Origin of the sequence: Ancylobacter amanitiformis (assembly GCF_030814815.1) — a bacterium.
In the GTDB taxonomy this organism is placed as follows: domain Bacteria; phylum Pseudomonadota; class Alphaproteobacteria; order Rhizobiales; family Xanthobacteraceae; genus Ancylobacter; species Ancylobacter amanitiformis.
Map to the genome: position 1 here is coordinate 1 of NZ_JAUSVR010000026.1, position 42,954 is coordinate 42,954.

Here is a 42,954-nt window from a genome sequence, read left to right on the forward strand (position 1 = left end):
ACTGGTGCACGCGGATCGACGAGGCGTCGATCATCTGGATGTCGCCATCGTAAGAAGCTGATACGGCTCGCAGAATGCGCGCCCAATGGCCCGCCGTGCGCCACCGGTCGAAACGGTTGACGCACGTCGTATGAGGGCCCTAGCGCGCCGGGATGTCGGCCCACGGCGCCCCGGTGCGCGGGCGCCAGAAAAGGCCGTTCAAAACGCGCCGGTCATCCACCCGCGCAACACCGCGCACCTTCGTCGGCAGAAGCGGTTCAATCACCGACCGCTCGAAATCCGTCAGGTCAAAGCGAGCCATCTCACCCTCCAAGGCTGAGATCAGTGAATCAGAACACCACCCCGCAGAGGATCCCGCTGATGGGTATGTGGCCCAAACGTCCAAGGAAAACCGCGATCGCCGACGATCACGGGGGCAGCGCGATTTGGACGATCGGCGCTTTCTTTCGGACTCCTTGAACCGCTCTCTCGCTTAAGGTCTCGGCAATTGTCAGTGTTTGGGGGAACGAAAATGCAATATTCAGTAACGATTGCAGTTATTGTTGCGGCAGTGTCGGCAATAACAACCGGCGTTATCGCCCAGACGGCAAACACCGACGGCAGGGTTCAGTACAAACCCGAATACACCGCATCAGGCGAGCTGATTCTGCCAAAGAATTTCGAGAAATGGGTATTCGTCGGCTCGCCGCTCACGCCAAACGCTCTTAACGATGGCGCGGCGAATTTTCCCGAATATCATAATGTCTACATGGACCCTGATTCATACGAAACGTATCAGAAGACGAATATATTCCCCGAGGGTACGACCTTTTTCAAGGAGCTGCAGCTCACGCTGCCGGCGGAGAATCCGGATGGTTCCAGAACCGAGCCTTCGGGGCGGGGTTATTTCCCGGGTGCCTTGAATGGTGCGGATGTCACGGTCAAAGACAGTAAGCGTTTCGCCGAGACTGGCGGCTGGGGCTACTTCAATTTCAATCACCATGAGCCCAAAGCGCCGACCGCGAAAGCTCGTCCCATCGGCGAGTGCGCCTATTGCCATATGGCCAGCGCCAAGAAGGATGATGTCTGGACGCAGTTCTACCCGCGTCTCGATCATTAGGTTCCAGGCCACCTCGTAGACCTCGCGAGGCGCTGAAAGAACCATGGACTTGGCACATGATGAGAGGGACGAACGCTAGGGAATGGATCTACGGCAGGTCTGCGCGGCGCTAAAATGCCGTGCTGGAATATTTTCGACCTCATCCGGTTGATGTCCCGATGAAGTGGAGAAGTTTTCGCGGAAATTCTCAGGGGAATCTGGATCACAGCCTGCGTACGCAGCCGCAACGCGCCGCTTCGTGTCCAATCTCACAGAACTCCCGGCCAACCCTCTTCACTGTACTCCCGACTGTATTCCCGCTCTCCAGTCCCGCTGGACACCTCATCTCGCGGACGCCGGCCGCCATGGCCTGGGTCCGCGAGATGAGCGATGACCGCACCTCAACGCGGCGACCCCCGGCGCGGCGGTGGCTGGATTAGGTTCGGTCCGAACCGCGCTGTGCGCGTCCAAGGCGTCGACACGGCCGGGGGTACCGGCAGGCATCCGACAACCCCCGGGGGGAGTCTCGCCGCGAATAAGCCGTATCAAGGGTGCCGCGCACCCTCGGTCGATCGCCGTTCTTGAACCTACGGTCAATCGATCAGCGCGGCGGCAAGCAGCGGTGCCGCCCTTCACGCCCCTTCCATTGCCGATAACCACGCTGGGGTAGCGAGCGCCAGATCATCCGATACAGGGCGGGAAACCGCCAAACCCTACCAAGCAGGTAATGGAGAAGACCGTGAAAGAGTTTCATTCCCACACCATCGGCACCGCCCCCGAGGGGTTTCACGGCACCATCGTGGCCGAACGAAATTTCGGCTCCATGTCCATCCTGGCCCCGTTGCGGTGGTCGCTGGTCGTGATCTTCGTCTGGTTCGGCTGCATGAAGTTTACCGGCTACGAAGCGCAGGGCATCGCGCCGCTGATCGCGAACAGCCCGGTCATGGCCTGGATGCATACGCTGTTCGGGATTGAAGGCGCGTCCTGGGCAATCGGGGTGCTGGAACTGTCGACCGCCGCCGCCCTGACCGTCGGTGCATTCGTTCCGCTGCTCTCCGCCCTTGGCGCCGCCATGTCGACCGCGACCTACCTCATCACGCTGACCTTCTTCATCAGCACGCCGGGTGTGTTCGAGCCGTCCCTCGGCGGTTTCCCCGCCATTTCGGCTGGAACCGGACAATTTATTCTGAAAGACCTCGTCCTGCTCGCGGCGTCGGTCACGCTCCTGCTCGCCTCAAGGGCCAGATTGCCCAAGTGAGCGCTACGACACACGACCTCTCGGGAGGCAACCATGATGAAACTGAAACTCGCGGCGATCGGGCTCGCCACTCTTTTATCCGGCCCGTCGGTTGCCGCAGCACCGGAGGCGCCCCCCACGACCTATCACTATGAGCAGGTCGACGGGATCCGAATCTTTTACCGCGAAGCCGGCCGGCGCGACGCCCCGACCATCGTCCTGCTGCACGGCTTTCCGTCTTCCTCCCGGCAGTACGACGCACTGATCCCGCTTCTCGCAAAGTCCCATCACGTCATCGCTCCGGATTTTCCGGGCTTCGGTCACAGCGATGCGCCGCCGCCGGTAGAATATGAATACACGTTCGATCATCTTGCGGCGACGACGGCGCGTTTCTTGGAAAAACTTGAGATGACGAAGTATTCTCTGTATATCCAAGATTATGGCGCGCCGGTAGGCTTCCGGATCATGATGTCTCACCCTGAGAGGCTGCAGGCGCTTATCGTCCAAAATGGCAACGCCTACCGTGAGGGGTTGGGGCCGAAATGGGCGAAGATCGCGGAGTACTGGGAAAATCCTCAGGCGCATCCGGATGTCATCGACGCCTTCCTGTCGTTCGAGGCCACGAAGCAGCGCCACATCGCGGGCACCGCGCATCCGGAACTCTACAACCCCGATAGCTGGACCGACGAGTTCACGCATATCTCCGCGCCCGGGCAGCGCGAGATCCAGTCGGCGCTGCTCTACGACTACCGCACCAATGTCGCCTCTTATCCCACCTGGCAGGCATGGCTGCGCGAGCACAGGCCCCCCACCCTCGTCGTCTGGGGCGTCAACGACCCCTCCTTCATCGCGGCCGGTGCGGAGGCGTTCAGACGGGACCTTCCCGACGCGCAGATCCACCTGCTGGACGCCGGCCACTTCGCGTTGGATGAGAAGAACGGCGAAATCGCCGAGCTCGTGCTTCGCTTCATGGCCACCCGAGCCCCACATTGATACGCTTGTCGGCGTCCGTTCACGCGAGCTGCCGTTTGGGAATTACTCGGTTCGCAAAGCTGCCGACGACCTTATCCATCATCCGAGGAGGAAGATCGCAGTGCTTGTGACGAGAGGCTTCAAAGGCAGGCGCCGCGAGGGCGACGCCGATCGCCTGAGATTGCCGCCGGGCCAGTTCCTGACGCCGGAATTTCCCGTGCTGACCACCGGCCCGACCCAGCACACACGGCTCGATCGCTGGAGTCTTGCCCTGCAGCACGGCGGATCGCTGCTGGGCAAATGGAGCTGGGAGCAGTTCGAGGCCCTGCCGCAGACCGAGATCACCTGCGACATCCACTGCGTCACCAAATGGTCCAAGTTCGACACGCGCTGGCGCGGGGTGACCATCGACAACCTCTTGCGCGCCGCCGGGCTGGATGCGGCGCCGACCGGCTTCCTCATGGCGCATTGCGATGGCGGCTACACGACCAACCTGCTCATCGGCGACCTGATCGAGGCGCGCGCGATGATCGCGACCCATTTTGACGATCTGCCGCTCCTCCCCGCTCATGGGGGCCCGGCCCGCCTGCTCGTGCCACACCTCTATTTCTGGAAAAGCGCGAAATGGGTGCGGCGTCTCGCCTTTCGCGAGAACGACACCCCGGGCTTCTGTGAATCGCACGGCTACCACCTTCGCGGCGATCCCTGGCGGGAACAGCGCTACGAGGGCGACCTATGATCGGCGCGGCAATGGCAGCCGCCCAATGGCGCGTCGCGACGGTGACCGCGATCCGCGCCGAGACGGCCAGCGTGAAGACGATCCGTTTCGAGGTTCCCGGATGGCCCGGCCACCTCGGCGGACAGCACGTGGATCTGCGCCTGACCGCCGAGGATGGCTATGTCGCGCAGCGCAGCTACTCGATCGCCTCCGGCGCCGGTACGAGTCCGCAGATCGAACTGACCATCGATGCCGTGCCTGACGGAGAGGTCTCGGGCTTCCTCCATGAGGAGTTGCGCATCGGTGACCAGATCGAGATCCGTGGACCGATCGGGAGCTATTTCGCCTGGTCCGCGGAGCATGATTATGGCTTGCTGCTGATCGCGGGCGGCTCGGGCATCGTGCCGCTGATGTCGATGCTGCGGTCCCGCGCCGCAGCCGGCGCGACGCAGCATGCCCGCCTGCTCTACTCATCGAGGAGTATCGACCAGATCATCTATCGCAGCGAACTCGATCGGCTTGCCGCGCAGACCACCCACTTCACGCTCACCCACACGCTGACCCGCGAGACTCCGTCGGGGTGGGCCGGAGAGCAAGGCCGGATCGACCGTGTGATGTTGACGCGCCGGCAATTCACCCCCGCGGGTGACCCGGACGTCTACGTCTGCGGGCCGACGGCATTCGTCGAAACGATCGCCGAGCATCTCGTCGCGATGGGCCACAGGGCGAGCAACGTGCGGACGGAGCGGTTTGGGCCCACGGGTGCGATCCGGACGTAACAAGAAACGCCAGCCGGTCGCCCCGTCGCCTGCGCACGGCCGCGGCCCCCCGCGATCTTCCGACGAAGCCCCCCGCGGACGGTGATCGGGAAGCGCCGGAAGCCCGTTTGCGGGCTTCCGGCGCCGTCTCATCTTTCAGTCCGGCGTCGTCTTATGTCTCAGGCCGCATCGACGCGGCGCGGCAGCTTCCAGCCGGGCCGGATGAAGTGGCAGGTATAGCCGTTCGGGATCCGCTCCAGATAGTCCTGATGCTCGGGCTCGGCTTCCCAGAAATCCCCCAAGGGCGAGACCTCGGTGACGACCTTGCCGGGCCACAGCCCCGACGCCTCCACATCGGCGATCGTCTCCTCCGCCTCCGCCCTCTGCGCGTCATCCGTGTAGAAGATCGCGGAACGATAGCTGGCGCCGACATCGTTGCCCTGGCGGTTTTTCGTGGTCGGATCGTGGATCTGGAAAAAGAACTCCAGGATCCGGCGATAGCTCGTCAGATCGGGGTCGAAGATGATCTCGATCGCCTCGGCATGGGTGCCATGGTTGCGGTAGGTGGCGTTGGGCACGTTGCCGCCCGAATAACCGACACGTGTGCCGACGACACCCGGTTGCCTGCGGATCAGATCCTGCATGCCCCAGAAACAGCCGCCCGCGAGAACGGCGCGTTGTGTTTTGTTCGACATGGCTCAAACCTTTCCTTCGTTCTCGAACAGCCGCCGGTACTCACCGTAGCCTTCCGCCTCGAGATCCTTGAGATGAATGAAGCGCAGCGACGCGGAATTGATGCAGTAGCGCATCCCACCCTCCGCCGCCGGACCGTCCGGAAAGAGGTGGCCGAGATGACTGTCGCCGCCGCCCGACCGGACCTCGGTCCGACGCATTCCATGGCTGTCGTCGACATATTCGACGATCGTCGCACCTTCGATCGGCCGGGTGAAGCTCGGCCAGCCAGAGCGGCTCGCGAACTTGTTCACCGACGCGAAGAGCGGCTCGCCGGAAACGACGTCCACGTAGATTCCGGGCTCCTTGTTGTCCCAATACGCGTTCACGAAAGGCCGCTCGGTGCCGTTCTGCTGCGTCACGCGATACTGTTCCGGCGAGAGCGCTGCCAGAGCGTCGGGGTTCTTGAGGAAATGGCTGTTCTTCATGATTATCTCCTTCGATATCCATGTAGGACTTTCCGTTATCCGCCAGAAGCGCCTGACTTCGGAACCCTTCCTATCGCTTTATGGAAGCGGCGTGTGTGATGGCTGATCATCGTGGCGCCAGCCAGGGATCAGCCTTCCGCGCGACGTTTGAGATAAGCGTCGCGCGCCACATCCATGCGCGGCGCGTTCTCGACGACCCACTCCGCCAATGCCTGCACGGGCATCAGGAACTCACGCCCCAGTTCCGTCAGGGCGTATTCCACCTGGGGCGGATTGACCGGCGTGACCGTGCGCGAAACGAAGCCGTTTTGCTCCAGCTCCCGCAGGGTCGATGCCAGCACCTTCTGGCTGATCTCGCCGACGTCGCGGCGCAACGCATTGAAACGACGCGGCCCATGCCCGAGCACGCGAACCACCAGCAGGCTCCACTTGTCACTGATCCGTGCGAGCATCCGACTGATATGTTCGCACCGGGCGGTATCCTCGTGGACATCTGGTTTCGCCAAGGTGCCTCCTTGTCCCGGCATAAGCACTCCTCGTAATCTGGTTACTCCAGGATACCAGAATATATGAGGACAGCATGAGTTCCAAACCCCGCATTGCCGTCATCGTCGGCTCCACCCGGCCCACGCGATTTGCCGATGTGCCGGCGCAATGGATTCTGAAGCAGGCTCAGGCCCGCGGTGACATGGATGTGGAGCTGGTCGACCTGCGCGACCATCCGCTCCCGTTCTTTGACGAGGTCGCCTCCAACCTGTGGGCGCCGAGCCAGAACCCCGAGGCGATCCGCTGGCAGGAAACGATCGCCCGTTTCGACGGCTACATTTTCGTGACCGCGGAATATAATCACTCGATCACCGGCGTTTTGAAGAACGCGCTCGATCAGGCCTACAAGGAGTGGACCCGCAAGCCGTTCACCGCCATCGGCTATGGTGGCACCGGCGGCGTGCGGGCGATCGAGCATCTTCGCCTGATCGGCATCGAGCTTCAGATGGTTTCGACGCATGCGACCGCCCATATCGGCGGAAGCGATTTCTTCGCCGTGCATCCGGCTTTCGGGAACAAGCCGATCGAGGAAATCGAGACGAATCTCCTGCCGTCGACGACGACGGCTCTGGACGAACTGCTCTGGTGGGCCAAGGCGACCATGGCTGCCAAGTCCACCGGCGCCTGACGCGCCGGACGAGCCCTTCCGAAATCGAAAAGGCTCGCTGACGATCGCCGCCAGCGAGCCTTTCTGAAATATCGACTGAGCCAGGCAGGCCCGCCTCGCCATCCCGCACTCACCCGCGAGGTCAAAGCACCTTCGTTTCGCCGCCGTCGACCCGGAGCGCCGTACCGGTGATCCAGTGGCTTTCCGCCGAAAAGAGGAAGGCAATCGCATTGGCGACATCTTCGGGCTGCCCGTAGCGGGCGATGCCCATCTCGGCCGCGAGCCGATCGATTGCCGCATCGAGCGAGAGACCGTGCTTGTCGGCATAGGCCTGAAGCATCGTCTGGCGGCGGTCGGTCATGACCGATCCGGGCAGGATCGTGTTGACCTGCACCCCGTCCGCGATGCCCCGGTCGGCAAAGGCCTTGGCAAGCGCGAGGATCGCCGCGTTGATCGTACCGACAGCGGCGAGCGACGCCTTGGGCGTATAGGCTGACGTACCCGACGTGATCGCGACCGAACCCTGCGTGGCCTTGAGCGCATCCCATGCCGCGAGTGTCAAACGCCGGGCGGAGTGGAATTTGAGTGCCAACCCGTCGTCCCATTGTTCGTCGGTCAGTGCGAACAGGTCTGCCGGCGAGACCGCGCCGGCGATGCAGGCGACGGCGTCGATCCGCCCGAAGCGCTGGAGCGTCGCGGCGACGACCGCTCCCGCCGCATCCGGCTGGCGCAGGTCATGGACCAGAACGAGCGGCTCTGCACCTGCGGCCCGGACCGTCTCGGCCGTCTCGGCCAAGGCCTCCCGGGTTCGTGCCACCAGCACCAGGGCGCTGAAATCGCGCGCCAGCCGGACGGCCGTCGCGCGCCCGATACCGCGACTTGCACCCGTGACGATCGCCACACGTTCCATCAGACGCGAGCCTCGGCGATCGCGAGCGTATCGATATACTGGCGGAAGGTGGTGATCTTGCCGTCACGAATTGTCCAGACATGGGCATAGCGGGCACGCGAGGTCTTTCCCGTCGCGCCGTGCACGCCGGTGAATTCCCCCAGCGAGACGACGGTCTCGCCTTCGGCAATGAACTCCGTCGGCACCAGCGCGAAGCTCGACCATTCCGCCATCAGCGGCTTGAACAGGCCTTCGGCGACCTTCTCGGGGCCGCGCCCGTCAACTTTGTAGTGCCACATCGTCGTCCATTCGATGTCGGGCGCCATAAGGCCGAGCGCGCCCGGCGCGTCGCCTTTGGAAAGCTTGTCGTAGAAGTCGCGAACCACGTCTCGGGCGCTGGTCATCGTCGGTCTCCGGAAATCCTGGACGGGCGCAGCCGTCCCATGTTCATGGAAATCCGGGCGCCGAAGAGGAGGCAGCGCCCGAATCAGCGTCGATCAGTCGATGTGCTTGGCGAGGAATTCGCGCATCGCCGCGCCGATCTCGGCGGCGTGGGTTTCGAGCGCGAAGTGCCCGCTGTCGACGAAGCGAACATCCGCCGCCGGCACGTCGCGCCTGAACGCCTCGGCGCCCGGCGGAATGAAAAACGGATCGTTCCTGCCCCAGATCGCCAGCACCGGCGGCTGATGGCCGCGCAGGTAGGCCTGAACGGTGTCGTAGAGCGCGACGTTGGTCTGGTAGTCGAGCAACAGGTCGAGCTGGATTTCGTCATTGCCGGGACGCGACAGATAGAAATCGTCGAGGTTGCGACCGTCCGGCGAGACCTTTGTCGGATCGTCGACGCCGTGCGTGTACTGGAAGAGCGTCGTCTCGGGCGCCAGGAAGCCGCGCAGCGCGTCACGGTTAGCCTGGGTCGGCTCGTTCCAATAGGTCATGACCGGCGCGAAAGCGTCCGAGACCCCTTCGAGATAGGTGTTCCCGTTCTGGGTGACGATCGCGGTGATCCGCTCGGGGTGCTTGACCGCCAGCCGGAAGCCGACCGGAGCGCCATAATCGAACACGTAGATGGCGTACTTGGTCAGGCCAAGGACCTCGGTGAGGCGATCGACGACGTTGGTGATGTTCTCGAAAGTGTAGCTGAACTGATGGCGGGCGGGCTGTTCGGTCATGCCGAAGCCCGGCAGATCGGGGGCGACGACATGATAATGTTCGGCGAGCTCGGGGATCAGGTCGCGGAACATGTGGCTCGCGCTCGGGAAGCCGTGCAGCAGCAGCACGGTGGGGCGGCTCGCATCGCCGGCTTCGCGGTAGAACAGCTTGAGGCCATCGACATCGACGGTGTTGAAACGAATGGTCATGGGAAGGCTCCTTGATTTCGGGCGCGAGGAAGGGTTTGCGGGCGCGGCTTCACGCCCTCATCATCTCTTGCTGAGCTTGTGGGAAGGATCAGGTGGCCGCAGCTGTCCGGACCGTCACGACCGGGAAGTCGATTTCGGTCTTCAGCGCTTCATTGACGTAGTTGGTGAAGGTGTTGAGCGCGACATGGGCGATGATTTCGACGATCTCCGCATCGGAGTATCCCGACTGCTTGAGTGCCGCGATATCGGTGTCGCTCGCCTGTCCGCGCCCCCGGGCCAGCTTGACGGCGAAGCGCACGGCGGCGTCCGCCTTGACATCGTTGGAGGCGCCGCTTCGGTTCGCAGTGATCTCCGCGTCATCGAGCTTGGCGAGGTTACGGGCGATGTACGTGTGGGCGGACAGGCAGTAGCCGCAATCATTCACCTCGGCGATCGCCAGCGCGATCCGCTCGCGGGTCTTCGCGGCTAGCGCACCTTTGCCGAGGGCGCCGGAGAGGCCAAGATAGCCTTCCAGGGCCGCCGGGCTGTTGGCGACGATACGAAACAGGTTCGGCACGGTGCCGAGTTGCTTTTGGACCGCCGCCAGCAGGGGCTGCGATTTTTCGGGGGCCTGTTCGGTGGCGGGGGTCGGGATGCGGGACATCGTGTTTTCTCCTGGATCGGTTGTTTCGCTCTCGCCCAATTGGAGTACCCCCTTCCGAAACTGCCCAGCAGGCGCTAACGTCGAAAGTCTCACTTCCGCAAAACGAGAGGGAAATGGACAGGTTCGAGGCAATGCGCACGCTGGTCGCAGCGGTTGATGGAGGCAGCCTGTCCGCCGCCTCCCGGTCGCTGAACGTGCCGCTCCCCACGGTCAGCCGCCGCGTTTCCGACCTTGAGAATTTTCTCGGTTCGCAACTCGTCGTCCGCACAAGCCGCAAACTCCTGCTCACCGAGGCCGGCGCGGCCTATGTCGCCTCGGCACGGAGGGTGCTCGAGGAACTGTCCGAGGCAGAGCGCGCCGCCTCGGGCGAGTATCGTGCGCCGCGCGGCGAGTTGCTCGTCACCGCGCCGATCGCGTTCGGCGCGCTCAATGTCGCGCCGATCATCCACGATTTCCTTGCCGCCTATCCCGACGTGACCGTGCGGCTCGTGCTCTCCGACAGCAACATCGATCTCATCGAAACGCACGTCGACGTCGCGGTCAGGATCGGCCGCCTGCCCGACAGCGCGCTGGTCGCGCGCAGGGTCGGTGAGGTCTGGTGGACCGTCTGCGCAAGCCCGGATTATCTCAAACGACGGGGCGAGCCGGAAACGCCCGCCGCATTGGTCACCCATGATTGCATCGCATTCGAAGGACTGCGACGTTATCGTGAGTGGCCCTTCGTCGACGGCAATGCCGCGCAGCAGGTGACAATCACCCCACGCTTCTCGGTCAACACCGCGGAGGGCGTCGTGGGCGGCGCGGTCGCCGGAGTCGGAATCGCCCGTGTGCTTTCCTATCAGGCGGTGGCAAGCGTAAGGGCGGGCTCACTCGTGCCGATATTGGTGGATCGGGCGCCTCCGCCCATGCCCGTGCATCTGGTCCACGCCCCGCACCAGCAACAGCCGTTGAAATTGCGCGCCTTCCTCGATTTTGTCGCGCCACGGCTACAGCAGCGCCTCCAAGCCATATCGCAGGACATTGCCGCCTCCGGCCCAGTTTTACGCACGGCCCCTCAACCAAATGCGGAAGCGGCACCGGCCACGACCAGCGAAGCGCGCTCGGCTTAGGTGCCAACGCCCGAGAGCGATCCGAATTGGGGGGCCTGACTGACTGCGCGGAAGTGGGAGCCCCGACCACATCCCCGGAGCGCGGGCGCTTCCCGCGCGAGGTCGACATCCTTCTTGACAATGCGCGAGTGAGCAGTCATTTATTTGACCGAGGATGTTTGCACATGGCGCGCCCCCGAAGCGAAGAGAAACGTGATGCGATCCTGACGGCGGCGATGGAATTGGTTGCCGAACACGGGCTTGGCGCGGCGACCGCCGAGATCGCCAAGCGGGCTAAGGTGCCGCACGGATCGGTATTCACCTACTTCGGAACGAAATCCGCACTGCTCAATGAGCTATACGTCGCGTTGAAGACGGAACTCTCCGACGCGATTCTGGAAACGATGCCCGGCGACGGCGACGTTCGCGCGCAATTGCATCATTTGTGGACGAGCTGGACGGGCTGGGGCGTTCTCAATCCGTCCGGCCGGCGGGCCTTGGCCCAGCTCGGGGTGTCGGATCAGATCACGGACGCGAGCCGGCAAGCGGCAGCGATCGTGGCCGGTCCGGCGGTCGACATCGTTCGCCGCGCGCGATCCAGCGGCGCGTTACGGAATGCCCCCCTGGCCTATGTCGGGGCCCTTGTCGAAACGATGGCAGGGACCACGATCGATTTCATGATCCGCGATCGCGACAACGCCGAAAGCATCCGCGAAGCGGGGTTCGAAGCCCTCTGGCAAGCGGTCAGTTGAATTTTTCTTCATTTAATGAGTGACTACTCAGTCAATTCGAGAGACATTCCGTGCAAGCTATCCAGGCCACTCAGTTTGGAGACCCGAGCGTCCTTGCTGTCGTCGAGCTACCGGATCCCATGCCGGGACCGGGCCAGATCGCGATCGACGTCACCCACGCGGCGGTCGGTCTCATCGACATTCTTTTCCGCCAGGGACAGTTCAAGGATGTGCCCGGCATGGCGCAGCCGCCGTTCGTTCCCGGCCTCGAGGTGGCCGGCACGGTGCGCGCCCTCGGCGATGGGGTGACCGGGTTCGCGATTGGCGAGAAAATCGTCTCGATGTCGGCCGGCGCCGGCACGGGTGGTTATGCCTCGATCTATATCGCGCCCGTCCACGGCGTCCTGTCCATCGAGAACTCCGGCATCGATCCCGCGCTCGCCGTCTCGGTCATCCCGAACGCCGCGATGGCTCACGTCGCCCTTACCCTGGTTGCTCATCTCGCCGAGGGAGAGAGCGTTCTCGTGCACGGCGCACTTGGCGGCTTCTCCTCCGCGTTTCCCGGCATCGCAAGGCAACTCGGCGCTTCCCGGGTCGTGGGCACGGTTCGTTCGAGCAAAATCGAAGCAGCGGCGAACACGAAGCTGCCATATGATCGGATCGTCGATTCCGCCGAATTGCCCGGCGTGCTCGACGGCGAAAAGTTCGATGTCATAATCGACCCCGTCGGCGGCACCGTCCGCAGCCAGAGCTTTGCGTTGATGAAGCCGGGCAGCCGTCTCATCGTCGCCGGCAATGCCAGCGGTGACTGGGCGCACGGTATGAAGACCAACGATCTTTGGCTGGGCAGCACGACCGTGGCCGGCTTCAATGCGGGCGCCCTTCTGCCGTCGCACCCGCAGGCTCTCCGGCGAGGTCTCGAGGCTGCCTTGAAAGCCGCAGCCTCGGGCTTGTGCGACATTGAAGTCGATGTACTTCCCTTCAGCGCGGCAGTGACCGCACACGAGCGGATGGAGAATCGGGATCTCAATGGCCGCATTGTCCTCGCGCCGCAACTTTGACGCAGGCAAATCGGAATCGCACATGCCGCGCTGCGCTTCTGGCAGACTTCCATTTCGTCGGCGACATAGTTAAATTCAGAGCCTTGCCGTTGCACAATACCTGGCATGCACCAGCTCATGACGCGGATTGATCTTATGGCTTCGAACGGTGACAAAAGCTCGCGCCGGCGACGAAGGAAGTGCCGCTTGTTTAGCGTCATGGCAACTCAGATCGGCGGAAAAGAGAGCGTTGACGTCCAATGACCGATCAACCTCTTGCACGCATCTCACGCACGCATCTTGAGGAACTCCTTTTTACACTGGAAGTCGATTTTGTCGATCTATTCGAATGTGTCGTGGACGCCGGCTGGAAACTGGAGATGTTGGGGTCGCCAGCCCCGGGGATCCACTATAATATTGCCGGCAGCGGGCGCTTAATCATCGCCGGACGCGCGCCGATCGCGTTGGAGCCCCATACGCTCGTTATTCTCCCGGCCCAGACGCCCCTCGTGATCGAAGGCCCCCCGGTTAGCTCGGAAAACTGGCAGACCGTTCGAATGGGGGTGCCGGCGGGGGGACCCAACCATGTCGAGAGACTGGCTGCCGGGGACGGTGCATGTTCGCAAATCATGCTTGTGTGCGGTTACGTCAAGGCAAGCTATGCAGGATCTCTTGATCTATTTTCCGGTCTTTCAACGCCGATTATCGAAAAATTCGACGAAACGACGGCGCTGGCCCCTCAACTTCAAGCCGCGGTTGCTGAACTCATTCGCCAGGAAATAGGCATGAAGGCGATGACAGCGACGTTGCTTAAAGAAGTCCTCATCGTGCTCCTGCGCCGATCAATGACGTCGATGAACGAATGGGTGGAGAGGCTTTCGCTCTTGCAAAGCCCGCAGATCGCCCGCGCTTTCTCCGATATGGTCGCACGGCCCGAATTCGCCCACTCCGTTCAATCTCTTTCACAGAGTGCAGGTCTCAGTCGCTCTGCCTTCATGGCGCGTTTCCAGGCGGTTTTCGGCACCCCCCCGATGAGCACGCTGCGTCACATACGCATGAGGCATGCAGCCTCCCTGCTCGCCATTGGCGATCTCTCGGTCGATCAGATCGGACGTATTGTCGGATATAATAATCGGAGCGGTTTTTCGCGCGTATTTCGAAAGACGTACGGTACTGATCCCTCGGAATACAGAGCCCACAAGCGGCAGTCCCGTTAGGGACATGATCTACTGGGGGCCAGACCCATAAATGGGTTGGCGTCGTTGGTTGGCCATGATTCACGGCTTCCAGGAGAACGTCGGGATGAACCGGGATCATTTTGGCTCACGGATGCGCAATGCGCGCGGATCGCACCGCATCTGCCGACGGATACGCGCGGCAAGCCCCGCGTCGATGACCGCCGCGCGGCATCGTCCGGGTCCTGAAATCCGCCGGCCCATCGCCTTCCTGCTCACCGGAGGCGAGGTCGCCGATTGCACGGCGCGATCGGCTCTGCTGAAGCAGATGCCGGCCGCCCGAATCCTCCATGGTGACAAGGGCTACGACAGCAACGCCATCCGTCGCCAGGTCGAGGAGAGCGGCGCCATGCCCAACATCCCGCCCAAAGCCAACCGGCGCTGGCAGAACTGCTTCTCCCCGGTGCTCTATCGCAACCGAAACGCCATCGATCGCATGTTCTGCGGCCTCAAGAACTTCCGACGCGTCGCCACCCCATACGACCGATGCGCCCACAATTTCTTCCGGGGCATCGGCATCGCCGCAACCGTCATCTTCTGGCCCTGATCAATGTGTCCTGAGCTTGGAGCGAAACGGTAGGTATCTTGACTCGGCCGCTTCACTTGCTGAGCGGCGGGTAGCCCCGTACGTAAATCCAGTCGGTCGATTTGGCGGGAATGTGGCACCCCTGGCAGTCTGCCCGGTAATTTGTAGATGTCGTTTTCGTCGGATTATCGGCATCAAACCAGGACCAGCCCCAACCATCACCCCACAGCTTGTTCTCGGGAAATTTATCTGTGCTCGACTTCACCATCACAAACCACCCTTCAAGCTTATCCTCCCGCGAGACAGTTCCCGTAGTCATGCGGTCGGTTTTCGCCTGAAACACTTCTTTGACCAGAACAGCCCCCTCAGGGAACTTACCCGTCTTCTGATATTCATCGATAACGCCAGGAGAGGCGTACACCGTGTGAATTTGCTCGGATCCAGCGGCCTGTTTCGCGGCAACCGCCCAAGTGCCCAGATATTGATAGATGGTCCGATACTCGGCGGGCACATGAAGATTGCCCTGAGCGTCGGCGATCGAGTCTACTGTAACCGCCGTCTGCGAATCCGCGGGATGCGATAGCAACCCGGCGGCGATCCCAATGCCAACAATCAGGGAAAAGGATAGTATAAAACGTTTAATCCGCATCGTTCCCACCTGTGCCACCGCCACGATCAATATCGCCTTATTCCGCTACGAAATAATGGCCGCATCAATTAGAATTGTACATCGTAAATACAAATAGATATCGCATATGAAATTATAGTTACATATTTCTATTATTATTCATCGTAATTTTCGAAGTAAAATAAACTTACTCGACTTATGCCAAGAGAGCGCGCAATCAAATCGTCTGGTTCAATTTTAGAGTAGGACGTCCGTCCGTAGGTCCGAGTTTGGTGACCAGACGTCCAAAATTGACGGATGCGCGCGGGCGCTCCCTTGATCCCCGGCTGGCAAAAGCCCGGGCCTTTCCATGCCCGATCCGAGACGGGCCCGAGTTGCCGCCGCTGGGGATGCCCTCGTTCTGATCTGGAATCTGTCGGCGGCATGGGATGGGGAAGAGCAATTCGTCGGTGTATTTGGGCGGGAATATCAGGCTGGCGTAGACGCCCGCAATCGGGGATCGGGCAACCTGAAAGCACGTGCTTGTTGGCTGCGACGATTCTGTGGGTGCCAAAAGGACCATTGCTCCTGCCCGCCTTCAAAGCGATACGCCTTGGCCCGCCCCCGAATACGCGCTGGGGCTGCTCGACGCCGAGCCGCATATCGTCCGCATCAACCGGCTGGGCCGGGAGGGAGCGGAGGTCCGGAGCGTCGACTTTGCTCTGTAGTCTGGCCGGGCTGGCGCGCGTCGTGAACGACGGCCGCGTCGCAGTCAAAAGAACCCTCGAGGCAGAGCGTTGCGTCGGCGTTGGCAGGCGGGAAATAGGCATCTTGGCCAGCCTCTGGGCGTCGTCGGCCGATATTGGCCGGTCGGGTCTGTGTAGCCGCGCAAGGGTCGCCACCGTTCTCACCGACAACGGCATCCCAGGTCGAACGGATGAGCCGGACCATCAAGGACGCGACCGTCAAACGGTACCACTGTGACGACCATCGCCAGCTCGAACGCCACCTCGCCGACGTCGTCGCGGCCTGCAATTTCGACCGCAGGCTCAAGACCCTCAAAGGCCTCACGCCGTACGAGTTCATCTGCAAACGACGGACGATCGAGCCCGAAAAATTCAACCTCAATCCGCTCCAGCAAATGCCGGGCTCAAATATACTGGCTATCCCAGGTTTGCCTGATGCAGCGCCGCGAGAGCCTTCAGCGCCCGGTGCAAGGTCACGCGAACGCCCGTCTCGCTCATGCTCAGGCGGGCGGCGGCCTCGCGGGTCGTGCAGCCTTCAATGCTGACGGCCTGAATGACGGCGCGCTGGCGATCCTTCAGCCTGCCGATCAGGCTCCCGATCTGGATGGCGGGCAACTCGTCGACCGGCTCTTCGGCGGCCAGCACGTCGGCGAGTTCGTCGACGGGTACGGTCAGGCGGACCGAGCGGCGCAGCATGTCGATCAGCTTGTTGCGGACGATGACCGAAATCCAGGGTGAGATCGGCCGTGCAGGGTCCCATGTCCGGCGTTTCAGATGAATCGCGAGCAGCGCTTCCTGAACGACGTCCTCGGCATCGCTGACCGGCGCTCCGTATCGCGCGCAGTTCCCGCGGGCCATGGCGCGCAGGTGTGGCGTAACCGATTGCAGAAACCGGCGATACGCATCGGCATCGCCCGCCAGTGCAGCGCGCATGTCGGCGGCCCACTCACTCTCGCGATCCGCCTGTGTCACATACGTCCTCGTACGCGCTCCGCCAGCCTTTGCCGGGCTGTTTTATAATGTCCATTCTATATCTCCGGGAGGGTTGCGGCGATAGCATGACGCCATCCTTATCTGGCGTATCCGCAACCGGATCGTTTTGGCGCCGTGCGTTTCAGGGGGTCGGCCGCTCGCCGGGCAAGACCGGGGCGCGCCGCAGCCGGGTCGCCTGCTCGAAGGCATAGGCGAACGCCAGAATGGCCGCGTCGGTGTCGATCGCGGGTCCGACGATGTCGACCGCGATGGGGCGCCCATCCTCCAGGAAACCGGCGGGAACCGTGACGACCGGAAGACCCATCTCGTTGATCTCGGTGCCGACGACCTGATCGCCGAGATAGGCCAGCGTATCGCCGCCAATATCGGGCAGCGGATTGACCGAGCGGGGGAAGAAGAGGGCATCGATGCCCTTGTCGCGCAGGATCGTCTCGTACTGCGCGCGCAAGGCGCGCGCCTGCTCGATGACCGCGATCATGCCGGCATCATCGGCGCCGACATTGATGGCCGCGCTCGACAGAAGTCCGTGCAAGGGGGCGGTGGTGCCGGCGCCGATCTCGAAGCCGGCGCGCTCCCTGAAAGCTGATCGCGAGGAGGGGTTGGAGCCGCCCAAGGCGCTGAGATAGGCATCTACGCCGGCGAGATAGGAGTTTGTGGCGACGAACGAGGTTCGGCTCTCCCAGCGCGCGCGCCAGTCGGTATCGGCAAACACCACGGGTATCAGCTCCGCCCCGAGCCCTGACAGCACATCGGTCATCAGGCGATAATGTTCCGCGATCGCGGGATGCAGGTCGGGCGCCCATTGGCCAGGCTCGAACAGCCCGATCCGCGCTCCCCTCAAGGCATCGGCATTCAGGGCGGCCGCGAAATCCGGGGTGCCGGCGCGACGCGCGGTGCGGGGGTCGGCCGGCGTCGGCCCGGCGAGAACGTCCATCAGGATGGCAACATCGGCCACGGTCCTGGCAATGGGTCCCGCAACGTCGTGATGGCTGGACAGGCCCGGGAACACGCCGTCGATCGGCACCATGCCGAAGCTCGGCTTCAGGCCGACGAGGCTTTGCGCCGAGGCCGGGAACAGTATGGAGCCGGCTGTGTCGGTGCCGAGCGATGCGATGCCAAATCCGGCCGCGACTGCCGCCGCGCTCCCCGTACTCGACGCCCCCGGCGCGAAGCGCGCATCGTAGGGGTTGAGCGTGTCGCCATTATAGCTCGAATCGGCGCGCAGCCCGTCCAGGCCGAAATCGGGCAGATTGCTCTTGCCGACGATCAGCGCGCCCGCCTGCTTGAGCCTCGCGACCACGCTGGCGTCACGCTCCGGGATCAGATCGATGCCGTTGAAGACCGCGCCGGACGGGTCGAGAACCCGATCATCCGAGGCAAAGCCCGCATAACCCGCCGTGGTACGGATGCCGGCAACGTTCATATTGTCCTTGATGACGATCGGCACGCCATGGAGCGGGCCCTTTCGCACGCCGGCCTGCCGCTCGGCATCGATCTGCGCGGCATCGTCCATGAGCGCCATGTTCACGCTGATGAAGGCGTTCAGATAGGGCTCCAGCCGGGCGATCCGCGCCAGACAGGCCGCCGCGACGTCGCAAGCGGAGAAGCGCCCCTCTTGATAGCCGACTTGCAAGTCGGCGATGGTTCCGCTGATCAGGTCGATCTCGGCAGCGGGGAGCGGAAAGGCCGGAAGCCTGAGATGCCTCATGTGCGGAACGCCCTGTCGGAGGAAGCTTATCTGCCAATTAAAACGTTCGTTCTAAAAATACACAAGAGAAGATATCGACCCGCGCGGCCGCTTCAGCGCCGCGTCTCGCCCGTCCCCTTCATCTTGCGCACGATGGTGGACTGGCTCACCCCGAGATGGCGCGCCGCACCCCGGGTCGTGGAAAAGCGTTGCAGCGCGCTCTCGATAAGGGCGGCTTCAAAGCGGCGCACCTGTTCGTCGAGGCCGAGTCCGTCCAGCTCAACGCGCCCGACGCCGCGCGCCTCCGGGTGGTCGGGCCCCGCTGGCGTCGCGGCGATCCCCAGTTCCTCGGCTTCGATCACAGTGCCGGGCGACGTCACGACCAGCCGCTCGACCAGATTGCGCAACTCGCGAATGTTTCCTGGCCAGTCATAGGCGACCAGCACCAGCGCGGCGGCATGGGAAAACTGCTTGGGGGTGCGATATTGCGCGTTGAAACCGGAAAGCGCCTGGCGGACGAGGGGCAGAATATCCTCCCGCCGCTCGCGCAGCGGCGGCACCACGACCGGCACCACGTTGAGGCGGTAGAACAGATCGGCGCGAAAGGTCGAGGCCTCGACCGCGCGGGCCAGATCGCGATTGGTCGCGGCCACGATGCGAATGTCGAGCGGCATGGAGCGGGTGGAGCCGAGCCGCGCGACGGTTCGATCCTGCAGCACGTGGAGCAGCTTCACCTGCATGTCGAGCGGCAGTTCGCCGATCTCGTCGAGAAACAGCGTGCCATGATTGGCCAATTCCAGCATGCCGGGCTTGCCGTTCTTGTGCGCGCCGGTGAACGCGCCGGCCTCATAGCCGAACAGCTCGGATTCGATGAGGTCGCGCGGCAGCGCGCCGCAGTTGATCTTGATGAAGGCGGCGTTGGCGCGCGGACTCTCGCGGTGCACGAGGCGGGCGAACACTTCCTTGCCGACGCCGGACTCGCCGGTCAGCAGCACGGTGGCATCCGAGGCCGACACCCGCCGCAACAGATCGGCGATCCGCCGCGTCGCGTCGCCATGAAAAACCGGGCCGTCCGGCGGCAGGCCCTCCTGGCGCAGCTGCGCCACTTCCGTTTCCGCCCGCGCCAGATCGTGCCGGATGCGTGACAGCTCGGCCTGCAACTGGTCGAGTTCGGTCGTGTCCCGCGAGTTGATGATCACCCGCCGCACCCGCCCCTCATCGTCGAAGAGCGGCGTTCCGGTCGCGAGAATGGTCTTGCCGGTATGGGTGCGCTGTAGCGCCGTCACGCGCTGGCCGGTGGCGATGACACGCGGGGCGATGACCGGGCGGATCAGGCCGTCCGCCTCCAGCTCGACGACCAGCCGGCCGACGACATCCTCGGCCCGAAAGTCGTAATTGCGCTCGCAGCCGGGATTGACCAGCAGCGTGCGTCCCTCGCCATCGGCGACGAAGATACCGTCGAACGAATTGCGAATGATCTCGCTGAAATCACCCTCGGTCAGCGGCAGATCCGGCGCAGCCGCCGAGGGTTGAATGGGCAGGCGCATGGCACTCTTTCCGATGCAGTATCGCATCACGCGATGCAATTATGCATCTATGGGGCAAGCCAATTCATCTAACTCTTTGATATTACACATATCACGGCGGTGGCATGCAAGTTGCGGAATGCATGGCGAGCCAGATTGCGGCGCCATTCCGCAGGACAAGGCCCATAACAAGACCAAAGGAAACGCCCAATGACAATCCACTCCGCGCCGGTGCGCAAACCGGCCGTGGGGGGCTCGCCCCCTCTCGCCGTTCGCATGCCCGACTGGCATGCACGTGCCGAAGGCCCGACCTTTCGCCGGCTGATCCAGGCCAAGCGCCAGATCATCGGCTGGCTGCTCGGCGTCTCGCTCGGCTTCTTCTTCCTGACGCTGCTGCTGGCCGGCTATGCCCGCCCGTTCATGGCGGCCAAGGCCTTCGGCGCGCTGAACGTCGGCTACGTGCTGGTTATCGCCATCTATCTCGTGACCTGGGGAGCCGCCCTGCTCTACACGCTCGCGGCCCATCGCATCTTCGATCCGCTTGCCGCGACCGCGCGTGATGCCGCCACACGGGAGGGCACGCGATGAAACTGCTCTCCCTCGCCATCTTCGTGGTGATCCTCGCGGTCACCCTCGGCATCACCTATTGGGCGGCGCGGCGCACCCGCACCGTCAGCGATTTCTATACCGCGCATGGCAATCTCAGCCCGTTGCAGAACGGTTTCGCGCTGGCCGGCGACTGGATGAGCGCGGCGGCCTTTCTCGGCTTCTCCGGCCTCGCCGCGCTCTACGGCATGGACGGCTCTCTCTATGCCGCCGGCGCGCTCGTCGCCTTCCTCGCCATCCTGATGCTGGTGGCCGAGCCGATCCGCAACACCGGGCGTTTCACGCTCGGCGACGTCATCGCCTTCCGCATGCAGCGCCCGCAGGCCCGGCTTGCGGCGGTGCTGGGCACGGTGGTGGTGAGCCTGGCCTATCTGGTGCCGCAGATGGCGGGCGGGGCGGCGCTGCTCAAGCTGCTGCTCGGCGTGCCCTATGCCATCTCGATCGTCGGCGTGGGTATCGGCATGCTGGTCTATGTCGTGTTCGGCGGCATGCTGGCCACGACCTGGGTGCAGATCATCAAGGCCGTCCTGCTGCTCGGCACCGCCACCGTGCTGGTCGCCCTGCTGCTCGCGCAGTTCGGCTTCGATCCTCTCGCCGTGTTCGGCGCGGCGGAGACGCGCTACGGGCCGCAGCTCCTGGCGCCGGGCAACTATCTCAAGCACCCGCTGGATCAGCTTTCGCTCGGGCTGAGCTTTGCCTTCGGCACCGCCGGCCTGCCGCACGTCATGACCCGCTTCTATACCGTCCGCGACGCCCAGACCGCCCGGCGCTCGGCGGTGTGGCTGATGTTCCTCGCCGGTGCGTTCTTCCTCGTGACCACCCTGATCGGCCTCGGCTCGGCCGCACTGGTCGGGCAGGACGTCATCCGGGCCGCCGACAAGGGTGGCAATCTCGCCTTGCCGCTGCTGGCGCAGTATCTCGGCGGCGGTCCCGGCAGCCTTGGCGGGGAGATTTTTCTCGCCGTCGTCGTCGCCGTGGCCTTCGCGACCATCCTGGCCGTCGTGGCGGCTCTGACGCTCTCCACCTCCGGCGCGATCGCGCATGATCTTTATGTGAACGTGATGCGCGGCGGGCAGGTGGGCGAGCGCGAGCAGGTGAAGGTGGCCCGGATCGCGACGCTCGCGGTGGGCGCCTTTGCCATCCTGTTCGGCCTGCTGGCGCAGGGCATCAACGTGGCGGTGCTGGTGATCCTGGCGATTTCGATCGCGGCCAGCGCGAATTTCCCGGTCATCGTTCTGTCCCTGTTCTGGCGCCGGTTCAATACCGTCGGCGTTGTCGCGGGCATGACGGCGGGGTTGGCTTCCTCGGTGGCGCTGGCGATGCTCGGGCCGGCCTTCATGGGTGCCGACGCGCTGTTTCCGATCGTAAACCCGGCGGTTGCCAGCGTGCCGATCGGCTTTCTCGGCGCCATTCTCGGCGCGCTCCTGTCGCGGCGCGACCCGGTTTCGGAAGCGCAGTTCGATGAAGTCATCTTCCGGGCGAATACCGGCCTGCGCGACGACGCGTCGACCGGCCCCGCCCACCACTGAAATGAGACGCGACATGATCAAAGCCGTTGTTTTCGATGCCTATGGAACCCTGTTCGACGTCCAGTCGGTCGCCGACGCGACCGAGCGCGCCTATCCCGGATATGGCGAGTACATCACGCAGATCTGGCGGCAGAAGCAGCTGGAATATAGCTGGCTGCGCTCGCTCATGGGGCGCTACCAGGATTTCTGGAGCGTGACGCAGGAAGCCCTGGCCTACACGCTGAACACGCTCGGTCGCGAGCCGGACGCCGCCTTCCTCGCCGAGATGGCGGAGGCCTATAATCGGCTTCGGCCCTATCCCGACGCGGCCCAGTGCCTGAAGGACCTCGCTCCGCTCCGGCTCGCCATCCTCTCCAACGGCGCGCCGGGCATGCTGCAGCGCCTCGTCGCCAATGCCGGTATCGCCGAGCTTTTGGACGAGGTGATCAGCGTCGATTCCAAAGCGGTCTTCAAGCCGCATCCCCGCGCCTACGAGATGGTGGAGGAAGCCCTCGGGGTGAAGCCGGAGAACGTTCTGTTCGTGTCGTCCAACGGTTTCGACGTCGGCGGCGCGAAGAATTTCGGCTTCCGTGTCGCCCGCGTCGCACGTCTGCCGACGCAGAAGCTGACCCGCGAGCTCGAGGCGCGCCCGATCACGCCCCTGACCATGTTCAAGGCGCTCAGGATGCAGGAGGAGACCTACGCGGAAGCGGCGGATTTCGAGGTGGAGGCGCTCTCCCGATTGCCGCAGCTGATCCGCGCCGAACAGGCGGAATCGATGCGGACCGCGGACGACCGGGCCTGACGCGACGTCAATGCAGGGGGAAGACCGGGACAGGTTGGCGCGCCGGCGCGAGCGCATCGGCATCGCCGCCGCCGCTATGCTCGTCACGGGGGCGGTCTTCGCCCTGCACGTCGCGGCGCGGGCGTCGGGGACGGCACTTGCCGCCTTTCCCTTCGCGACGACGCTCGTCCTGGTGTGCGGCGCGCCGGGCAGCCCACCGTCGAGCAGCCGCGCCATTGTCGGCGGCCACATGATCTGCGGGGCGGTGGCGCTATGCGGCCACCAGCTCTGGCCGCACTCGGAACTTGCGACCGCCGGCATGGTGGGGGTGGCGCTGGCCCTGATGATGGCGCTGCGCTGCTTTCACCCGCCGGCGGGGATCACCCCGCTTATCGCCGCGCAGTTCGACCCGGACTGGAGCTTCCTGCTCTGGCCGGTGTTGAGCGGCGCCCTGCTGGCGGCGCTGCTGGCGCGCAGCCTGGAGGCGCTCCGGCTTTTCCGGCGCGTCGGCGATGCCAACCAGTTGCCGCCCTCGCCGTCCTCGCCCGACCCGGGCGGCTCGCAAAATTAGAGCCGGGCTGTAACGAAGCCGCCTTTGCCTGCGTAGAGAAGACATCATGCATCCGACCGTCGGCCGGACCGCATCACGTTTGGCTCCGACTGCTCCACCGATCGCAGGTTCCATGGACGACCGTCCCTCCCGCCGATTTATGCCCCGCACCGTGGCTACCCGCGCGCTTGGCGTCGGGCGGCCGCCCTCGACCGCGCTGACGCCCTCGATCGACATGAGTACGACCTATGCGCGGGACCCCGACAATGGCTACAGCTCGGGCCACGTCTATGGCCGCAAGGACAATGCCACGGTCCAGCAGGCCGAGCGGCAGATCGCCGAGCTCGAACATGCGCGTGACGCCCTGCTGTTCGGTTCGGGAATGGCGGCGGCTGTTGCCGTCTTCACGGCCCTGCCGCCGACCCACATCGTGGCGCCGCGCGACATGTATTGGGGTCTGCGCGTATGGTTGCAATCGGCCCATCGCCACGGCCACGAGGTGAGCTTCGTCGACATGTCGAGGCTCGACGAGGTTCGATCCAGCCTTCGCCCCGGCAGGACCGGGCTGGTCTGGATCGAGACGCCGAGCAATCCGCTATGGACCGTGACCGACATCGCCGCCGTGTCCGATCTCGCCCACCGGGCCGGGGCGATGGTGTGCGCCGATTCCACCGTGGCGACGCCGGTGCTCACCAACCCGCTCCTCTTCGGGGTCGACATCGTGATGCACTCCGCCACGAAATATCTCAACGGCCATTCGGATGTGGTCGCGGGCGCCTTGGCCAGCGCCGATCGTTCGGAGCTCTGGCTGCGCATCAAGGACACGCGCGACCAGCAGGGCGCCGTACTCGGCTCGTTCGACGCCTGGCTGCTGACGCGGGGGCTGCGCACCCTCGACCTGCGCGTGAAGGAGCAGAGCCGCAGCGCCGCCTGGATCGCCGAGCGGCTGCTCGGACACCCCGCGGTCAGCGCCGTCCTTTATCCCGGCCTGCCGGACCATCCCGGCCACGCGATCGCCAAACGCCAGATGCCGGGCGGCTTCGGCGGCATGCTGTCCCTGCGCCTGCGCGACGGGGCCGCTGCAGCCATCGCCGCCGCCGCCCAGGTGCAGCTGTGGCGCCGGGCGACGTCCTTCGGCGGCATCGAGAGCCTCATCGAACATCGCGCCTCGATCGAGGGGGAGGGCTCGCCCTGCCCGGACGACCTGCTGCGGCTGTCCGTCGGCCTTGAAGACCCCAATGACCTCTATCGCGACCTTGCCGACTCGCTCGACCTTCTGACCCGCACGTGAGGACACGCATCATGTCGACTGTCGCCGTGGCCATCATCTGCAAGACGCCCGCGCCCGGCAAATCCAAGACCCGCCTGTCGCCGCCCCTGCGCCCCGAGGAATGCGCGGAAATCTCCGCCTGCTTCATCGCCGACCTTTCCGCCACCATCGCGGCGCTTACCGCCGAGGGCGATGCGCAGGGCTATGCCGTCTACACGCCGGCAGGAACGGAAGCCGCGCTGACCCGACTGCTCCCGCTCGATTTCGGGCTGGTGCTGCAGGGCGAAGGCGATCTCGGCCAGCGGCTCGACAAGGGGATCGCCGACCTGCTGGCGCTGGGACATGCAGGAGCCATCCTTATCAATTCCGACAGCCCGACCTTGCCGAAGGCGCTGCTGCGGGAGGCTGTCGAAGCGCTCAAGAGCGGCGACCGGGTCGTGCTGAGCCCGGCGCTGGACGGCGGCTACACCTTCATCGGCCTCTCCCGTCCGCATCCGCAGCTGTTCGCGGACATGCCGTGGAGCACGCCGGAGGTGCACCGCCTGACGCTGGAGCGTGCCCACGACATCGCGCTGCCCGTCGTCGAGCTCGCGCCCTGGTACGATGTCGACGACGCCGCATCCTATGCGCTGCTGGAGCGGGAACTGGATGGGCTGCCGCTGAGCTTCGCGCCGGCTGACCTCGCGCGCCAGCCCGCAGCGCGTACCGCCGCCTTCGTGCGCCGCCGCCGCGCCGCCGCTTCCGCGCTTCCCGCGCAGGCAGGTGCGGCATGACGGAGCGGCGCGCGCTTGGAAACGTCGCGGTCGTCATTCCCTGCCTCGACGAGGAGGAAGCCATCGCGGCGGTCGTGCGCGAGGCGCTGGCCGAGGGCGTCGGCGAGGTGATCGTCGTCGACAACGGCTCGCGCGACGACACGGCCGGGCAAGCGGCGGCGGCTGGGGCGCGGGTGGTGTCGCAGCCGCTGCGAGGCTATGGCCGCGCCTGTGCCGCCGGGCTCGCCGCCGTCGGTCCCGAGACCGACATCGTCTGTTTCCTCGACGGCGACGGCAGCGACGTACCCGCCTTCCTGCCCACCGTGGTGGAGCCGGTGGCGGCCGGCACGGCGGATTTCGTCATGGGGTCGCGGCTGCGCGGACAACGCGAACCCGGCTCCATGACGCCGCAGCAACTCGTCGCCGGCCGGCTCGCGGGCGTGCTCCTGCGCATCACCTATGGTGTGCGTTTCACCGACATGTCGCCGCTGCGGGCGATGCGGACCGATCGCCTCGTCGCGCTCGGCATGCGCGAGCAGACCTATGGCTGGAACCTCGAAATGCAGATGCGCGCGGCGGGCGCCGGCCTGCGGTGCCTCGAAGTGCCGGTCGACCATCGCTGCCGGCGCGGGGGGCAGTCCAAGGTCTCCGGCAATCTCGCGGCCGGGCTGAGTGCGGCCTGGAAGATATCCACCACCTTCATACGCCTGGCGTGGCACCAGCGCGCGGGGCGCAGTCCCGAGCCGGCGGTGGTTCCCGTGGCGCGGCGCTGACCGATCAGGGAGAAAGTCATGCACATCCTCCTCACCGGGGCCGCCGGCTTCATCGGCCGGCACGTGCTCGAGCAGCTTCTCGCGCATGGTCACGAGGTGCGCGCGCTCGATTCGATGCGGCCGGACGTGCACCGTTCCGGCACCGCGTGGACGCCTCCTCGCGGTGTCGAGGCGCTGGTGGGGGACGTGCGTGACAGGGCGTTCGTGTCGCGGGCGGTAAGCGGCGTCGATGCGGTCATCCACCTTGCCGCCAAAGTGGGCCTCGGCGTCGATCTCGACGACATGCCGGACTATGCGTCCTCCAATGATGTCGGCACCGCCGAACTTCTGGCGGGGATGGCGCGCGCGGGCGTCTCGCGGCTGACACTGGCGAGTTCCATGGTGGTCTATGGCGAGGGCTTCGGCCGCTGCCCCGCGCATGGCTCCGTGAGGCCCGGTCCACGGCTCGAAAGCGCGCTCGCCGCCGGCGATTTCGAGCCGCCCTGCCCGATCTGCGCCCTCGCCCTCGCCGTCGGGCTGGTGGATGAGGAGACACCCTTCGATCCCCGCAACGCCTATGCGACCAGCAAGGCGGCACAGGAATTCTACGCCGCCAACTGGGCGCGGGCGGCGGGCGGCTCAGCGGCGATGATGCGCTACCATAATGTGTACGGTCCCGGCATGCCGCGCGACACACCCTATGCCGGTGTCGCCTCCATCTTCACCTCCGCGCTGCGGCGCGGCGAGGCGCCGCGTGTGTTCGAGGACGGGCGGCAACGACGCGACTTCGTGCATGTGCGGGACGTCGCGGCTGCGACCGTGCGTGCCTGCGAGCGGCATGTCGAGGGTGTCCGGGCCTATAATGTCGGTTCGGGCATTCCGCGCACCGTGGGGGATATGGCGCTGGCGCTGGCGTTGGCCCTGCACGGACCGGCGCCTGTGGTGACCGGCCAGTACCGGCTCGGCGACGTCCGTCACATAACGGCCGACTCGTCCCGGCTGCGGCGCGAACTCGGCTGGGCGCCGGCGGTCGATTTCGCCGACGGCATGACCGAGCTGGCGGCTCTGTCGGTGGAGCAACCGGCGCGACCGCGCGTGGCAGCAGGATGACGCGTGCGGCCTTGATCGCCCTGATTCTCGCCAGCGTAGCGCTCAACGCGCTCGCGCAGATACTGCTGCGGATAGGTGCACGATCTGCCGCCCAATCGGGGAATGGTTCGGTGCTCGCCGGATTCGTGGATCTGGCATTTCGCCCCGCCATTCTGGCGGGGCTGGCCTGCTATGGATTCAGCCTGCTGACGTGGCTCTACGTGCTGGGCCGCATCGAGGTCTCCTTTGCCTATCCTTTTCTCGCGCTCGGATTCGTGCTGGTGGCGCTGGCGGGTTGGCAGTTGCTCGGGGAGCCGATGTCGCCCGCCCGCGCAACGGGAATCGGCGTTATCCTCGTCGGCGTGCTCATATTGGCGCGGAGCTAGCGGGATTTCGTCGCTGAGCCTATCTAGGTGATCTGCCGAAATCCTCTGAGACATCGCGAAGGCTCGGGTGGGAAGGAACCATCCGCGCATCGGGAGTGCGAAACATGAAGACGGACGATCTCATCGATCTGCTCGCGAAGGACGCAGCGCCGCAATGGCCGTTCCGCACGCTGTACATCGCCGCGCTTTGCTGCGGCATCGTCCTCGCCGGCGTGCTGTTCTTCACGATGGTCGGTCTGCGGCCGAACTTCGCGCAGGCGGCCGAGACGCTCCGTTTCCCGCTCAAATTCGTACTGATGCTGCCATTGGCGATAGGCGCGGCGGGAGTGACGTTGGCGACGGCGCAACCAGCCGCGGACAGTGGCATCTGGGGCTGGCTTCTCGGTGCGGCGTTGGCACTTGCGGCCGGCGCGATCGCAAGTGAACTCTATGTGCTTCCGCCCGAGCTGTGGATGACCAATCTGGTCGGCCATAACGCTGCTTTCTGCCTGCGGACCATCCCCATGCTGGCCGCGGGGCCCCTGCTGTGCCTGCTGTTCGTGCTTCGCCGGGGCGCGCCGACCCACCCCGGTCGCACCGGGGCATGGGCCGGATTGGCGGCAGGCGCGATCGGTGCGACCTGGTATGCGGCGCATTGCCCGGATGACAGCCCGCTCTTCGTCGCCGTCTGGTACAGCCTGGGCATATTGATGATGACGCTTGCCGGCTATGTGAGCGGCCGTCACCTGCTGCGCTGGTAGCCGCGTCGTTCGCGCAACGCCCGCCATCGGCCCCGTCCTCACGTGAGCCGCCGACGGGACTGTAACGAAAGCGCACGGTTCTACGTATCTCCTGGCATGAGAGCGACGTGGGAGGCTGATGTGAAGACCGATGAACTCATCGAGCTTCTGGCGCAGGACGCCGCCCCATCCTGGCCCTATCGCGCCGTCTTCCTGGTGGCGGCGATCGGCGGCGTGGTGATGTCGGCCCTGGTGTTCCATTCGTTCATCGGGGTTCGTCCCGATTTCGACCGTGCGCTGGAAACGGTCCGGTTTCTTTTCAAGTTTGTGCTCACGATCGCGCTTGCCGTGGGAGCCACCGGCCTCGCTTTGACGATGTCCCGCCCCGGCGCGCGGCGCGGCCGGTCGCTGAAGGCGCTGGCTGTCGCTCCCGTGCTGATGGCGGGCGCGGTTGCCCTCGAACTGGCGGTGCGTCCATCCGGAACATGGGAGGCGAGCATGATCGGCCACAATGCCCGGTTCTGCCTCACCCTCATCCCGTTGCTCTCGCTGGCGCCGCTCATCTGTCTCATCGCCGCGCTGCGCCACGGGGCGCCCACCCAGCCGGGCCTGACGGGCGCCGTCGCCGGCCTCGGCGCCGCCGCCATCGCCGCCACGTTCTATGCCGCCAATTGCGACGACGACAGCCCGCTCTTCGTGGCCTTGTGGTATCCTATGGCCTTCGCGCTGGTGGCGGCGGCGGGCTGTGGCCTCGGCCGCCGCTTCCTGACATGGTGACACGAGCGGCGATCGCGTGGCTCTATGCGGCCCGATCCGCGCCGCCGTCGAGAAGGGCGAACGCGCCGCCAATCACGCCCTCGAGCGTCGCGCGTTCCGGCCGCACCCGGGCGAGCACGCGCACGCCCATCAGCACGCCGAGCAAATGGCGGGCGAGATCCTCGGCGGTCAGGGAACTGGTGATGGTGCCGTCGGCCTGCCCGGCGGCAACGCGTCCGAGGAAGAAGGCTTCAATCCGCGCGAGGACGTCGGCCACGTCGCCGTTGAACGCCGCGTCGAGCGGCGTCACTTCCAGCGCGGCATTGACCAGCATGCAACCCTTGTGTTCCTCGTCGCTCAGCGAGCGCGTGAGTATCTCCGCGAAGAACGCCCCGATCGCCGCGCGCGGTGCCATGCCCTCGCAGCGCCGGATGCGATCCGCGATGCTGCCCTGAACATAGTGGGCAAGCGCCTTGCGGTAGAAGGCCCGCTTGTCGCCGAACGCGTTGTAGATGCTGGCCCCGGTCAAGCCTGTGCTCTCGATGAGGTCGCGGACCGACGTCGCCTCATAGCCGCGACTCCAGAAGCAATGGACGGCGGCATCGAGCACCGCTCCCTCATCGAATTCCCTCGGTCTGGCCATTCTTTCGTCCGTCCGTTCGCTCTGCGGGCACCTTGCCATCATTCGCGCATGAGCGCATTATAGAACGATCGAACTAAAATGCGAACGCCCGCCCGATCGAGAGCCGAAGGACACCCGATGTCTCTGGACCACGACCTCGCGGCGCTGAGGGCCGAGTTCGCGCGTACCGCACCAGAGGGCCGTCCGGCGCTCTACGCGGCCAAGATCGAGGCGTTGCGCGCCAGCTTCGCTGTCGACGAGGCCATCGGCGTGGGCGATGAGGCGCCCGATTTCACGCTTCCGAGCGCGGCCGGCGGCGGTGTGACGTTGGGCGAGCTTCTGCGGTCCGGCCCGGCGGTGGTCACCTTCTACCGGGGGGGCTGGTGTCCCTATTGCAACCTCCAGCTTCGCGCCTATCAGGCCATCCAGCCGCAGATCGCGGCACTCGGCGCCCGCCTCGTCGCCGTTTCGCCCCAGCTGCCGGACGGGTCGCTCGATGTCGCGGCGAGCAACGCGCTGACCTTCGATGTTCTGAGCGATGTGGGAAATCAGGTCGCGCGCCGTTACGGCCTTGTCTTCGCCCTTCCCGGGGAATTGCGCGACGCTCTGCGGTCGAACGGCAAACTCCTGCCCGAGATCAATGGGGACGACAGCTGGGAATTGCCGGTACCCGCCACTTATGTGGTCGGCCAGAACCGGCGTGTGGCGGCGGTGGGGCTCGACATCGATTATCGAAACCGGATGTCGCCCGAGATGCTCGTGGCGTCCCTGCGCGCGCTGTCGCGGGGCTGAACCATGCCGGGCTCCCGGTCATCGGCCGCGCGTCGGGACACCCATCGGTCTCGCGTGCCCTCCTTTACCCCCCATCGAATCGCCGGCCTGCTCTGGGCGGCGCTGACGGTTGCGATCTTCTCCGGCTGGTTCGTGGTGACACGGTTCAGCGTCACCCGCGAACTCGGCATCTGGGATATTGCGGCGCTCCGCTTCGGGATCGGCGCGCTGATCCTGTCGCCGGTCATATTCGGCAAGGGCAGAACCCTGCCTCGCGCGGCCTGGGGCGAGGGCTTCGTTTTCGCCCTGCTATGGGGCCTGCCCTTCGTCCTGCTCGTGGCGCTGGGCATTCAGCTGACATCGGCAGGACGGGCCGCCGCGGTCGCGCCAACCCTCATGCCGGTTTTTGCCGGCCTCATCGGCTGGGCGATGTTCAGGCAACGCCCGACACCGCCGCGCTTCACCGGCTACGCCGCGATCGCCGCCGGCCTCGCCGGTCTGCTCGCCATCAACCCGAGCGGCGACGGCCTGCGCAGCATGGCGGGGTTCGCGGCCCTGAGCGCCGCGGCGGGCATGTGGGCGATCTACACGCTTCTGTTCAGCCGGAGCGGACGCACCCCGATTCAGGCCGCCGCGCTGATCTGCCTCTGGTCCTCGGCCCTGCTGCTGCCGGTCTATCTCGGGTCGGGATTCAGTCGCTTCGGGCTTGCGTCGGCGAGCGAGATTGCCCTCCAGGCGGGTTATCAGGGCGTGCTGATGAGCGCGGTGGCGGTGGTCACCTTCAATCGTGCCGTCTCGCGGCTCGGCGCGGGAGCCGCCGCCGCCATCATCGCGCTGGTGCCGGCCGGCGCCTCGCTGCTCGCCGTGCCCCTGCTCGGGGAAATGCCCTCACTGATGGAGGCCGCAACCATCGCCCTCATCATCGCCGGGGTGGTGCTCGCGTCGCGCCCGACCCCGAAACCGCCTGCGCCTGCGATTCCGCGAACAGAAGGAAGCCTCCAATGATCCGCTTCTACTTCCACCCGACGCCTAACCCGATAAAGATCGCGCTGTTTCTCGAAGAGGCGGGTCTTCCCTATGAGATGGTCCCGGTCGACACCAGCAGGGGCGAGCAGCACATGCCGCCGTTTCGGGCGATCAACCCCAACGGCAAGGTGCCGGCCATCGTCGATACGGAAGGCGCAGGCGGGCGGGAGATAGCCGTCTTCGATTCGACCGCCATCCTGCTCTATCTGGCGGAAAAGACCGGCGCCTTCCTTGGCCGGCCAGAAGACCGGCCGGAGATGCTGTCCTGGCTCATGTTCCTCGGCAGTGGGCTCGGGCCGTTCTCGGGCCAGGCGGTCCATTTCCAGTTCGCCGCGCCGGAAGGCGAGGCGTATTCCAAGAACCGCTACCGGCGCGAAGCCGAGCGCCATTATCAGGTGCTGAATGACCGTCTGGCTGGACGGAAATTCATCATGGGGGATGATTATACCATCGCGGATATGTCGGCATGGGGGTGGCTCGCCCGTGCGGGGCGGGTGCGCAAGGGTGAGGACGACCCGCTCGGTCCCTTCCCCCACCTCAAGCGGCTGTTCGAGACGATTGACGCACGGCCGGCCGCCGCGCGTGCCCGCGAGGTCGGCAAGGATCACCCGTTCAAGATGACCAGCGACGAGGAAACGAGGCGCGCCCTATTTCCGTCGAACTATCCGCCCGCCGCGTGAAGGGTTCGGGCCGGCCACAGGGTTCGACGCACCAGCGCGCGTCCTCAAACCCCAGATCCATGACAATCAAGCGGTGAGGCCATGAAGATTGAAAACAAGCGCGTTCTGATCACAGGCGGCTCCAGCGGCATCGGGCTTGCCCTTGCCGGCGCCCTGCTCGCGCGGGGAGCGCAGGTCGCCATCAGCGGTCGGCGGGCTGACCGCATCGCGCAGGCCCTGCAGGAGTTGAAGGCGCAGGGCTTCAGCGCCCACGGCATTGTCGCCGACGTGGCCTCGGCAGAAGGCCGGGCCGCGACGCTCAACGGGGCACTCGCTGCCCTTGGCGGTCTCGATGTCCTCGTCAACAATGCCGGCGGCGTCCGTGCCGGACGGCTCGAGAATACGCCCGAGGCGGAACTCCAGGCGATGATCGACGTCGATCTCGTGGCGCCGATCCTGCTGACCCGCGCCGCCTTGCCGGCGCTGCGGGAGAGTGGCAATGCGACGGTCGTCAATGTCGCCTCCGGCATCGCCCTGATCGGCGCGCCCTTCTATGCCACCTACGCCGCCGTGAAGGCCGGCCTCGCGCGCTTTGGCGAATCGCTTCGGCGCGAGCTGAAGGGCGAGGGCATCCACGTGCTCACCGCCTATCCCGGCGGAACCGACACGCCGATGATGGCATCGAACCGCGCCGGCCCCGACCTCGGCTTTGCCCGCGAGCCGGCTTCCGCTGTCGCCGAGGCGATTGCCGACGGTCTCGAAACGGATGCCTTCGAGGTCATTCGCGGCGGCGAGATCCGCGCGCAGATGATCACCTTGAACCGTGAAAATCCCGCAGCGATCGACGAACGGTTTCTTGGGCTGAAGGCGGCACTGGAAGAGGCCGTGCGGGATCACTCGGCACTATGAAAGGTGCGCTCGAAGGGTCTCTGCCCTTCGCGCCAGAGCTTCTTGGAGGACTATCATGACCAGCATGTCGCTCTATGTGGAACTCAAGGCACGGCCGGGCAAGGAGGAAGTTGTCGCTGCCTTTCTTGCCGGCGCCCGCACCCTTGTGGAGGCTGAACCTGGCACCATTGCTTGGTTCGCGGTGCGTTTCGACAGCGATACCTTCGCCATCTTCGACGCCTTCGACGACGAGACGGGACGCGAGGCCCATCTTGCCGGACAGGTGGCCGCCGCGCTCATGGCGCAGGCCGACGATCTGCTGGCGACGCCCCCGGTGATCCGCAAAGGCAGCGTTCTCGCGGACAAGCTGCCGGCATGAGAAGACGGGCCATCCGCGTGCCGGATGGCCCGTCCGCTTCTCGCTATTCGTGTAGAATCAGGCCCGCGAGCGGATCATGCTCCTCGCGCCAGATGCCCCGCGCGATCGCGGCGCGCGTATCGGCATAGCCCGCGTTCCATCTCGGCCTCAGGCTGGCGGCGCTGAAGAGGGCGCCGCCCCCCTGCAGCACCAGGGCGGTCTGGCCGACGGAATCCCCGATCGACGCCGAGGGGGGCGTGCCGGCAGGGCGTGGATGATCCATTCTGCAAGATCCCGAGTAACGATTGCGCCGGGAAAGCGGACATCTTCCGAGCTGCTCCGGATTTCTATGGAGGCCCTGTCATGTCTTCGGCGAAGCGTTTCTGAAAATTACATGTCTCCCATATTCGTGATGGCCATCGAACACTGTTGGATCAACTTCCGGGTCTAGGAAAACGTCCGATTTCCGACGGACCTGTCGCCAATCTGCCGCGAGAACACGTCGAGCGCACTGGCGAGCCTGTGGTCGATGACCTCCAGATATTCCGTCCAGTCCTCGAAGCCCGCGAGCGCGCGACGGCCATCGCTGATGCCGCGCAGTCCGATGGTCGGCACGCCGAAGCGCCGGGCGGCGCGGAGCACGGCGAAGCTCTCCATATCGACCATGTCGGCATCGATGGCCGCGTAGCTCGCGCCCGACACGATCGACGCGCCGGTAGCCAGCGAGGCGGTGGGGACGCCCTCGATGCGATAGGCGATCGGAATATGCGCCGGCTCGTCGAGAAACGGGGTCACACCCTTCTCGAAGCCAAGGGGTGAGGCGTCCATGTCCCGATAACTGACACTGGCCATCTGATAGATGCCGGCATGATCGAGCCGCTGCGAGCCGGCGGAACCAAGGGTGAATACGACGTCCGGCAATTGCCCGGCATGGTCGAGCCGCGCCAGTGCCGCAGCCGTCGCCACCGCCGCCTCGACCGGCCCGACGCCGCAGATCAGCGGATGGATCCGCGCCCGCAGCGCGGGTCCGTATTCATGCGTCGTCGCCATGACGAAGAGCACGCGCGCCTGCGCGATGGAAAGAATGTGCTGGCGGGGATCGTCCATGGCGTTATTGGCTGCCCTGCGGCGTGGTGGAAGGTGCCGGATAGCTGGTATTGCGGGTGGTGACATAGACCCGCCACGCCTCCGGTTCGGTTTCGACCAGGCGATAGAGCGGGCTGCCCGCGAACGGGTCACGCGCCCAGGCGCCGTCGCGGGCGGTGAGCAGGACGACATCGCAGCCATAGGTCTCGGCCAGAGCACGCAGATCCTCGGCCGATCCCTCGCCTGCGAAAACCCTCAGGAACCGGTCGGAAATCTCGCCGCGCCGTTGCTGCGAGAGCGGCGCGAAGGCAATCGCCAGTTCGTTGCCGGCGAAACAGGAGCGGCGATCGGCCAGCAGCGCCCAGGAGATGTTGACGGGCCACGGCGTCATGGTGGCGAACAGCGCGGGATTGTTCGCCACCCGCGCCTCCGCCGGCGCATGCCGCCGCACCGCCGCCCACATGGCCGGCGCGCGCGCGAACCATGCGGCGTCGGGCGACACCTCGCCCCGCGCATTGCCGGCGGCGATGACAACCCCGCCTATGAGGCTCGCCGCGAAGCCGGCGAGCGCGAGTCCGGCCACGACCCGGCCGCGCTGTGCCAAGAGGCGCGCGAGACCCGCTGCGGCCGCGACCGTCAGCACCATGAGTCCCGGCAGCACCGCGCGCCATCCGAGGTCGTTATTGTCGCCGACCGTACTGACCAGCAGCCAGCTTGAGGCAAGGCTGACCAGCGTCAACATCCCGAGTGCCCGCGCCTCGCGGCCTGAAAGCGTGCGCGCATGACGCCGCGAGGCCAACCGCCAGAGCGCCACCGCGCCGACGGGATAGATCAGCGGGAATTCGACCACCAGCAGCACCAGCCAATAGGCCGGAAGATCGAGAAGCCGACCGAAGCGCCCGGCGGCATTCTCGGCGAGAACCGGAAAGGGGGAGATCGCGACGGGGCTGCCACCACCGCGCATCACCCCAGCGTGATATTGCTCGACCAGAAGCGGAGCGGCGAGCAGCAGCGCCAGAGCGGCCGCGCCCAGCGCGGCGAGAAGAAAGAGTGGCAGGCCGCCCTCGGGGACGCTGCGCAGCAGCAGGGGCAGCAGCGCCAGCATGGCGAGGGCGAGCACGAGGCCGCCGACCCAGATCGAGCTCTGATACGCGCCGGCGACCACCAGCCCCAGCACGAGCGCCGTCAGCACCCGCGGATTCGCCGCCAGCCGTACCGCCAGCAGCGTGGCGATCACCAGCGCGCCGGCGGCCGCGACATGATGGGGGCTCCAGCTCGACTGGAACAGCCAGCCGGCAAAGCCGGTGGCCGGGCGCAGGACGCCGGCGAGCCGGTCTTCACCGATCGCGGCTTCCAGCACCGGGCGGAGCGACCCTGTGACACATAGTGCGATGGCGAGCGCCGGCGCCAGCGGGGAGCGCGCGAACCGCAGCGCCAGCCCCGCCATCAGCGTCAGCGTCGAGAACGCCGTGAACCAGCTCGCCGCCGCATCGGCCTCCCACCCACGGGCACCCGTGAGACCAGCAAGCTGGGCGGCCCCGAAGTGCCAGAGATAGTAATAGGCAACGCCGGCGCGCTCGCCGGGCGGCCCATAGAACGGATTGACCGGCGGCATGCCGTCACGGACCATCGCGTCGATCAGCGCGATCTTGGAATGATCGAAGATGGCCGGCGCCAGCGCGATGCCCGCTTGCGTCTCCTTCGGCACCACGGCCATTGCCGGCAGCAGCGCCACAATGGCGGCGGCGAGGAAGACCCAGAACGGCATGGTCGGTGTGTCGTCGGGCGGCTCGACGACACGCCTGTTGCTCAGCAACCAGCCGCCACTTATCAGGGCCAGTGCGCCCAGGGTTCCGACGAGCGGGCTGCCGGCCCAGCGCGAGATTTCAAGCGCCAGAGCGTTCTGCACGGTCCAGCCGAGAACCGGCGCCAGCGGCAGCGCCAGGGCACGACGGATGCCGAGCGCGCGCGCCAACCCATAGCCGGCGCCCGTCCACAGGACGAGGCCGACGGCGGCGGCAAGGAAGGCCGATCCGAACGAGAACATCACGGCTTCACGGTCGCGCGGCCGGGGCCGCTCCGATGCGCGGCCCCTTTCGTTGCGCTCACAGGCCGCTGAACCAGTTGAAGCCCTGCTTCTCCCAGAACCCCTCCGGATAGGTATTCGTCACCTCGATCGCGCGGATCCATTTGGGGTTCTTGAAGCCGAGCTTGACGGCGGTGCGCAGGCGCAGCGGCGCGCCGAACGGATCGGTGATCGGCTCGCCGGCATATTTGGTGGCGAGGATGGTCTGCGGGTGCAGGGCGGAGGCCATGTCGATGCTCTCCATATAGTCGTCCTGCCCATGGAAGGCGACGTATTTGGCCGTCAGGTCCGCGCCGATCTGTGTCAGGAACTGCCGCAGATTGGGCCCCGACCACTGGCCGATATAGTCCCAGCCCTCGACGCAGATATGCTTGATGATCACTTCCTGCTCGGGCAGCGCATGGATCTGGTCGAGGCTCCACGGGCGCTTGTCGGCGATGAGCCCGCTCAGTTCGAGCTTCCAGCTGGAGAGATCGACCGGCTTGACGTTCTCGATCTCGTAATAGGCGTTGAAGCGCGGCGGCTTCACCACCTGATCGAGGGAATAGGTCGGCGCCAGCTTGTTCGGATCGAAGATCCTGGCCTGTACCCAGTCGTTGAAGGAGGAGACCGAGCGTAGTGCGCTCTGCACCTGGCTCTGCTCGGCGATGTCGCAACCGGTGAGCATGGACAGCGCCCCGAGGCTGACGGCCCCGCGCAGCAGCTTGCGCCGGTCGATATCCTCGATGAGGGCGCGGTTTTCGGTGAGCAGGCTCTGATCCGGGCCGCGGCGCGGGCGGAACAGCGAGGTCGGACGTCGAAGGAAGGACATGGCGCGCGCTCTCACATGTTCGAGGCGGGGGCCGACGCACGGCGCCGGGCGGGGCGATCGTCCACGCGCGGCCCGCCGGTGATCATGGCGAGCAGCGTCTTCGGCACCAGCAAGGCGAGGGCGACATGCACGACCATGAACAGGCAGATCGCCGTCATTCCGAAGAAATGCGCGAGCCGCGCGCCCTGGAAATCGTAGAACAGCGCCGTCAAGAACGAGAACTGGACGGGCTTCCAGATCGCCAGACCGGAGATCACCTGCAGGATGATCACCAGTATCACCCCGACATAGAGCGTCTTCTGGACGGCATTGTAATGGGTGAGGTCGGCATGCTGCAGGCGGAAGCGCGCCGCGGCCAGCGCCTCACGGATGACTTCGCGCGGCGAGATCGGCAGCAGCAGGCGGCGGAAACGGCCGGTGACAAGGCCATAGATCAGGTAGGCGAGGCCGTTCAGCCCGAGAACCCACATGCCGAAGAAGTGCCATTGCAATCCGTGCTGCGCCCAGGGGCCGAGCGTGACCGCATCGGGGAAGTGGAGAAACCCGAATATGACCTCGTCATTGTAAATCTTCCACCCGCTCATGATCATGATGATCATCGCGATCGCGTTTGTCCAATGCATGACCCTAATGACAACAGGATGCATCTTCTTCATTTTCGGTTCTCTTTGTTGTATTGTTCAAGAGATGATGCGAAATTTACTTGATGATTATAAAAATCAACATTACATGTCTGCTTGCATCATCGAAGGAGATAACCGCCATGCGCCGTGAACTTGCTTATTCTCTGCTTGGGATCCTGCTTCTGGGCGGCACGCCCGGGGCCGCCCATGCCGAAGAGACCAAGCCGATGCGCGCGGAAGGCGGGGCGCATACCCAGCCGGGACCGGAGCAGGACGGGCTGACGCCACAGCAGCGTATGGAACGCCGCTTTCCGCAGAAGGTGCGGGTCGGCGATCTGATCGGCCTGCCGATGCAGGACTATGACGACCGCATTCTGGGATATGTGAAGGCGGTCGTGCGCACCCCCGACGGCCATATCGTGCTGGTGATGCCGTTTGGCGGCTGGTTCGGTTATGGCGGCCGCCCGGTCGGCGTGCCGATCGAGACCGTGGCCATCCTCGCCCGCCACCTGAACGTGCTGGACCTGCCGCGGGAGGCGTTTCCCGATCTGCCGACCTGGAAGGACGGGGAGGGAACGCCCATCCCTTCCGACGATATCATCCGGATCGCCATTTCCCGCCGCTGAACGGCGCGGACCTTTCAGCCGCACATAGGTGCCGGAGGACTGCGAGACCGTCATAGGTCGTGGCCCTCCAGCCGGGCGATGAGGGTGCGCACCTGTCCGATCGCGGCGAAGCGCCCGCGCTCGACCGCGAGCACCCGTCCGGCCATCAGCGCCCGATGCTCGCAGCAGGCGCGCAGCGCCTCGTCGGCGATCGTCTCGAATTCGGGGATATGGGCGAGGCCGAGAATGCGGCGATGGATCTCGATGCCGGCGAAACCCACAGCGTCGCGCCAGATGCCCTCGATCATGGTGTTCAGGGCCAGTTCGCTGCCGATCGCGTCGGCCTGATCCTCGAACAGTTCCCGCCCGCCGAGAATGCCGGTGCGCTCGCGGCGCCACAGCCGCGTGAACTCCTCGACGAAGACATTCCAGATCGCCTCCGCCGTATCGAGGATCCAGTCGCGATAGGCGCGCCTCTCCTCGTTGTCCGGCTGAAGGCCGGGCAGGGCGAAGACGGCCATCCAGAGATTGGCGAGCAGCGAACCGATGTCGAAGCCGATCGGCCCGTAGGTGGCGAATTCCGCGTCGATGACGCGGGTGTCACCCGCGCAGACCATGATCGACCCGGTATGCAGATCGCCGTGCAGCAGCGTCTGCGCGCTGCCGCAGAAGCGCGCCTTCAGTTCGAAGGCGGCGAGCTTCAGGTCGCGGTCGGCGCGGATGGCCGTGACGGCGCGGTCCAGAGCCGGGGTGTGGCTGTTGCGGGCGCAGTCGTGGAACGGGTCGGTGAAGAACAGATCCTCGGTGATGCCGCACAGTTCCACATTGCCGGCAAACAAGGCAAGATCAGCCTTCCGCCGAGCCGTCTCCATGGCCCAGTCGGAGCCCCGGAACAGCGTCCGCGCGAGATAGCGCCCGAGTTGCCCGGCCAGCAGCGGGTAGCGCTCCCCGGCCATCAAGCCCTTGCGCAGGATGACATGGGGCCGAAGGTGCTCCATGACCTGGATCGCCTGGTGGCGGTCGAAATAGTAGATCTCCGGCAGCCGGCCCGGATCACGGCGGCCCAGACGCAGCATGGCCTCATGCTCGAAGAAGGATCGGTCGAGCGACATCGGCCAGCTTTCGCCGACCACCCGCGCATAGGGCAGCGCCTGCTTCACGACCACCGATCCGGCCGGGCCCTCGACAATGAACACAAGGTTGAGGTTTCCGTCACCGACCTCGCATACCCGCCATTGCGCCGCCGGGCCGATACGCTCCGTCATTTGCGGCAGACCGCCCAGCCGGTCGGCAACAGTGTCGGCCTGCAGCGGCTCGTAAGGCGAATGAGTGAGCATTCCGGTCTCCGCATTCCTTATGCGAAGGCCGGCAGGTTGCCTGCTGTGCTTCGCCTAAGCGGTACGGCAAAACGGTTGCTCACATTACAGCGATCACGGCTTCGTGAACGAGCCGCAGGGCACCTTCCGATCCGGCCTGCCGCGACACGAATGCGTGAGTCCGTAACAAGCGGCGGCGCCATCGCGAAGACGGGTTGAACGCCCTTGTGCCGGGCCTCAACGCGAAACCGGAGCGACCATATGCGCCTTCCCCTACACTTCCTGATGGCAGGGACCCTGCTCGCCCTGTCGGGATCAGCCTCCGCGACGGAGTTCGTCACGCCCGATCGGCAGCCCATCGTGGTGGAGCTGTTCACCAGCCAGGGCTGTTCCTCCTGCCCGCCCGCAAATGCCAACCTGATCAAACTGGCGGCGCGTCCCGACGTTCTCGCCCTGTCCTTCAGCGTGACCTATTGGGATTATCTCGGCTGGAAGGATGTGTTCGGCCAGCCGGCCTACACGCAGCGGCAGGCCGTCTATGAGCCCAAGCTCGGCGAACCCGGCCCGTTCACGCCGCAAATGGTGGTGGACGGCCGGGCCTCCGCCATCGGTTATGACCTCGGTGAAATGCAGGCCCTCATCGAGAAGAGCCCGCTCAAGACCGGGCCCGCGATTTCGCTCGGCCCCGAGCGCGTCGACATTGCCAAAGGGCGATCGAGTCGCGGCGGCTCCGATGTCTGGCTGGTCTGGTTCGATCCCACGACGGTGCAGGTGCCGGTGCGCCGTGGCGAGAATACCGGCCGCACACTGCCTCACAGTCACGTCGTCCATCACCTGGCCCGGCTCGGCGGGTGGAATGGCGAGGCGGTCGCCTTCAAGACTCCCGCCACACCCGAGGGGCTGAAGACGGCGATACTCGTTCAAGAGCCCGGTGGCGGGCCGATCCTCGCGGCGGCAACCGATTGAGCCCGCCTGCCACCGCCATCTGCCACCGCCATCTGCCACCGCCATCTGCCGCCGCCCCTCAACGATTTCCGAAGAAGAGACCGGGGGCGCCACCGCGCCCGGCGCTCATTCACGGCGCTGGAGACTGATATGACCGACTTTTCCGCGGACACCGCGATTCCGTCGGAACAGACCGTGAGTCAGGACGCCTATGGCGAAAGGATCCGCATGATCTTTGGCGCGAGCATCGTTCAGGTGATCCGATGCGCCGCGCTGTTCTCGCTGGCCGATCATGCCGAACGCGGCCGGATCACCGCCGAGGAATTTTCCGCGGCGGAAGGGCTCGATCCCGATGCCGCCGGGCGCGTCCTGCGCGCCTGCACAGGCTTCGGGCTATTTTCGATGTCCGATGACGCGGGCTATGCCGGGACGGCGCTGCTGCGGACGCTTCGATCGAACACGTCGCATTCCCTGCGGGATCTTGCCCTGATCCAGGGAGGCCCCGGCCATTGGGTGCCGTGGGGAAGGCTCGACGACGCGCTCCGGACCGGGCGCGCGCAGACCGAAGCAACGCTCGGTCAGTCCCTGCGGGACTATTACGCCCGGCGGTCGGGAGCGCCAGCCGGCGGAATATGAGCGGCTGCTGAGCCGGGCGGGTTTTCGCCTGCTGGCCACGCGCGCCCTGACGCCCACCCACTCCTTGTTCGAAGCTGTCGCCATCTGACGGTCATGTAGTCGGCGAAAGCACGAGGCGGGCGGCGCCCGCCTCATCACGACGAGGGCAAACGATGCACATTCAACGACGCGCGCTGCTGGCGCTGGCTGGCGCCTTCCGCGCTGTAGCGCTTCCTCGTCGTCTTCATTCCCGCACCAATCCATCAGGTCGGGAGTAGCTTGACACCCTGTCCAGATTTCCGGCACCACCTCAGAGTTCCTCCCGACGGGAAATCTAAAGACGTGGGACCGGCGGGCCGATTTGCCGAAACTGAATGTTCCGACCCCCCTGGTCATGGGCGCGAGGTATGACGAGATGAACCCCGAGAGCATAAGGCGGGAAGCCGCGCTTATTCCCGATGCCGGGCTCTTCATCAGCGAAACCGGCAGCCATCTGGCGATCTGGGACGACCAGACGGCGTATTTCGCTGCGCTCCTTTCCTTCCGGAGCGCCAGAGAGGCTGATGGAAGCCCCGGCGCGGGCCGCCTCGACGGCAGCGGGCGGAAGCCGCCACAGCGGGGAAGCTGGCGCCATCGCATAAGCGGTGGCTGCCGCTCGGTGAGCCGCTCGATCGTCGATATTCGGCAGGAAACCGGCTCGCCGACAAAGGGCAGCCTGTCGCCTCTCTCGGCAAGCTTCGGCAAGCGGTTCAAATGGCCGTCCGATCCGAATGTCGCGACCGAGACCCAGTCACCGATGACTGGCAGCATATGATCGACAGCACCACGGTGCGCGGCCATTCTCCGGCCGCAGGCGCAAAAGGGGACTGAGAAGGAGGGATTTAGTCGAAACCGCGGCGGCCTTACGAGCAAAATCCACGCCCGTGCAGACGGCCGGGGACGCCTCTTGGTGTCGTCTTCACTGGCGGCGCGGCCTCCGACTATGAAGCCGTCGATGGATTTCGCGTGGTCGGTGATTGAGCCGCTTCTGCCGACGAAGGTGCGCGGTGTTGCGCGGGTGGATGACCGGCGCGTTTTGAACGGCCTTTTCTGGCGCCTGCGCACCGGGGCGCCCTGGGCCGACATCCCGGCGCGCTAGGCTCAGGACCTATTAATCTGCCTTGAGTTGTGATTCACAGTCTCCCTTGAGGAGGCTGGCATGGGTGATTTGTTCCTGCTGAGCGAGC

Annotated in this window: 48 protein-coding genes and 6 pseudogenes; 35 read left to right on the top strand and 19 right to left on the bottom strand. The window is 65.3% G+C overall.

What is annotated here, in order from left to right; all coding sequences use genetic code 11:
* A pseudogene (locus tag QOZ99_RS20835) lies at window positions 1-301 on the bottom strand (transposase); the annotation flags it as partial.
* Between the two features lie 210 nt (window positions 302-511).
* Between QOZ99_RS20835 and QOZ99_RS20840 the strand changes: the two are divergent.
* The 5 genes from QOZ99_RS20840 (at window position 512) to QOZ99_RS20860 (ending at window position 4,784) form a co-directional block, all read left to right on the top strand.
* Complete coding sequence (locus QOZ99_RS20840; protein WP_306891918.1) at window positions 512-1,099, top strand: cytochrome P460 family protein; 588 nt, start codon at window positions 512-514, stop codon at window positions 1,097-1,099.
* Window positions 1,100-1,805: 706 nt separating this feature from the next.
* Window positions 1,806-2,336, top strand: coding sequence for a YkgB family protein (locus tag QOZ99_RS20845; protein WP_306891920.1), 531 nt, complete (start codon window positions 1,806-1,808; stop codon window positions 2,334-2,336).
* Window positions 2,337-2,369: 33 nt separating this feature from the next.
* The gene (locus QOZ99_RS20850) at window positions 2,370-3,308 is read left to right on the top strand and encodes an alpha/beta fold hydrolase (RefSeq protein WP_306891921.1); all 939 of its coding nucleotides are present in this window, start codon (window positions 2,370-2,372) and stop codon (window positions 3,306-3,308) included.
* A gap of 100 nt (window positions 3,309-3,408) precedes the next feature.
* Window positions 3,409-4,026: a molybdopterin-dependent oxidoreductase gene (locus tag QOZ99_RS20855; RefSeq protein ID WP_306891922.1), complete on the top strand. Its 618-nt coding sequence runs from the start codon at window positions 3,409-3,411 to the stop codon at window positions 4,024-4,026.
* A complete protein-coding gene (locus QOZ99_RS20860; protein WP_306891923.1) occupies window positions 4,023-4,784 on the top strand; it encodes a ferredoxin reductase in 762 nt (253 codons plus the stop codon). The genes QOZ99_RS20855 and QOZ99_RS20860 overlap by 4 nt, the downstream gene beginning before the upstream one ends.
* A 158-nt stretch (window positions 4,785-4,942) precedes the next feature.
* Here the strand turns inward: QOZ99_RS20860 and msrA are convergent, their stop codons facing one another.
* The 3 genes from msrA to QOZ99_RS20875 form a co-directional block, all read right to left on the bottom strand.
* Complete coding sequence (gene msrA / locus QOZ99_RS20865) at window positions 4,943-5,458, bottom strand: peptide-methionine (S)-S-oxide reductase MsrA (RefSeq protein ID WP_306891924.1); 516 nt, start codon at window positions 5,456-5,458, stop codon at window positions 4,943-4,945.
* 3 nt (window positions 5,459-5,461) lie between these two features.
* Window positions 5,462-5,923 carry a peptide-methionine (R)-S-oxide reductase MsrB gene (gene msrB / locus QOZ99_RS20870; protein WP_306891925.1) on the bottom strand — a complete coding sequence of 154 codons (462 nt, stop codon included), beginning with the start codon at window positions 5,921-5,923 and terminating at the stop codon, window positions 5,462-5,464.
* 128 nt (window positions 5,924-6,051) lie between these two features.
* Entirely contained in the window at window positions 6,052-6,429 is a 378-nt protein-coding gene (locus QOZ99_RS20875) for a winged helix-turn-helix transcriptional regulator (protein ID WP_370876905.1), read from the bottom strand.
* Between the two features lie 74 nt (window positions 6,430-6,503).
* Between QOZ99_RS20875 and QOZ99_RS20880 the strand changes: the two genes are divergently transcribed.
* The gene (locus QOZ99_RS20880) at window positions 6,504-7,097 is read left to right on the top strand and encodes an NADPH-dependent FMN reductase (RefSeq protein WP_306891926.1); all 594 of its coding nucleotides are present in this window, start codon (window positions 6,504-6,506) and stop codon (window positions 7,095-7,097) included.
* 121 nt (window positions 7,098-7,218) lie between these two features.
* Here QOZ99_RS20880 and QOZ99_RS20885 read toward each other — a convergent pair whose 3' ends face one another.
* From QOZ99_RS20885 to QOZ99_RS20900, 4 genes are all read right to left on the bottom strand, one after another.
* On the bottom strand, window positions 7,219-7,989 hold the full coding sequence (locus QOZ99_RS20885) for an SDR family oxidoreductase (RefSeq protein ID WP_306891968.1): 771 nt from the start codon (window positions 7,987-7,989) through the stop codon (window positions 7,219-7,221).
* Window positions 7,986-8,369 carry a nuclear transport factor 2 family protein gene (locus QOZ99_RS20890; RefSeq protein ID WP_306891927.1) on the bottom strand — a complete coding sequence of 128 codons (384 nt, stop codon included), beginning with the start codon at window positions 8,367-8,369 and terminating at the stop codon, window positions 7,986-7,988. The genes QOZ99_RS20885 and QOZ99_RS20890 overlap by 4 nt, the downstream gene beginning before the upstream one ends.
* Before the next feature lie 93 nt (window positions 8,370-8,462).
* Window positions 8,463-9,323, bottom strand: coding sequence for an alpha/beta fold hydrolase (locus QOZ99_RS20895; RefSeq protein ID WP_306891928.1), 861 nt, complete (start codon window positions 9,321-9,323; stop codon window positions 8,463-8,465).
* Window positions 9,324-9,411: 88 nt separating this feature from the next.
* Window positions 9,412-9,966, bottom strand: a complete 555-nt coding sequence (locus QOZ99_RS20900; RefSeq protein ID WP_213375129.1) for a carboxymuconolactone decarboxylase family protein — start codon at window positions 9,964-9,966, stop codon at window positions 9,412-9,414.
* A 113-nt stretch (window positions 9,967-10,079) separates the two neighbouring features.
* Here QOZ99_RS20900 and QOZ99_RS20905 point away from each other — a divergent pair, with 113 nt between their 5' ends.
* From QOZ99_RS20905 to QOZ99_RS20925, 6 genes and pseudogenes are all read left to right on the top strand, one after another.
* The gene (locus QOZ99_RS20905; RefSeq protein ID WP_306891929.1) at window positions 10,080-11,075 is read left to right on the top strand and encodes a LysR family transcriptional regulator; all 996 of its coding nucleotides are present in this window, start codon (window positions 10,080-10,082) and stop codon (window positions 11,073-11,075) included.
* Window positions 11,076-11,239: 164 nt separating this feature from the next.
* Window positions 11,240-11,806: a TetR/AcrR family transcriptional regulator gene (locus QOZ99_RS20910; protein ID WP_306891930.1), complete on the top strand. Its 567-nt coding sequence runs from the start codon at window positions 11,240-11,242 to the stop codon at window positions 11,804-11,806.
* A gap of 50 nt (window positions 11,807-11,856) precedes the next feature.
* Window positions 11,857-12,846 carry a quinone oxidoreductase family protein gene (locus tag QOZ99_RS20915; RefSeq protein ID WP_306891931.1) on the top strand — a complete coding sequence of 330 codons (990 nt, stop codon included), beginning with the start codon at window positions 11,857-11,859 and terminating at the stop codon, window positions 12,844-12,846.
* Window positions 12,847-13,085: 239 nt separating this feature from the next.
* Window positions 13,086-14,042: an AraC family transcriptional regulator gene (locus QOZ99_RS20920; RefSeq protein WP_306891932.1), complete on the top strand. Its 957-nt coding sequence runs from the start codon at window positions 13,086-13,088 to the stop codon at window positions 14,040-14,042.
* A 45-nt stretch (window positions 14,043-14,087) separates the two neighbouring features.
* Window positions 14,088-14,237, top strand: a pseudogene (locus tag QOZ99_RS22375) (transposase); the annotation flags it as partial.
* A gap of 19 nt (window positions 14,238-14,256) precedes the next feature.
* A pseudogene (locus QOZ99_RS20925) lies at window positions 14,257-14,607 on the top strand (transposase); the annotation flags it as partial.
* Window positions 14,608-14,659: 52 nt separating this feature from the next.
* Here the strand turns inward: QOZ99_RS20925 and QOZ99_RS20930 are convergent.
* A complete protein-coding gene (locus QOZ99_RS20930; protein WP_306891933.1) occupies window positions 14,660-15,259 on the bottom strand; it encodes a cytochrome P460 family protein in 600 nt (199 codons plus the stop codon).
* Between the two features lie 844 nt (window positions 15,260-16,103).
* Between QOZ99_RS20930 and QOZ99_RS20935 the strand changes: the two are divergent.
* Window positions 16,104-16,349 (top strand): annotated as a pseudogene (locus QOZ99_RS20935) (IS481 family transposase); the annotation flags it as partial.
* A gap of 7 nt (window positions 16,350-16,356) precedes the next feature.
* Here the strand turns inward: QOZ99_RS20935 and QOZ99_RS20940 are convergent.
* From QOZ99_RS20940 to QOZ99_RS20950, 3 genes are all read right to left on the bottom strand, one after another.
* Complete coding sequence (locus QOZ99_RS20940; protein WP_306891934.1) at window positions 16,357-16,872, bottom strand: sigma-70 family RNA polymerase sigma factor; 516 nt, start codon at window positions 16,870-16,872, stop codon at window positions 16,357-16,359.
* Window positions 16,873-17,053: 181 nt separating this feature from the next.
* Complete coding sequence (locus QOZ99_RS20945; protein WP_306891935.1) at window positions 17,054-18,640, bottom strand: amidase; 1,587 nt, start codon at window positions 18,638-18,640, stop codon at window positions 17,054-17,056.
* A 92-nt stretch (window positions 18,641-18,732) separates the two neighbouring features.
* On the bottom strand, window positions 18,733-20,166 hold the full coding sequence (locus tag QOZ99_RS20950) for a sigma-54 interaction domain-containing protein (protein ID WP_306891936.1): 1,434 nt from the start codon (window positions 20,164-20,166) through the stop codon (window positions 18,733-18,735).
* 189 nt (window positions 20,167-20,355) lie between these two features.
* Here QOZ99_RS20950 and QOZ99_RS20955 point away from each other — a divergent pair, with 189 nt between their 5' ends.
* The 11 genes from QOZ99_RS20955 to QOZ99_RS21005 all read left to right on the top strand — a co-directional run bounded on the left by QOZ99_RS20955 (window position 20,356) and on the right by QOZ99_RS21005 (window position 29,338).
* Window positions 20,356-20,733, top strand: a complete 378-nt coding sequence (locus QOZ99_RS20955) for a DUF485 domain-containing protein (RefSeq protein ID WP_306891937.1) — start codon at window positions 20,356-20,358, stop codon at window positions 20,731-20,733.
* On the top strand, window positions 20,730-22,280 hold the full coding sequence (locus tag QOZ99_RS20960) for a solute symporter family protein (RefSeq protein ID WP_306891938.1): 1,551 nt from the start codon (window positions 20,730-20,732) through the stop codon (window positions 22,278-22,280). Before QOZ99_RS20955 ends, QOZ99_RS20960 begins: the two co-directional genes overlap by 4 nt.
* 13 nt (window positions 22,281-22,293) lie before the next feature.
* Window positions 22,294-23,064: a haloacid dehalogenase type II gene (locus QOZ99_RS20965; RefSeq protein WP_306891939.1), complete on the top strand. Its 771-nt coding sequence runs from the start codon at window positions 22,294-22,296 to the stop codon at window positions 23,062-23,064.
* Window positions 23,065-23,074: 10 nt separating this feature from the next.
* A complete protein-coding gene (locus tag QOZ99_RS20970) occupies window positions 23,075-23,614 on the top strand; it encodes an HPP family protein (RefSeq protein ID WP_306891940.1) in 540 nt (179 codons plus the stop codon).
* 139 nt (window positions 23,615-23,753) lie between these two features.
* Window positions 23,754-24,884, top strand: coding sequence for a trans-sulfuration enzyme family protein (locus QOZ99_RS20975; RefSeq protein ID WP_370876906.1), 1,131 nt, complete (start codon window positions 23,754-23,756; stop codon window positions 24,882-24,884).
* Window positions 24,885-24,895: 11 nt separating this feature from the next.
* On the top strand, window positions 24,896-25,636 hold the full coding sequence (locus tag QOZ99_RS20980; protein ID WP_306891942.1) for a TIGR04282 family arsenosugar biosynthesis glycosyltransferase: 741 nt from the start codon (window positions 24,896-24,898) through the stop codon (window positions 25,634-25,636).
* A complete protein-coding gene (locus QOZ99_RS20985) occupies window positions 25,633-26,388 on the top strand; it encodes a glycosyltransferase family 2 protein (protein ID WP_306891943.1) in 756 nt (251 codons plus the stop codon). The genes QOZ99_RS20980 and QOZ99_RS20985 overlap by 4 nt, the downstream gene beginning before the upstream one ends.
* An 18-nt stretch (window positions 26,389-26,406) precedes the next feature.
* Window positions 26,407-27,477 (top strand): NAD-dependent epimerase/dehydratase family protein, encoded by a 1,071-nt coding sequence (locus QOZ99_RS20990; RefSeq protein WP_306891944.1) that lies wholly within the window; start codon window positions 26,407-26,409, stop codon window positions 27,475-27,477.
* An 11-nt stretch (window positions 27,478-27,488) separates the two neighbouring features.
* Window positions 27,489-27,842, top strand: coding sequence for a DMT family transporter (locus QOZ99_RS20995; RefSeq protein WP_306891945.1), 354 nt, complete (start codon window positions 27,489-27,491; stop codon window positions 27,840-27,842).
* 104 nt (window positions 27,843-27,946) lie between these two features.
* Window positions 27,947-28,582: an NrsF family protein gene (locus QOZ99_RS21000; RefSeq protein ID WP_306891946.1), complete on the top strand. Its 636-nt coding sequence runs from the start codon at window positions 27,947-27,949 to the stop codon at window positions 28,580-28,582.
* 120 nt (window positions 28,583-28,702) lie between these two features.
* Window positions 28,703-29,338, top strand: coding sequence for an NrsF family protein (locus QOZ99_RS21005; protein WP_306891948.1), 636 nt, complete (start codon window positions 28,703-28,705; stop codon window positions 29,336-29,338).
* 22 nt (window positions 29,339-29,360) lie between these two features.
* Here the strand turns inward: QOZ99_RS21005 and QOZ99_RS21010 are convergent, their stop codons facing one another.
* On the bottom strand, window positions 29,361-29,927 hold the full coding sequence (locus QOZ99_RS21010) for a TetR/AcrR family transcriptional regulator (protein WP_442320116.1): 567 nt from the start codon (window positions 29,925-29,927) through the stop codon (window positions 29,361-29,363).
* Window positions 29,928-30,077: 150 nt separating this feature from the next.
* Between QOZ99_RS21010 and QOZ99_RS21015 the strand changes: the two genes are divergently transcribed.
* The 5 genes from QOZ99_RS21015 to QOZ99_RS21035 all read left to right on the top strand — a co-directional run bounded on the left by QOZ99_RS21015 (window position 30,078) and on the right by QOZ99_RS21035 (window position 33,662).
* On the top strand, window positions 30,078-30,731 hold the full coding sequence (locus QOZ99_RS21015) for a peroxiredoxin-like family protein (protein WP_306891949.1): 654 nt from the start codon (window positions 30,078-30,080) through the stop codon (window positions 30,729-30,731).
* A 54-nt stretch (window positions 30,732-30,785) separates the two neighbouring features.
* Window positions 30,786-31,715, top strand: coding sequence for a DMT family transporter (locus QOZ99_RS21020; protein ID WP_306891950.1), 930 nt, complete (start codon window positions 30,786-30,788; stop codon window positions 31,713-31,715).
* A complete protein-coding gene (locus tag QOZ99_RS21025; protein WP_306891951.1) occupies window positions 31,712-32,416 on the top strand; it encodes a glutathione S-transferase family protein in 705 nt (234 codons plus the stop codon). Before QOZ99_RS21020 ends, QOZ99_RS21025 begins: the two co-directional genes overlap by 4 nt.
* 81 nt (window positions 32,417-32,497) lie before the next feature.
* Entirely contained in the window at window positions 32,498-33,304 is an 807-nt protein-coding gene (locus QOZ99_RS21030) for an SDR family NAD(P)-dependent oxidoreductase (protein ID WP_306891952.1), read from the top strand.
* A gap of 55 nt (window positions 33,305-33,359) precedes the next feature.
* Window positions 33,360-33,662, top strand: a complete 303-nt coding sequence (locus tag QOZ99_RS21035; protein WP_306891953.1) for a putative quinol monooxygenase — start codon at window positions 33,360-33,362, stop codon at window positions 33,660-33,662.
* A gap of 43 nt (window positions 33,663-33,705) precedes the next feature.
* On the opposite strand, the gene QOZ99_RS21040 is transcribed toward QOZ99_RS21035, so the two are convergent.
* From QOZ99_RS21040 to QOZ99_RS21060, 5 genes are all read right to left on the bottom strand, one after another.
* Window positions 33,706-33,924: a DUF3734 domain-containing protein gene (locus QOZ99_RS21040; protein ID WP_306891954.1), complete on the bottom strand. Its 219-nt coding sequence runs from the start codon at window positions 33,922-33,924 to the stop codon at window positions 33,706-33,708.
* A gap of 164 nt (window positions 33,925-34,088) precedes the next feature.
* Window positions 34,089-34,748, bottom strand: a complete 660-nt coding sequence (locus QOZ99_RS21045; protein ID WP_306891956.1) for a 5'-methylthioadenosine/S-adenosylhomocysteine nucleosidase — start codon at window positions 34,746-34,748, stop codon at window positions 34,089-34,091.
* Between the two features lie 4 nt (window positions 34,749-34,752).
* Entirely contained in the window at window positions 34,753-36,774 is a 2,022-nt protein-coding gene (locus tag QOZ99_RS21050; protein WP_306891958.1) for a hypothetical protein, read from the bottom strand.
* Between the two features lie 58 nt (window positions 36,775-36,832).
* On the bottom strand, window positions 36,833-37,624 hold the full coding sequence (locus QOZ99_RS21055; protein ID WP_306891959.1) for a molybdopterin-dependent oxidoreductase: 792 nt from the start codon (window positions 37,622-37,624) through the stop codon (window positions 36,833-36,835).
* Window positions 37,625-37,635: 11 nt separating this feature from the next.
* Window positions 37,636-38,280 (bottom strand): cytochrome b/b6 domain-containing protein, encoded by a 645-nt coding sequence (locus tag QOZ99_RS21060; RefSeq protein ID WP_306891960.1) that lies wholly within the window; start codon window positions 38,278-38,280, stop codon window positions 37,636-37,638.
* A gap of 107 nt (window positions 38,281-38,387) precedes the next feature.
* On the opposite strand from QOZ99_RS21060, the gene QOZ99_RS21065 reads away from it, so the two are divergent.
* A complete protein-coding gene (locus tag QOZ99_RS21065) occupies window positions 38,388-38,873 on the top strand; it encodes a PRC-barrel domain-containing protein (RefSeq protein WP_306891961.1) in 486 nt (161 codons plus the stop codon).
* 50 nt (window positions 38,874-38,923) lie between these two features.
* On the opposite strand, the gene mtnK is transcribed toward QOZ99_RS21065, so the two are convergent.
* Window positions 38,924-40,189 carry an S-methyl-5-thioribose kinase gene (gene mtnK / locus QOZ99_RS21070; RefSeq protein ID WP_306891963.1) on the bottom strand — a complete coding sequence of 422 codons (1,266 nt, stop codon included), beginning with the start codon at window positions 40,187-40,189 and terminating at the stop codon, window positions 38,924-38,926.
* A 240-nt stretch (window positions 40,190-40,429) separates the two neighbouring features.
* Here mtnK and QOZ99_RS21075 point away from each other — a divergent pair, with 240 nt between their 5' ends.
* From QOZ99_RS21075 to QOZ99_RS21090, 5 genes and pseudogenes are all read left to right on the top strand, one after another.
* On the top strand, window positions 40,430-41,134 hold the full coding sequence (locus tag QOZ99_RS21075; protein WP_306891964.1) for a DUF1223 domain-containing protein: 705 nt from the start codon (window positions 40,430-40,432) through the stop codon (window positions 41,132-41,134).
* A 129-nt stretch (window positions 41,135-41,263) separates the two neighbouring features.
* Complete coding sequence (locus tag QOZ99_RS21080; protein WP_306891965.1) at window positions 41,264-41,749, top strand: methyltransferase family protein; 486 nt, start codon at window positions 41,264-41,266, stop codon at window positions 41,747-41,749.
* A 394-nt stretch (window positions 41,750-42,143) separates the two neighbouring features.
* The gene (locus QOZ99_RS21085) at window positions 42,144-42,542 is read left to right on the top strand and encodes a hypothetical protein (RefSeq protein WP_306891966.1); all 399 of its coding nucleotides are present in this window, start codon (window positions 42,144-42,146) and stop codon (window positions 42,540-42,542) included.
* Window positions 42,518-42,718: pseudogene (locus QOZ99_RS22380) on the top strand (IS5 family transposase); the annotation flags it as partial. The gene QOZ99_RS21085 and the pseudogene QOZ99_RS22380, both read left to right, overlap by 25 nt.
* A pseudogene (locus tag QOZ99_RS21090) lies at window positions 42,711-42,863 on the top strand (transposase); the annotation flags it as partial. The pseudogenes QOZ99_RS22380 and QOZ99_RS21090, both read left to right, overlap by 8 nt.
* Window positions 42,864-42,954 lie beyond the last annotated feature (91 nt).

Excerpts from the sequence above, each read along its gene's own strand:
- QOZ99_RS20840 (WP_306891918.1), top strand. The coding sequence starts at position 512 with ATGCAATATTCAGTAACGATTGCAGTTATTGTTGCGGCAGTGTCGGCA.
- QOZ99_RS20845 (WP_306891920.1), top strand. The coding sequence starts at position 1,806 with ATGGAGAAGACCGTGAAAGAGTTTCATTCCCACACCATCGGCACCGCC.
- QOZ99_RS20850 (WP_306891921.1), top strand. The coding sequence starts at position 2,370 with ATGATGAAACTGAAACTCGCGGCGATCGGGCTCGCCACTCTTTTATCC.
- QOZ99_RS20860 (WP_306891923.1), top strand. The coding sequence starts at position 4,023 with ATGATCGGCGCGGCAATGGCAGCCGCCCAATGGCGCGTCGCGACGGTG.
- msrA (WP_306891924.1), bottom strand. The coding sequence starts at position 5,458 with ATGTCGAACAAAACACAACGCGCCGTTCTCGCGGGCGGCTGTTTCTGG.
- msrB (WP_306891925.1), bottom strand. The coding sequence starts at position 5,923 with ATGAAGAACAGCCATTTCCTCAAGAACCCCGACGCTCTGGCAGCGCTC.
- QOZ99_RS20880 (WP_306891926.1), top strand. The coding sequence starts at position 6,504 with ATGAGTTCCAAACCCCGCATTGCCGTCATCGTCGGCTCCACCCGGCCC.
- QOZ99_RS20890 (WP_306891927.1), bottom strand. The coding sequence starts at position 8,369 with ATGACCAGCGCCCGAGACGTGGTTCGCGACTTCTACGACAAGCTTTCC.
- QOZ99_RS20895 (WP_306891928.1), bottom strand. The coding sequence starts at position 9,323 with ATGACCATTCGTTTCAACACCGTCGATGTCGATGGCCTCAAGCTGTTC.
- QOZ99_RS20900 (WP_213375129.1), bottom strand. The coding sequence starts at position 9,966 with ATGTCCCGCATCCCGACCCCCGCCACCGAACAGGCCCCCGAAAAATCG.
- QOZ99_RS20905 (WP_306891929.1), top strand. The coding sequence starts at position 10,080 with ATGGACAGGTTCGAGGCAATGCGCACGCTGGTCGCAGCGGTTGATGGA.
- QOZ99_RS20910 (WP_306891930.1), top strand. The coding sequence starts at position 11,240 with ATGGCGCGCCCCCGAAGCGAAGAGAAACGTGATGCGATCCTGACGGCG.
- QOZ99_RS20920 (WP_306891932.1), top strand. The coding sequence starts at position 13,086 with ATGACCGATCAACCTCTTGCACGCATCTCACGCACGCATCTTGAGGAA.
- QOZ99_RS20940 (WP_306891934.1), bottom strand. The coding sequence starts at position 16,872 with ATGCGCGCTGCACTGGCGGGCGATGCCGATGCGTATCGCCGGTTTCTG.
- QOZ99_RS20945 (WP_306891935.1), bottom strand. The coding sequence starts at position 18,640 with ATGAGGCATCTCAGGCTTCCGGCCTTTCCGCTCCCCGCTGCCGAGATC.
- QOZ99_RS20950 (WP_306891936.1), bottom strand. The coding sequence starts at position 20,166 with ATGCGCCTGCCCATTCAACCCTCGGCGGCTGCGCCGGATCTGCCGCTG.
- QOZ99_RS20955 (WP_306891937.1), top strand. The coding sequence starts at position 20,356 with ATGACAATCCACTCCGCGCCGGTGCGCAAACCGGCCGTGGGGGGCTCG.
- QOZ99_RS20960 (WP_306891938.1), top strand. The coding sequence starts at position 20,730 with ATGAAACTGCTCTCCCTCGCCATCTTCGTGGTGATCCTCGCGGTCACC.
- QOZ99_RS20965 (WP_306891939.1), top strand. The coding sequence starts at position 22,294 with ATGATCAAAGCCGTTGTTTTCGATGCCTATGGAACCCTGTTCGACGTC.
- QOZ99_RS20970 (WP_306891940.1), top strand. The coding sequence starts at position 23,075 with ATGCAGGGGGAAGACCGGGACAGGTTGGCGCGCCGGCGCGAGCGCATC.
- QOZ99_RS20975 (WP_370876906.1), top strand. The coding sequence starts at position 23,754 with ATGCCCCGCACCGTGGCTACCCGCGCGCTTGGCGTCGGGCGGCCGCCC.
- QOZ99_RS20980 (WP_306891942.1), top strand. The coding sequence starts at position 24,896 with ATGTCGACTGTCGCCGTGGCCATCATCTGCAAGACGCCCGCGCCCGGC.
- QOZ99_RS20985 (WP_306891943.1), top strand. The coding sequence starts at position 25,633 with ATGACGGAGCGGCGCGCGCTTGGAAACGTCGCGGTCGTCATTCCCTGC.
- QOZ99_RS20990 (WP_306891944.1), top strand. The coding sequence starts at position 26,407 with ATGCACATCCTCCTCACCGGGGCCGCCGGCTTCATCGGCCGGCACGTG.
- QOZ99_RS21000 (WP_306891946.1), top strand. The coding sequence starts at position 27,947 with ATGAAGACGGACGATCTCATCGATCTGCTCGCGAAGGACGCAGCGCCG.
- QOZ99_RS21015 (WP_306891949.1), top strand. The coding sequence starts at position 30,078 with ATGTCTCTGGACCACGACCTCGCGGCGCTGAGGGCCGAGTTCGCGCGT.
- QOZ99_RS21025 (WP_306891951.1), top strand. The coding sequence starts at position 31,712 with ATGATCCGCTTCTACTTCCACCCGACGCCTAACCCGATAAAGATCGCG.
- QOZ99_RS21030 (WP_306891952.1), top strand. The coding sequence starts at position 32,498 with ATGAAGATTGAAAACAAGCGCGTTCTGATCACAGGCGGCTCCAGCGGC.
- QOZ99_RS21035 (WP_306891953.1), top strand. The coding sequence starts at position 33,360 with ATGACCAGCATGTCGCTCTATGTGGAACTCAAGGCACGGCCGGGCAAG.
- QOZ99_RS21040 (WP_306891954.1), bottom strand. The coding sequence starts at position 33,924 with ATGGATCATCCACGCCCTGCCGGCACGCCCCCCTCGGCGTCGATCGGG.
- QOZ99_RS21045 (WP_306891956.1), bottom strand. The coding sequence starts at position 34,748 with ATGGACGATCCCCGCCAGCACATTCTTTCCATCGCGCAGGCGCGCGTG.
- QOZ99_RS21050 (WP_306891958.1), bottom strand. The coding sequence starts at position 36,774 with ATGTTCTCGTTCGGATCGGCCTTCCTTGCCGCCGCCGTCGGCCTCGTC.
- QOZ99_RS21055 (WP_306891959.1), bottom strand. The coding sequence starts at position 37,624 with ATGTCCTTCCTTCGACGTCCGACCTCGCTGTTCCGCCCGCGCCGCGGC.
- QOZ99_RS21060 (WP_306891960.1), bottom strand. The coding sequence starts at position 38,280 with ATGAAGAAGATGCATCCTGTTGTCATTAGGGTCATGCATTGGACAAAC.
- QOZ99_RS21065 (WP_306891961.1), top strand. The coding sequence starts at position 38,388 with ATGCGCCGTGAACTTGCTTATTCTCTGCTTGGGATCCTGCTTCTGGGC.
- mtnK (WP_306891963.1), bottom strand. The coding sequence starts at position 40,189 with ATGCTCACTCATTCGCCTTACGAGCCGCTGCAGGCCGACACTGTTGCC.
- QOZ99_RS21075 (WP_306891964.1), top strand. The coding sequence starts at position 40,430 with ATGCGCCTTCCCCTACACTTCCTGATGGCAGGGACCCTGCTCGCCCTG.
- QOZ99_RS21080 (WP_306891965.1), top strand. The coding sequence starts at position 41,264 with ATGACCGACTTTTCCGCGGACACCGCGATTCCGTCGGAACAGACCGTG.
- QOZ99_RS21085 (WP_306891966.1), top strand. The coding sequence starts at position 42,144 with ATGAACCCCGAGAGCATAAGGCGGGAAGCCGCGCTTATTCCCGATGCC.